53 protein-coding genes and 3 pseudogenes (1 of these 56 cut by a window edge) are annotated in these 56,836 nt (G+C 62.2%); 33 read left to right on the plus strand and 23 right to left on the minus strand.

Annotation, left to right across the window (positions count from 1 at the left end):
- The 3 genes from ACTJKE_RS29490 to cysT all read right to left on the minus strand — a co-directional run.
- The coding region (locus tag ACTJKE_RS29490; protein WP_440639824.1) for a sulfate/molybdate ABC transporter ATP-binding protein at window positions 1–1,052 on the minus strand (1,052 nt) is incomplete at its 3' end.
- Between the two features lie 13 nt (window positions 1,053–1,065).
- Window positions 1,066–1,968, minus strand: a complete 903-nt coding sequence (gene cysW / locus ACTJKE_RS29495) for a sulfate ABC transporter permease subunit CysW (protein WP_113515237.1) — start codon at window positions 1,966–1,968, stop codon at window positions 1,066–1,068.
- Entirely contained in the window at window positions 1,958–2,818 is an 861-nt protein-coding gene (cysT, locus tag ACTJKE_RS29500) for a sulfate ABC transporter permease subunit CysT (protein ID WP_440660708.1), read from the minus strand. The genes cysW and cysT overlap by 11 nt, the downstream gene beginning before the upstream one ends.
- A 419-nt stretch (window positions 2,819–3,237) precedes the next feature.
- Between cysT and ACTJKE_RS29505 the strand changes: the two genes are divergently transcribed.
- A complete protein-coding gene (locus ACTJKE_RS29505) occupies window positions 3,238–3,831 on the plus strand; it encodes an RBBP9/YdeN family alpha/beta hydrolase (protein WP_440693370.1) in 594 nt (197 codons plus the stop codon).
- A gap of 312 nt (window positions 3,832–4,143) precedes the next feature.
- The gene (locus ACTJKE_RS29510) at window positions 4,144–5,550 is read left to right on the plus strand and encodes an FAD/NAD(P)-binding protein (protein WP_058328011.1); all 1,407 of its coding nucleotides are present in this window, start codon (window positions 4,144–4,146) and stop codon (window positions 5,548–5,550) included.
- A gap of 26 nt (window positions 5,551–5,576) precedes the next feature.
- Here ACTJKE_RS29510 and ACTJKE_RS29515 read toward each other — a convergent pair whose 3' ends face one another.
- From ACTJKE_RS29515 to ACTJKE_RS29530, 4 genes are all read right to left on the minus strand, one after another.
- Window positions 5,577–6,428, minus strand: coding sequence for an ABC transporter permease subunit (locus tag ACTJKE_RS29515; protein WP_058328010.1), 852 nt, complete (start codon window positions 6,426–6,428; stop codon window positions 5,577–5,579).
- Window positions 6,425–7,216: an ABC transporter ATP-binding protein gene (locus tag ACTJKE_RS29520; RefSeq protein ID WP_113515361.1), complete on the minus strand. Its 792-nt coding sequence runs from the start codon at window positions 7,214–7,216 to the stop codon at window positions 6,425–6,427. The genes ACTJKE_RS29515 and ACTJKE_RS29520 overlap by 4 nt, the downstream gene beginning before the upstream one ends.
- Window positions 7,217–7,295: 79 nt before the next feature.
- Complete coding sequence (tauA, locus tag ACTJKE_RS29525; protein WP_058328008.1) at window positions 7,296–8,303, minus strand: taurine ABC transporter substrate-binding protein; 1,008 nt, start codon at window positions 8,301–8,303, stop codon at window positions 7,296–7,298.
- A 179-nt stretch (window positions 8,304–8,482) separates the two neighbouring features.
- Complete coding sequence (locus tag ACTJKE_RS29530) at window positions 8,483–9,031, minus strand: flavin reductase family protein (RefSeq protein WP_082663588.1); 549 nt, start codon at window positions 9,029–9,031, stop codon at window positions 8,483–8,485.
- Between the two features lie 186 nt (window positions 9,032–9,217).
- On the opposite strand from ACTJKE_RS29530, the gene ssuD reads away from it, so the two are divergent.
- Window positions 9,218–10,399, plus strand: a complete 1,182-nt coding sequence (gene ssuD / locus ACTJKE_RS29535) for an FMNH2-dependent alkanesulfonate monooxygenase (protein ID WP_058328018.1) — start codon at window positions 9,218–9,220, stop codon at window positions 10,397–10,399.
- Window positions 10,396–11,880, plus strand: coding sequence for an FAD/NAD(P)-binding protein (locus ACTJKE_RS29540; RefSeq protein ID WP_440693372.1), 1,485 nt, complete (start codon window positions 10,396–10,398; stop codon window positions 11,878–11,880). Before ssuD ends, ACTJKE_RS29540 begins: the two co-directional genes overlap by 4 nt.
- On the opposite strand, the gene ACTJKE_RS29545 is transcribed toward ACTJKE_RS29540, so the two are convergent.
- The 5 genes from ACTJKE_RS29545 to ACTJKE_RS29565 all read right to left on the minus strand — a co-directional run bounded on the left by ACTJKE_RS29545 (window position 11,870) and on the right by ACTJKE_RS29565 (window position 15,324).
- Entirely contained in the window at window positions 11,870–12,583 is a 714-nt protein-coding gene (locus ACTJKE_RS29545; protein ID WP_058328007.1) for an MOSC domain-containing protein, read from the minus strand. The two genes, ACTJKE_RS29540 and ACTJKE_RS29545, sit on opposite strands and share 11 nt — an antisense overlap.
- Complete coding sequence (locus tag ACTJKE_RS29550; protein ID WP_058328017.1) at window positions 12,576–13,283, minus strand: glutamine amidotransferase; 708 nt, start codon at window positions 13,281–13,283, stop codon at window positions 12,576–12,578. The genes ACTJKE_RS29545 and ACTJKE_RS29550 overlap by 8 nt, the downstream gene beginning before the upstream one ends.
- Window positions 13,284–13,295: 12 nt before the next feature.
- Window positions 13,296–13,859 carry a redoxin domain-containing protein gene (locus ACTJKE_RS29555; protein WP_082663586.1) on the minus strand — a complete coding sequence of 188 codons (564 nt, stop codon included), beginning with the start codon at window positions 13,857–13,859 and terminating at the stop codon, window positions 13,296–13,298.
- 48 nt (window positions 13,860–13,907) lie between these two features.
- Window positions 13,908–14,456, minus strand: coding sequence for a carboxymuconolactone decarboxylase family protein (locus ACTJKE_RS29560; protein WP_058328006.1), 549 nt, complete (start codon window positions 14,454–14,456; stop codon window positions 13,908–13,910).
- A gap of 211 nt (window positions 14,457–14,667) precedes the next feature.
- Window positions 14,668–15,324, minus strand: a complete 657-nt coding sequence (locus ACTJKE_RS29565) for a MarR family winged helix-turn-helix transcriptional regulator (protein ID WP_058328005.1) — start codon at window positions 15,322–15,324, stop codon at window positions 14,668–14,670.
- A 151-nt stretch (window positions 15,325–15,475) separates the two neighbouring features.
- Here ACTJKE_RS29565 and ACTJKE_RS29570 point away from each other — a divergent pair, with 151 nt between their 5' ends.
- From ACTJKE_RS29570 to ACTJKE_RS29585, 4 genes are all read left to right on the plus strand, one after another.
- Window positions 15,476–15,922, plus strand: coding sequence for a pseudoazurin (locus ACTJKE_RS29570; protein ID WP_440693374.1), 447 nt, complete (start codon window positions 15,476–15,478; stop codon window positions 15,920–15,922).
- A 115-nt stretch (window positions 15,923–16,037) separates the two neighbouring features.
- Entirely contained in the window at window positions 16,038–16,568 is a 531-nt protein-coding gene (locus tag ACTJKE_RS29575) for an MgtC/SapB family protein (protein ID WP_058328004.1), read from the plus strand.
- A 435-nt stretch (window positions 16,569–17,003) separates the two neighbouring features.
- Window positions 17,004–18,890, plus strand: coding sequence for a patatin-like phospholipase family protein (locus ACTJKE_RS29580; RefSeq protein ID WP_440693376.1), 1,887 nt, complete (start codon window positions 17,004–17,006; stop codon window positions 18,888–18,890).
- A gap of 315 nt (window positions 18,891–19,205) precedes the next feature.
- The gene (locus ACTJKE_RS29585) at window positions 19,206–19,676 is read left to right on the plus strand and encodes a hypothetical protein (protein WP_058328016.1); all 471 of its coding nucleotides are present in this window, start codon (window positions 19,206–19,208) and stop codon (window positions 19,674–19,676) included.
- A gap of 207 nt (window positions 19,677–19,883) precedes the next feature.
- Here ACTJKE_RS29585 and ppk2 read toward each other — a convergent pair whose 3' ends face one another.
- The 4 genes and pseudogenes from ppk2 to ACTJKE_RS29605 all read right to left on the minus strand — a co-directional run bounded on the left by ppk2 (window position 19,884) and on the right by ACTJKE_RS29605 (window position 24,619).
- The gene (gene ppk2 / locus ACTJKE_RS29590) at window positions 19,884–20,729 is read right to left on the minus strand and encodes a polyphosphate kinase 2 (protein WP_058328001.1); all 846 of its coding nucleotides are present in this window, start codon (window positions 20,727–20,729) and stop codon (window positions 19,884–19,886) included.
- Window positions 20,698–22,494 (minus strand): SulP family inorganic anion transporter, encoded by a 1,797-nt coding sequence (locus ACTJKE_RS29595; protein ID WP_082663584.1) that lies wholly within the window; start codon window positions 22,492–22,494, stop codon window positions 20,698–20,700. Before ACTJKE_RS29595 ends, ppk2 begins: the two co-directional genes overlap by 32 nt.
- Before the next feature lie 716 nt (window positions 22,495–23,210).
- A complete protein-coding gene (locus ACTJKE_RS29600; RefSeq protein ID WP_143033022.1) occupies window positions 23,211–23,411 on the minus strand; it encodes a hypothetical protein in 201 nt (66 codons plus the stop codon).
- A gap of 264 nt (window positions 23,412–23,675) precedes the next feature.
- A pseudogene (locus tag ACTJKE_RS29605) lies at window positions 23,676–24,619 on the minus strand (amidohydrolase family protein).
- Between ACTJKE_RS29605 and ACTJKE_RS29610 the strand changes: the two are divergent.
- From ACTJKE_RS29610 to ACTJKE_RS29625, 4 genes and pseudogenes are all read left to right on the plus strand, one after another.
- A complete protein-coding gene (locus ACTJKE_RS29610) occupies window positions 24,605–25,849 on the plus strand; it encodes an acyl-CoA dehydrogenase family protein (RefSeq protein WP_440693378.1) in 1,245 nt (414 codons plus the stop codon). The pseudogene ACTJKE_RS29605 and the gene ACTJKE_RS29610 sit on opposite strands and share 15 nt — an antisense overlap.
- A 138-nt stretch (window positions 25,850–25,987) precedes the next feature.
- Window positions 25,988–27,004 carry a helix-turn-helix transcriptional regulator gene (locus tag ACTJKE_RS29615; protein ID WP_058327997.1) on the plus strand — a complete coding sequence of 339 codons (1,017 nt, stop codon included), beginning with the start codon at window positions 25,988–25,990 and terminating at the stop codon, window positions 27,002–27,004.
- Window positions 27,005–27,115: 111 nt separating this feature from the next.
- Window positions 27,116–28,618 carry an aldehyde dehydrogenase family protein gene (locus ACTJKE_RS29620; protein WP_082663583.1) on the plus strand — a complete coding sequence of 501 codons (1,503 nt, stop codon included), beginning with the start codon at window positions 27,116–27,118 and terminating at the stop codon, window positions 28,616–28,618.
- Window positions 28,563–28,835, plus strand: a pseudogene (locus ACTJKE_RS29625) (hypothetical protein); the annotation flags it as partial. The gene ACTJKE_RS29620 and the pseudogene ACTJKE_RS29625, both read left to right, overlap by 56 nt.
- Before the next feature lie 56 nt (window positions 28,836–28,891).
- Here ACTJKE_RS29625 and ACTJKE_RS29630 read toward each other — a convergent pair.
- Window positions 28,892–29,656, minus strand: a complete 765-nt coding sequence (locus ACTJKE_RS29630) for an SDR family NAD(P)-dependent oxidoreductase (protein WP_058327996.1) — start codon at window positions 29,654–29,656, stop codon at window positions 28,892–28,894.
- Between the two features lie 235 nt (window positions 29,657–29,891).
- Entirely contained in the window at window positions 29,892–30,932 is a 1,041-nt protein-coding gene (locus ACTJKE_RS29635) for a LacI family DNA-binding transcriptional regulator (protein WP_058324441.1), read from the minus strand.
- 253 nt (window positions 30,933–31,185) lie between these two features.
- On the opposite strand from ACTJKE_RS29635, the gene ACTJKE_RS29640 reads away from it, so the two are divergent.
- The 20 genes from ACTJKE_RS29640 (at window position 31,186) to ACTJKE_RS29735 (ending at window position 51,042) form a co-directional block, all read left to right on the plus strand.
- The gene (locus ACTJKE_RS29640; protein ID WP_058327995.1) at window positions 31,186–32,469 is read left to right on the plus strand and encodes an amino acid ABC transporter substrate-binding protein; all 1,284 of its coding nucleotides are present in this window, start codon (window positions 31,186–31,188) and stop codon (window positions 32,467–32,469) included.
- 97 nt (window positions 32,470–32,566) lie between these two features.
- Complete coding sequence (locus ACTJKE_RS29645; RefSeq protein WP_058327994.1) at window positions 32,567–33,313, plus strand: ABC transporter ATP-binding protein; 747 nt, start codon at window positions 32,567–32,569, stop codon at window positions 33,311–33,313.
- Entirely contained in the window at window positions 33,313–34,041 is a 729-nt protein-coding gene (locus tag ACTJKE_RS29650) for an ABC transporter ATP-binding protein (RefSeq protein ID WP_058327993.1), read from the plus strand. Before ACTJKE_RS29645 ends, ACTJKE_RS29650 begins: the two co-directional genes overlap by 1 nt.
- An 11-nt stretch (window positions 34,042–34,052) precedes the next feature.
- A complete protein-coding gene (locus tag ACTJKE_RS29655; protein WP_058324445.1) occupies window positions 34,053–34,931 on the plus strand; it encodes a branched-chain amino acid ABC transporter permease in 879 nt (292 codons plus the stop codon).
- On the plus strand, window positions 34,931–35,974 hold the full coding sequence (locus ACTJKE_RS29660; protein ID WP_058327992.1) for a branched-chain amino acid ABC transporter permease: 1,044 nt from the start codon (window positions 34,931–34,933) through the stop codon (window positions 35,972–35,974). Before ACTJKE_RS29655 ends, ACTJKE_RS29660 begins: the two co-directional genes overlap by 1 nt.
- 11 nt (window positions 35,975–35,985) lie before the next feature.
- Window positions 35,986–36,771, plus strand: coding sequence for a glutathione S-transferase family protein (locus ACTJKE_RS29665; protein WP_058328014.1), 786 nt, complete (start codon window positions 35,986–35,988; stop codon window positions 36,769–36,771).
- A 19-nt stretch (window positions 36,772–36,790) separates the two neighbouring features.
- Window positions 36,791–37,732, plus strand: a complete 942-nt coding sequence (locus ACTJKE_RS29670) for a dioxygenase family protein (RefSeq protein ID WP_082641173.1) — start codon at window positions 36,791–36,793, stop codon at window positions 37,730–37,732.
- A 39-nt stretch (window positions 37,733–37,771) separates the two neighbouring features.
- Complete coding sequence (locus ACTJKE_RS29675) at window positions 37,772–38,650, plus strand: 3-keto-5-aminohexanoate cleavage protein (protein ID WP_058327991.1); 879 nt, start codon at window positions 37,772–37,774, stop codon at window positions 38,648–38,650.
- Window positions 38,651–38,677: 27 nt separating this feature from the next.
- On the plus strand, window positions 38,678–39,682 hold the full coding sequence (locus tag ACTJKE_RS29680; RefSeq protein ID WP_058327990.1) for a quinone oxidoreductase family protein: 1,005 nt from the start codon (window positions 38,678–38,680) through the stop codon (window positions 39,680–39,682).
- Between the two features lie 10 nt (window positions 39,683–39,692).
- A complete protein-coding gene (locus ACTJKE_RS29685) occupies window positions 39,693–40,025 on the plus strand; it encodes a cupin domain-containing protein (protein ID WP_057251147.1) in 333 nt (110 codons plus the stop codon).
- Window positions 40,026–40,189: 164 nt separating this feature from the next.
- A complete protein-coding gene (locus tag ACTJKE_RS29690; RefSeq protein WP_058327989.1) occupies window positions 40,190–41,242 on the plus strand; it encodes an alpha/beta hydrolase family protein in 1,053 nt (350 codons plus the stop codon).
- 741 nt (window positions 41,243–41,983) lie between these two features.
- Window positions 41,984–43,018: a LysR family transcriptional regulator gene (locus ACTJKE_RS29695; RefSeq protein ID WP_082663582.1), complete on the plus strand. Its 1,035-nt coding sequence runs from the start codon at window positions 41,984–41,986 to the stop codon at window positions 43,016–43,018.
- A gap of 23 nt (window positions 43,019–43,041) precedes the next feature.
- The gene (locus ACTJKE_RS29700; RefSeq protein WP_058327988.1) at window positions 43,042–44,142 is read left to right on the plus strand and encodes an extracellular solute-binding protein; all 1,101 of its coding nucleotides are present in this window, start codon (window positions 43,042–43,044) and stop codon (window positions 44,140–44,142) included.
- Window positions 44,143–44,218: 76 nt separating this feature from the next.
- Window positions 44,219–45,199: an ABC transporter permease gene (locus tag ACTJKE_RS29705; protein WP_058327987.1), complete on the plus strand. Its 981-nt coding sequence runs from the start codon at window positions 44,219–44,221 to the stop codon at window positions 45,197–45,199.
- Window positions 45,200–45,209: 10 nt separating this feature from the next.
- Window positions 45,210–46,001 carry an ABC transporter permease gene (locus tag ACTJKE_RS29710; protein WP_058327986.1) on the plus strand — a complete coding sequence of 264 codons (792 nt, stop codon included), beginning with the start codon at window positions 45,210–45,212 and terminating at the stop codon, window positions 45,999–46,001.
- A 5-nt stretch (window positions 46,002–46,006) separates the two neighbouring features.
- On the plus strand, window positions 46,007–47,077 hold the full coding sequence (locus ACTJKE_RS29715; RefSeq protein WP_058327985.1) for an ABC transporter ATP-binding protein: 1,071 nt from the start codon (window positions 46,007–46,009) through the stop codon (window positions 47,075–47,077).
- A 13-nt stretch (window positions 47,078–47,090) separates the two neighbouring features.
- Complete coding sequence (locus tag ACTJKE_RS29720; protein WP_058327984.1) at window positions 47,091–48,563, plus strand: NAD(P)-binding domain-containing protein; 1,473 nt, start codon at window positions 47,091–47,093, stop codon at window positions 48,561–48,563.
- Between the two features lie 33 nt (window positions 48,564–48,596).
- Window positions 48,597–49,103, plus strand: coding sequence for a CMD domain-containing protein (locus ACTJKE_RS29725; RefSeq protein ID WP_058327983.1), 507 nt, complete (start codon window positions 48,597–48,599; stop codon window positions 49,101–49,103).
- 1 nt (window position 49,104) lies between these two features.
- Entirely contained in the window at window positions 49,105–49,683 is a 579-nt protein-coding gene (locus ACTJKE_RS29730; protein WP_058327982.1) for a peroxidase-related enzyme, read from the plus strand.
- Window positions 49,684–51,042 (plus strand): MATE family efflux transporter, encoded by a 1,359-nt coding sequence (locus ACTJKE_RS29735; protein WP_440638873.1) that lies wholly within the window; start codon window positions 49,684–49,686, stop codon window positions 51,040–51,042.
- Window positions 51,043–51,164: 122 nt separating this feature from the next.
- Here the strand turns inward: ACTJKE_RS29735 and ACTJKE_RS29740 are convergent, their stop codons facing one another.
- Complete coding sequence (locus tag ACTJKE_RS29740) at window positions 51,165–51,647, minus strand: RidA family protein (RefSeq protein ID WP_058327981.1); 483 nt, start codon at window positions 51,645–51,647, stop codon at window positions 51,165–51,167.
- A 192-nt stretch (window positions 51,648–51,839) separates the two neighbouring features.
- On the opposite strand from ACTJKE_RS29740, the gene ACTJKE_RS29745 reads away from it, so the two are divergent.
- Window positions 51,840–52,538: a TetR/AcrR family transcriptional regulator gene (locus ACTJKE_RS29745; RefSeq protein WP_058328013.1), complete on the plus strand. Its 699-nt coding sequence runs from the start codon at window positions 51,840–51,842 to the stop codon at window positions 52,536–52,538.
- Window positions 52,539–52,788: 250 nt separating this feature from the next.
- Here ACTJKE_RS29745 and ACTJKE_RS29750 read toward each other — a convergent pair.
- The 4 genes and pseudogenes from ACTJKE_RS29750 to ACTJKE_RS29765 all read right to left on the minus strand — a co-directional run.
- A pseudogene (locus ACTJKE_RS29750) lies at window positions 52,789–52,968 on the minus strand (helix-turn-helix domain-containing protein); the annotation flags it as partial.
- Between the two features lie 755 nt (window positions 52,969–53,723).
- A complete protein-coding gene (locus ACTJKE_RS29755; RefSeq protein ID WP_058329180.1) occupies window positions 53,724–54,770 on the minus strand; it encodes an ABC transporter ATP-binding protein in 1,047 nt (348 codons plus the stop codon).
- A 12-nt stretch (window positions 54,771–54,782) separates the two neighbouring features.
- Entirely contained in the window at window positions 54,783–56,489 is a 1,707-nt protein-coding gene (locus ACTJKE_RS29760; protein ID WP_440660701.1) for a GH32 C-terminal domain-containing protein, read from the minus strand.
- 2 nt (window positions 56,490–56,491) lie between these two features.
- Window positions 56,492–56,836, minus strand: partial view of a carbohydrate ABC transporter permease gene (locus ACTJKE_RS29765; RefSeq protein ID WP_440638866.1) — the 3' end only. It continues 549 nt past the right edge of the window; the window shows 345 of its 894 coding nt (coding positions 550–894); its start codon lies off the right edge, out of view; its stop codon occupies window positions 56,492–56,494.

Below are 56,836 nucleotides of genomic sequence, written 5' to 3' on the forward strand. Positions count from 1 at the left end.
GCCTGCTCTCTGTTGTCTCTGAAGAGTTTCCACTTTGTCGGCCGGAAGGCGATGCGGCTGTGGTCGCCGGCGGCGGCGCGTTCGGGCGACAGTTCGATCTCGACATGCGGATGGTTGCGGCCAAGATCGAGTTCGAGATGGCGGGTGCCGGCAACGCGGCGGCTGGCGGTGACGAGGCCGGCAAGACAGCCGCCGCAGCCGTCGATCAGCTCGATGTCGTGCGGGCGGAAGTGCAGGTTGGCAGGCCCGTCCGGCTCGGCCGGGGCCCTGAGCCCGATCGGCCGGTCCTCGAACCAGATCTCGCCGTTCTGGAGCGTGACGGCGAGCGCGTTCGACTGGCCGATGAAGCCGAAGACGAAGGGCGAGACCGGATGGTCGTAGATCTCGTCGGGGGTGCCGACCTGTTCGATCGCGCCCTTGCTCATGACGACGACGCGGTCTGCCAGTTCCAGCGCCTCCTCCTGGTCGTGGGTGACGAAGATCGTCGTGTGGCCGGTGCGGTCATGGATCTCGCGCAGCCACTTGCGCAGTTCTTTTCGCACCTGGGCGTCGAGCGCGCCGAACGGCTCGTCGAGCAGCAGCACGTTCGGCTCGACCGCCATGGCGCGGGCGAGCGCCACGCGCTGGCGCTGGCCGCCGGAGAGCTGGGCCGGATAGCGTTTGTCGAGACCGGAGAGCTGCACCAGGTCGAGCAGGTCGAGGGCCCGCTTGCGGATTTCGGCGGCCGGCGGCCTTCGGCCCGACGGGCGCACCTTGAGGCCGAAGGCGACGTTGTCGAGCACGGTCATGTGGCGGAAGAGGGCATAGTGCTGGAAGACGAAGCCGATGTTGCGCTGCTGCACGGTCTTTTGCGAGGCGTCCTCGTCACCGAAGAAGATCGTGCCGCCGGTCGGGCTTTCGAGCCCGGCGACGAGACGCAGCAAGGTCGTCTTGCCGGAGCCGGAGGGGCCAAGCAGCGCGATCAGCTCGCCGGAGCGGATATCGAGCGAGACGTCGTCGAGCGCCGGGAAGCGGCCGAATTCCTTGCGGATGTTGTGAACGCGCACGTCCATAGCGTTTGACCTTTCAATGCCTGCGGCTGGCGGCGATCTCGGCGCTGTAGCGGATCTCCAGCGCCGTCTTCAAAATCAGGGTGATCAGCGCCAGAAGCGCCAGCAACGCCGCCACCGCGAAGGCGGCGACGAAGTTGTATTCATTATAGAGGATTTCGACCTGCAACGGCATGGTGTTGGTCTCGCCGCGGATATGGCCGGAGACGACCGAGACGGCGCCGAACTCGCCCATGGCGCGGGCGTTGCACAAAAGCACGCCGTAAAGCAGCCCCCATTTGATGTTGGGCAGCGTCACGAACCAGAAGGTCTGCCAGCCCGATGCCCCCAAGGACAGTGCCGCCTCCTCGTCGCTGGAGCCCTGTTCCTGCATCAGCGGGATCAGCTCGCGGGCGACGAAGGGGAAGGTGACGAAGACGGTGGCGAGCACCAGCCCGGGCACGGCAAACAGGATCTGGATGCCGTGGCTCTGCAGCCAGGGACCGATCAGGCTGTGCGAGCCGAACAGAAGCACGAAGACGAGGCCGGAAATGACCGGCGAGACCGAGAACGGCAGGTCGATCAGCGTCGTCAGGAACGCCTTGCCCTTGAACTCGAACTTGGCGATCGCCCAGGCGGCGGCAACCCCGAAGACGAGGTTGAGCGGCACGGCGATGACGGCGACGATCAGCGTCAGGCGGATGGCCGAGAAGGTCTCGGTGTCGCCAAGCGCGGCAACGAATTCACCCACCCCCTTGCGCAGCGCCTCGGTGAAGACGGCGGCAAGCGGCAACAGCAAAAACAGCGCGACGAAGACAAGGGCGGTGATCGTCAGGGTCAGCCGGGCAAAGCGGCTTTCGGAGGTGGCGGCGGCCAGCGCCGGCAGGGCGGGCTGTGGGCCGGATGCGGGCAGAGGATTGGCGGTCAGATCATGCGACATAGACATATCTCCGCCGGCTCCAGGCCTGGATCGAGTTGATGAGGAGCAGCATGGCGAAGGAGATCGCCAGCATCACCGCGGCAATGGCGGTGGCGGCGGCGTAGTTGAACTCTTCGAGCCTGATGACGATCAGAAGCGGCGCGATCTCGGAGACATAAGGCAGGTTGCCGGCGATGAAGATCACCGAGCCGTATTCGCCGACGCCGCGGGCAAAGGCGAGGGCAAAGCCGGTCAAGCCGGCCGGCAACAGCCCCGGCAGCAGCACCCGGCTGATCGTCTGGAAGCGGCTGGCGCCAAGGGTGGCTGCGGCTTCTTCCACCTCCTTGTCGATCTCCTCCATGATCGGCTGCACGGTCCTGACGACAAACGGCAGGCCGACGAAGATCAGCGCGACGACGATGCCGGACGGCGTAAAGGCGATCTTCAGGCCGAGCGGCTCGATGAACTGGCCGATCCAGCCGTTGCCGGCATAAAGCGTCGTCAAGGCAATGCCGGCGACCGCCGTCGGCAGCGCGAACGGCAGGTCGACCATGGCATCGATCACCCGTTTGCCGGGGAACCGATAGCGCACCAGCACCCAGGCGAGGATGACGCCGAAGACGAGGTTGATGACGGCGGCGAGAAACGCCGTGCCGAACGAGATCTTCAAGGCATTGAGCGTGCGCGGATCGAGCGCCAGCTCAAAGAACTTGGCCCAGCCGAGCCCGCTTGCCCGCCACACCAGTCCCGACAGCGGGATCAACACGATCAGCACCAGCCAACTCAGCGTGATCCCGAGCGACAGCCCAAAACCAGGCAAAACACTCGGCTGGCGAAATCGCCAGCGGCTCCCATTGCGTCGGTCCGTCAACTTCCAGTCACCTTTTCAGCCCTGCAACCGCAAACGGTCGCGCCATCCCCTCATCCAAACCGATCATCAAGTCGCCGGTTGGCCGGCTTGTCAGAGCGCCGGTGTATTTCGGCGCCAAACTAACAATTTCACGGGCTCCAACAACGCAAATTTTTGACGCTGGGACGGGTCACAAGGAAACTGATTTCGCTTTTGAGCCGCGTCGCTGGAAACACTCTACTGCGAATATTGTTCCATGCCGGATTATCGATCACGCGGGCGCAGCTTTCAGACAGGAAAATAAATACTATCGATTTTATAGATATTAGGCGTTCCTTGCTTCTCCGCCGTCTGTCGGTTGCGCATAGTCGGTCCAGAACCGGACCTGCCTGCAACGGGTCGTTGTAACTCCCGCATCGCCTTCGCAAGAGATTGATGTCATGGCAAAAACGCTGATCATTCCGGGATTGTTCGGGTCCGACGAGGGACACTGGCAACGCCATTGGTTGAGAGATCACCCGGATGCCGCTCTGGTCGAACAGGTCGATTGGAACCGGCCGAGGCTCGATGATTGGCGCGATGCTCTCGAACGCGAAATCCTCCGGCACGGAATCGTCGACCTGGTGGCCCACAGCCTCGGCTCGGTTCTTGTTGCCAACCTGGCGCGGCGTCCCCTGGCAAGACATGTGCGCAGCGCACTGCTTGTTGCGCCCTGCGACCTTGACCCCACCGACCGCCTGCATCCCGGCGCCATCGATTTCGGCGCGATGCCCGACCTGCCGCTCCCTTTTTCCAGCCTCGTCGTCGGCAGCCTCAACGATCCCTATATGCCTTTCGACCGCCTGCGGCACGTTTCGACACGATGGGGTGGCCGTCTCGTCGACCTTGGCTATGCCGGCCATATCAATATCGCCAGTGGCTTCGGCCGCTGGTCGCATGGCTATGATCTGTTGCGTGTGCTGAACGGCATCGNCGCGCAACCGATCGAACTTGAGGTGATGGACCGCTCAGCGGCCTGGCCTGAAGCCTTGTAACGAGAGCTAGCCCGACGGGCTCTTCCACATGGCACTTGATGTTCAGATCGTTTCGCGCTCTAATAGCGCACTAACTTTATAGAGTATGCCGTCTAGGGATGACCATGCACCAAAGTGCCAGGCCAACCAGAACAACGGATACGGGCTCGACCGCTGCCGCGGCGGGCGCTATGTTTTCCCGACCCCGCGACTATGTCGTATATCGAGACCTCGGTCGGCAATATTCACAATTCGGTCGGTGTCCGCGTTCCGAACCGAAACAGCCATGCATTTCAGACTTTGCCGGGTAGTACCGGCCATGGGAGAGTGCAGATGACTGTCCATGGATTGTTTGCGAAGGTCGCTCCCGAGGGGGCCGCTGCGCGAGCCAAACCGCATATCGCTATCATCGGCCGCGGCTTTTCCGGCGTGATGATGGCCATTGCGCTGATGAAGTCGGTGCGGACTGCGTTCCACGTCCACCTCTTCGATCCGCAGCCGACGATCAGCGGCGGACAGGTGTTGGCCGCCGCCCAGAGTGGCGAGATCCTCAACAGCCGAGTGCGCGACCTTTCGGTCGCCGCAGGCCAGCCGGAGGATTTCAATGACTGGCTGTTGGCGAATGCCGAATTCCGCGCGGCCGTTTCCGCCGCGATTCCCGGCTTTCAGCAGATTTTCGTGCCGAAGAGCATCTTCAGCGACTACGTCTATCAGCGCTTTTCCGAAGCGCTGACCCGCCGGCCCGATATTTCAATGCAGCTTTCCTGTCAGGCGGTACTGGGGCTACGCAAGCAAGCCAATGGCCGCTTCCTGGTGGTGCAGGAGGAAGCAACGGTGGAGTGTGATGCCGTCGTGTTGGCCACCGGCTTCGGCCTTCGCCAGGGCGAGATGGAGATCGCCGAGGAGGAGAAGCCGCTGGTGCGCGCCCGCCGCCTCGTCGTGCCGCGTCATGCCGCCCTGCTCGGCAGCGGCGTTCGCGTCGTCGACCGCCTGCTGCAATTGCGCGACAACGGCTTTGCCGGCGAGATCACCATTCTCTCCCGGCACGGCTTTCTGCCGCAGCCGCATACGCGTCTGGCGGCCGCGCCGACCTTTCCGGTCGAGCCGATGCCGACCCGGCTCGGCGATATCGTCCGCTTCGTCCGGCAGGCTTGCGCAGAGGCGGAAGCCGCCGGCCTTGGCTGGCAGGCGGCCATGAATGGCCTGCGCAGGCGCGCTCGCTCTCTCTGGCAATCTTTGCCTGAGGAGGAAAAGCACCGGTTCAACCGGCACCTTCGGTCGATCTATGACAGCCACCGCAACCGCCTGCCGGCGCCCCTGCACCTGCGGCTCCAGCAGGAGCTTGCCGGCGGGCAAACCACCATTCGGAAGGGCTGGGCGGGCAAGCGCCGTCCTGATGGCTTGATGGTGCGCTGGGCGGGTGAAAACGAGGAGACGTTGCTTTCCGCCGATCAGGTAATCGACTGTCGCTGCTCGGCGCCGGACCTTCGAGCGCCGCTGATGCAGAGCCTTTTTGCCGGTGGCCTGGCGGAGCCGGACGAACTCAGTCTTGGGATTGCCGTCAGCCCGGCTGGCGAGGTTCTGGCCGCCGGGCAGCCGACGCGTAACCTCTATGCGATCGGACCGCTCGGCGTCGGCAGCCTGCCGGACATCGACCTGGTGCCCGAAATCGTGACGCAGACCTATGCGGCGGCGCGATTGATCGCCACCCGGCATCGCGTGACGCTGAAGACCGGGTGACGGTACAACGCGATCTCCCCGGGGCGTCAGCGTCGTGTCGCCCACGGTACCAGCCATCGCTCGAGCAGGCGTGCCGCCATCTCGAAGACGAAAGCGACGGCGGCAATGACGACGATGCCGGCGATCACCACATCGGTCACCAGAAACTGGGCAGCAGACTGGATCATGAAGCCGAGGCCGCGTGTTGCCGCGACCAGTTCGGCCGCCACCAGCGTCGACCAGCCTGCACCAAGCGCAATCCGTGTCCCGGTCAGGACCGACGGCAGGGCGCTTGGCAGGATGACGTGGCGTAGCACCTGCAGACGCGACGCGCCAAAGGCGCGGGCCGCGTTGATGTGATCGCTCCAGGTGGATTTGACACCGGTCGCCGTGGACAGAATGATCGGCGGCAACATTGCGAGCGCAATGACCGCGATCTTGGAGGCCTCGCCGATCCCCAGCCAGATGATCACCAACGGCAAATAGGCAAGCGGCGGCAAGGGTCGCAGGAATTCCACGATCGGATCGAGGATGCCTTTCCCAAGCCGGCTTGTGCCGATGGCAATACCGGCCGGCACGCCGAGGAGGATTGCGGCTGCAAGAGCGCCGAAAATCCGCAGAAGGCTGGCGCCCACATGCTGGGCGAGGGTCGCGTCGACGAAGCCTGTGACGGCGAGGCTTTGCAGAGCCTTGTAGACGGCGAGCGGCGAGGGCAGGAAGAGCGCCGAGACGAGACCATAGCTTGCAGCAAGGCTCCAGAGGGCCAGCAACGCGACGACCGTCGCCAGGGATATCCAGGCGAGCGGTAGCGGCGATCTCGTCGTGCCCTGTTCCGGTTGCTCGACGATGTCGCGCGGTTGATGCGTCGTCGACGGCGCGCTCTCGATCGAGAGGCTCATGCGGCGATCCCTTCGTCTTCGGCATGGATGAGAGCGGTCAGTTCGTCATGCAAGCGCCGGAACGCAGGCGAACTGCGTATCTCGGCGAGCGGTGCACCGGCCAGAAGATCACGACCGAACGCAGTGGCGATCTCGCTGGCGATGCGCCCGGGATTGGGCGCGAGCACAATGATCCGGGTCGCGAGCAGAAGCGCTTCCTCGATACTATGGGTGATCAGGAGTGCGCCGACGCCGCTCTTCTGCCAGACATCGAGAAGAAACCCCTGCATCCGGCTGCGCGTGAGTGCGTCGAGTGCGCCGAGCGGTTCATCCATCAGCAGGAACTTCGGGTCTGACGCGAGCGCCCTGGCGATACCGACCCGCTGGCGCATGCCGCCGGAGAGCTCCCAGACGTGTCGGTCCGCCGCATCAGGCAAACCGACCCGGTTGAGGAGGCTGCGCGCTCTCTCCAGCCGCTCCGGCCTCGCAATACCGCGCAGATGAAGCGGAAAGGCGACATTGTCGAGAGCGGTCAGCCACGGATAGAGCGCATCGTTCTGGAAAACCACGGCCCGATCTGCACCCGGACCCGCAACTGGCCGGCCATCGACGCAGACCTGACCGCTGCTTGCCGCCACGAAGCCAGCCGCCAGATTGAGAAGACTGGTCTTACCCGAGCCGGAGCGACCGATGACGACGACGAATTCGTCACGGGCGATCTTGAGGCCAATGGAAGCGAGGACAGGGGCGGCCCTGCTGTCGGGAGCTGCATAACGCAGCGTGATATTTTCGAGCGAAAGTACGGACATCCTGCTGTTCCATGCTGGGTGGCGCGCTGGCATGCTCGCCCGGCTTCATGAGCCGGGCGAGCTCTCGAACGGGGTGGTCTCAGAACGAGAGCTTCGCTGCCTCCTGCGCCCATCGCGCGGAGACGTAGGGCGTGTAATCCGGAAGCACCGCGGGAATCTTGCCCTGCTCAAGCAGGAAGGCCGAAGTCTCGGCGATGGCCTTGGCCGTCGCTCCGCCGAGAAGATCAGAGCCTGCCTGCTCTTCAAGCGAAGGGAAGTAATAGCCCTTGAGGAGCGTCGGCACGTCCTCGGGCTTTGCGCCTGTCAGGCGGGCGATCTTCTCCACCTCAGGCGAACCGGCGTTCCAGCTTTCCGGCTTTGCGCGGTAATCCGCATAGGCGTCGCCAGTCACCTTGACGAAGCCAGTCACGATATCCGGATGCTCCTCGGCAAACTTCTTGCTGACGATCCAGGCATCGAAGGTAGGACCTCCCCATTTCGCCACGTCGCTCGAGGTCGCAAGCACGGTTGCGGTCTTCTTGATCTCGGAAAGCACCGGATCCCAGACATAGGCGCCGTCGATATCGCCGCGCTGCCAGGCAGCTGCGATTTCCGGGGGGCGAAGGTTGAGGATTTCGACCGACTTCGGATCGATGTTCCAGTGTTTCAGCGCCGTGAGCAGGCTGTAATGCGCCGTCGAAACGAAGGGGGTCGCGATCTTCTTGCCGGCAAGCTGCTCCGGCTTGTCGATGCCCTTGACGGCGAGGGCCTCGGCTTCGCTGATCAGTCCGACGACGAAGATGGTTTCGAGGGGGAGCTGCCGGCTGGCGGCAGCGGCGAGCGGCGACGAGCCGACATAGCCGATGTCGATCGACCCGGAGGCGAGCGCGGCGATCACGTCGGCGCCGCCATCAAACTTTTGCCAGGTGATCTTGGCTCCGGTGATTTTTTCGTAGGTGCCAACCGCCTGCGGCACCCGAGACGGCTCGACGATCGGTTGGTAACCGATTGTAAACGTCGTTTCGGCGGCGAGAGCGGGGAAGGTGGTCTGGCTGGCCAGAAGCAGGGCCGCGCTTGCGGCAAGAAGGGTGCGTCTGCGGATCGTCATTGTGTGCTCCTTAACGGTTGGGGTCCTGGCCCCGCTCCGGAGCCTCATCACAATGCTGATAAAAAGGTGGATTTTATATAGATAATTTATTCCGCATTTCTCTGAACTGCAGTGGTCCCATTCCAAAATTGAGGCGTTTCCGCGCAGCTTCGTGCGCCTGCCGTGGGCTCGCAGCGAGGCTAGAGATCAAGACCGCCGTAGCGGCCGTTGTGGTAGACGATCGGCTCGCCGGAGCCCGCGCTGATCGCCACGACCCGGCCGAGGATGATGGCGTGGCTGTGGCGCTCGATGATTTCCTCAACCTCGCAGTCGATCGCGGCCAGCGCGCCGCTCAATGCCGACGCGCCGCTTGCCAGCCTCACCCAGTCGGCTCCCTCGTAGCGGGCAGAGCCCTTGGCTCCATCCAGGCCGGAGAAGCGCTCCGCCACCCTCTGGTGCTCTCGCGAGAGGACGTTGACGCAGAAATGCCGGTAGCGCTGGATGATCGGCCAGGTCGAAGACGTCCGGTTGATATTGACGATCATGGTCGGCGGGTCCACCGACAGCGCCGTCGCCGAGGTGACGGTGGCACCCGTCCGGTCGTCCCCGATGCCGGCAGTGATCACGGAGACGCCCCCTGAGAAATTGCGCATCGCCGCCTTGAGGGCGGGCGCCGTGATCGGTTCGTAGCCATTGCTGGTTGGAATACTTGCGTCGAATGCTGGAGATGCGGCGAGCGCGATCGTCATGGCCAGTCCCTCGAAAATTTCGCCTAATTCCCGATCGCAAACCAGCGATACGAGAAAAATTTTTCCTCGCATCAAAAATGATAGCCCGATTTTTGATTGTCAATAAATTTTATAGAGTTTATGTTTTTTATAGTCGGCGAGGCGATCATGGCTGCCGAAAGCGAACTTGCGAGGAGGCATTTGCCGATGAACACTGCACCCGTGAAAATCCCTGAAAAGATCAATGTTCTCTGGTTTCTGCCGACCCACGGCGACAGCCGCTATCTCGGCACCATACGTGGCGGCCGCAATGTCGATATCAACTATCTGAAGCAGGTGGCTCAGGCGGCCGATTCGCTCGGCTATTACGGCGTTCTCATTCCGACGGGCCGTAGCTGCGAAGACAGCTGGGTCGTTGCCTCGGCGCTGGCGCCGCTCACGGAGAAACTGCGGTTTCTGATTGCGGTGCGGCCAGGGCTTCTATCACCGACGCTGGCGGCGCGCATGACGGCGACGCTCGACCGGCTCTCGAATGGGCGGCTTCTGATCAACGTCGTCACCGGCGGCGACCCGATCGAAAACAAGGGCGACGGTATCCACTTCTCGCACACGGAGCGCTACGAGGTGACCGAGGAATTCCTCAACATTTACAAAGCCGTGCTTCGCGGTGAAGAAGTCGATTTCAAGGGAAACCACTTCGATATCGAGGGCGGGAAGCTTCTGTTTCAGCCGGTGCAGAAGCCGCATCCGCCGCTCTATTTCGGCGGCTCCTCAGGCAAGGGCCAGGAAGTGGCGGCGCGCACGATCGACAAGTACCTGACCTGGGGAGAGCCTGTCGAAGACGTTGCCAGGAAGATTGCCGAAGTTCGTGCGCTCGCCGACGCCGAGGGCAGGGACCTGACCTTCGGCATTCGCCTTCATGTGATCGTGCGTGAAACCGCCAAGGAGGCATGGCAGGCGGCCGACGAACTGATACAATATGTCGATGACGACACGATTGCCGCCGCACAGAAGGTGTTCGAGCGTATGGATTCGGTTGGTCAGAGCCGCATGAGCCGCCTGCATGGCGGCCGACGGGACAAACTTGAAGTCGCTCCGAACCTCTGGGCCGGGGTCGGCTTGGTGCGCGGCGGCGCGGGCACGGCCCTTGTCGGCGACCCCGACCAGGTGAAGGCTCGCATGGAGGAATACCGCCAGGCGGGTATCGATAGTTTCATCCTGTCTGGCTATCCGCATCTGGAGGAGGCCTATCGTTTCGGTGAACTGGTGCTGCCGAACCTGCCGCTTGCCCATGCGGTTCCGGCCCGCGAAGCGTCGATCAACACCGGCCCGTTTGGCGAGACGATTGCCGGCGATCATCGTCCGAAACTGAAGGTTTCCCAATCGTGACAGGACCGGCGCGCCGCACCGTGATCGCAATCGTCGGCGGCGGCTTCACCGGGGCGGCGGTTGCTGCAAATCTCGCGCGGAACGTAGCAAGCGACGGCGCGACCATCATCGTCTTCGAGCCGCGGGCGCGCCTCGGCGCGGGCCTCGCCTATGACACGGACAATCCTGCGCACCGTATCAATGTGCCGGCCGCGCGCATGAGCCTGATCCCCGACGATCCTGACGATTTCCTCAACTGGATGGCGGCAAAAGGTGAACCGCGCGGCGACCCCGAGGCTCTGGCGGTCGATGGCAATCTCTATCCGCGCCGAGCGGTCTTTGGTCGCTACGTCTGCGAGTTCGTCGCACCGTTCCTGAAAAGTGGAAAGGTCGAGCATCGGCGCGAACGTGTCGCGCATATCGATCGTCACGGGGATCGTTGGCGGCTGAGCAGTTCAGCCGGCACCGAACTGCTGGCCGATATCGTCGTTATCGCCACCACCCATCCGGCGCCCTGTGCCCCGCGGCGCCTGGATCAGGCGCTTGACGGCCACCCGCGCTATGTGGCGGATTCCACGGTCGCAGGTTCCCTGGCCTGCATCCGCGCCGATGATCGCGTCCTTGTCGTCGGAAACGGGCTGACGGCAGCCGACGTGATTGCCTCGCTGGGGCTCGCCGATCATCGCGGGCCGGTCGTCGCCCTTTCACGCCGGGGCTTGCGGTCACGCGGCCATGCCGGAGTGCCCCAGGAGCCGTTCGGCGATTTCACCAGCGACCCGGTGCGAACCGCGCTCGAATTGCTGAAGCGCGTCCGACGTGCCGTGCAGGACGCGGCCGATATCGGCACGAGCTGGCATGGGGTTTTCGACGCGCTTCGCAGCCAGGGTGGCCAGATCTGGCGGGCGCTGCCGGTGGCGGAGCGCCGCCGCCTCGTGCGCCATCTGCGTCCCTTCTGGGACGTTCACCGTTTTCGCGTGGCGCCGCAGATCGATGGAACGATCCTGCATGGGCTGGAGCAAGGGCGGCTCCGAATCCTCGGCGCTTCGGTCGAGGAGGTGTGGAGACGCGGTCATGTCATCGCCGTCGATATCCGTCACCGACACACCGGTCACCGGGAGCGCCTGCTGTTCGATGCCTGTGTGGTGACGACCGGCCCGGCTCATACTGGCATTCTCTCGAGTCAGGCCTGGCTTGCAGACCTTGCTTCACAGGGATGGCTACGTCTGGATGACGTGGGCTTGGGCCTCGCCTGCGACGAGGCAAGCCGCGCGATCGGGGTGAACGGCACGGCTGAGCCATCGCTCATCGTTGCCGGACCGCTGGCGCGCGGTACCTTCGGGGAGCTCATGGGCCTGCCACAGGTCAACGATCAAGCGATTTTCGTCGCCGAAGAGATTGCAGGCATGCTGCTGAAGCCTGAGCGAAGCGGCCGACGTGTCGCTTCCGTGGCAAAAATTCAGCAGAGGCCGGTAACGACCGTTCGCGGCGCCGCTAGCCGTTGACCGGCGTGGTTTCACCATCGAGACGCAGCGACCAGTCCTCGACCGTGCGCGTCTGCAGGCGCTTGGTCGCATAGTCCCGCCAGCTGGATGGAAGAATGGCAAGATTGGCGATCTCTTCAAGCGCGTGGCGATTGAGCGTATCGACGTAGAGAAAGTGCCAGAGCCGGGCGATCGTCCACTCGGGATGACGGCGCTCGACGAGGTGCAATCGGTCGCCGGCCGAAACCAGTCCGGCTTCGATGACGCGATAGTACCAGCCGGTGCGGCCGGATTGCTGAAGGCGCCGCGCCATGTCGGGCAAGTCGAAGCGGCGGTTCAATTTCCAGCAGGGCTGCCGGCCCTGGCTCACTTCCAGAAGGGCGCCGCCGAGGCGAAACCGATCTCCGACCGCGACATCGCCCTCCGTCAGCCCCAGGGTCGAGAGATTTTCGCCGAAGGCGCCCGGCTGTTTTAACAGCGGTATGGAGCCGATCTCGTCCGTCCAGGCCCGATAATGATCCCGGGGGTAGTGATGCACCGCCTTGTCGACACCGCCGTGCCTTTTGAGATCGCCCTGATGATCGCCGGAAAAGCCGGTGGCACAGAGCTCAACGGCGCCGTCCAGCGGATGTTTGTCGATGCCGCTCAGCGTCCCCCGATCGTCGATCGGCGCGAGGCTGCCGACGAGCAAGGCGTCGAGGGAGATCGGCTGCCGATCAATCATCGATCTGCTCCAGCCAATCGCCAATCATCGCTGCGGCGGCGCGCTCCAGACTGGGGCCGAAGCGCTGGGCATCGGCACGAAGATCCGGCACGCTCAATCCTGCCGCCGCCAGTTCGCAGGCATGGCCGACCAGCCAGCGTTCGAAGGCAGCACCCGTTTCAGCCTCAGGATGAAACTGCAGGCCAAGAATCTTGCGCCCGCGCATGAAGGCCTGCTGTGCGATCTGCTGCGTCGACGCCAGCAAGTCAGCGCCGGGCGGCAGGTCATAGGTATCGCCATGCCAGTGCAACACGGAAACGTCGGCGAGATGACTGAGAGGTGAGGCGAGGCCTGAAGCAGAGAGGCTCAGCGGTGAGAAACCGATCTCCTTGATGCCGGACGAATAGACGCGAGCGCCGAGCGCCCGAGCGATCAGTTGCGCACCCAGGCAAATGCCAAGCGTTGGCCGATCTGCGGAAAGACGCGCTTGCAGCATCGCGATCTCTTTTGCGACGTAGGGGTAGGCCGCCTCCTCATAGACGCCGATCGGGCCGCCGAGCACGACGAGAAGATCCGGCTCGATCGGATCGAACGAAAGATAGTCTGCATCGCCGACATCTCGATACTCGATGGCAAACCCCGCCGCATGCAGCGGATCCGCAAAGGTGCCAAGGTCTTCGAAATGCACATGCCGCACGGCGACGGCCTTCCTTGCAGTCATCATCCGTCTCCTCTAGCGGCGTCCATCATGCGTGTTGGGGACCGTGCAGCCGTCGCTCGTGCACCCGAGCGCTTCCGGACCAGCGGCAGAGAAGTCCGGGATCGGGGTCGCGAGCAGCGTGGCGAGGCGCGCGCCGATGACCATGTCGTCTTCGATCCCGAAGTGATGGTGTTCAACGTGACCGTCACGGCCGATGATGATCGCAGTTGGCGTGCCGCGCATACCGTAGCGCTCCATCGTCTTCGGGATCGGCCCGTCATCCGATGGCTGATCGACGGCGATCGGGAAGGTCAGCCGGTATTCGTGAATGAAGGCCTTGAGCGCGTCCGGCGTCATGACCGCGTGATGCTCGAACACCGAATGCAGGCCGATGACCTGCAGGTCGGTCTCGCGAAAGACGGTCTGGACGCGCTGAGTCTGCGGCAGGCCGTGCGATACACAGGCGGGGCAGAGCATCTGAAAGGCATGGAGGAAAACGACCCGGCCGCGCAGCCGTTCGAGGCTGAAAGGCGCAGGCGTATTGAACCAGGTCGAAACGGCGAGTTCCGGGGCGGCGATCCGATAGTTGCTGTTCATTGTCATCTCCGGAGATGGCCGGACGGGCGCTGCCGTCCGGCCGCCTTGTCAGGCCGCTTCGCGAACGAGCTTCACACCGGGGAAATCGACCGGTACGGCAAGCGCGACGTTGATGTAGTTCGTGAAGAGATTGAGCGCGACATGGGCGATGATCTCGACGACATCCTGATCGTCGTAACCGGCATCACGCAGCGCCCGCACTTCGGCATCAGTGATCTGGCCGCGTGCTTCGACGAGTTTTTGGGCGAAGGTCAACGCCGCCGCCGTCTTCGGGTCGGACGACTTGCCCCGTTGCGCATTCGCCATTTCTTCCGCGGTCGCCCCGGCCTTGCGGCCAAGCGCGGTATGGGCGGCCAGGCAATAGTTGCAATCGTTGCGGTCGGCGACGGCAACGGCGATCTGCTCGCCGAGCTTGGCGCCGAGACGGCCGTTTCCGAGCGCGCCGAAAGAACCCCACATGCTGGCAAGGGCAGCCGGCGAGTTGGCGACCGCCCGGAACATGTTGGGGGCGATGCCGAAGGCGGAGCGGATCTCGCCAAGCAACTCGCCACTGGCGCCGGTTGCCGAATTGGGGTCAACTAGATTAATTCTGCTCATGGTTTTCTCTTTCTATTTGCGTGGAGGGAGAAAATTGCCGGTCCGCCGATGGCAGTCGTCGGACCGGCGCCGACATCATCGGCACCCGCTCGCGGTACTGAGAACGGTGCTCGCGGGCTCCGATGTTGAAGCTGGTGGCGAGAGCATGGCCGCTCGCTCGGTCTTGCGCCCGGCTCGGCTGCCGGCGCGTGTGTTTCCTTTCATTCTCATTTCAGGCCGCGCCGCGGTTGAAAACCCGCCAGGCAGCGTCCCGGTCCGCATCGTCGGCGCTTTCAAATTCACCGCAGTCAACGCGCAACTCCGCCGGCCCGAATGCGGCATCGACGAAGGCGCAATGGTGCGGTGCCTTCGGATCGTCGTAGACATGGGGGCGGAAGTAGCGACAGTTGACGCACATGCGCTGTTCCGGAATGGCGCCAGCCGACTGCAGGCGGCGGATGATCCTGACGAGGTGTATCAACAGGTCCTGCTGCTCGAGCTTGGAAAGCGCGGCGATGGCGTCCTGCGTGGCCGATGCCAGTTGACCGGCCTGGCGAACCGCAGCTTCGCCCTGCAGCGTCGCCGCGACTGAAAGGGCCCGCGCGTCGTTGGGGTCGGCCCGTTTCTCGACGAGCCCCTTGCGCAGGAGCGCGTTGACCGAATCCGTCGTGGTCGGCTGGCTGACGCCGAGATAGGCGGCGATCTGCTTGACGCGCATACCGCTTCGGTCGCGGGCGACGAGAAAGGTGAGTATTTGCAATTGCGTCGGATTGAGGCCGATCGCCTCGGCGGTCGTCCAGGCCTCGCTGCGCTTGGCCGTTGCCACGCGCGATAGCCCGTCACCAATCCGGTCGACCAAGGTGGGTGTATTACCAGGTTCGTTGCTCATGGCGTCATTTGTATAGGGATCCTATGTATTGTCAATGAGCGTTGGAAAAGCGCCGCGAATTTGACGCGCATCAAAGTAGAGGGGGGATCGCGGGCCTATTTCTCTGTTCGAACAACCCGAGCACGGGCTGGTCGCTCAAATGGAGAAGACGATGTTGAATGCAATCAAGAGCGGATTGGGTATCGCCATCGCGGCAATGCTTGTCGCAGCACCTGCAGCCACTGCAGACTTCGAAGTGCACATGCTGAACAAGGGCAAGGATGGTGCGATGGTGTTCGAGCCGGCATCGCTGAAAGTTGCGCCCGGTGACACGGTCACCTTCATGCCGACCGACAAGGGGCACAATGTCGAATCCATCAAGGGCATGATCCCGGATGGCGTCGAGGCTTTCAAAAGCAAGATCAATGAAAACTACAAGGTGACTTTCACCGCTCCCGGGGTCTACGCCGTCAAATGCACCCCGCACTACGGCATGGGCATGGTCGGCGTTGTCCAGGTCGGCGACGCTCCTGCCAACCTCGACGCCGTGAAGGCTGCCAAGAACCCGAAGAAGGCGCAGGAGCGCCTGGATGCCGCCCTGGCGGCGCTCGGAAACTAAGCGTTAGGCTACGCTTCGGAGCGGGGTGGGGACAGGCCGCTCCTGGCGACCGCGCACTGGGTGAGGCGCGACGCCATCATGCGGAACCAATGCGAAGGCTTCGCGTTGGTTCCGCATGGATCAGATCACCGCCGAATTGTTCCCGCCTTCACAGATTCCCTATCCCGTCATATTTGCGCGCATCCTCGGTGCGCTGTTTTTAGGTGCCGTCATCGGCTTCGAGCGCGAGGCAAAGGCGCGGCCGGCGGGGCTCAAGACCCACATGCTCGTCTGCCTTGCCGCCTGCACCTTCGGCATCATCTCGCTCGAAAGCGTCCGTCTCGGAGGCTTCTTCGACGATCGCGTCCGCCTCGATCCGTTGCGGGTTGTGGAAGCGGTGACGGCGGGCGTCGCCTTTCTCGCCGCCGGCACCATCGTGCTTTCCAGGGGGGAAGTTCAGGGGATAACGACCGGCGCCAGCCTCTGGCTCGCGGGGGCCATCGGTCTTGCGGTGGGCTTCGGTCAATGGGTCGTCGGCGGCCTTGCGGTTGCCTGTGCCTTCTCCGTCCTCTTCGTCATCGGCTCCATCGAGGCGCGGGCAATGCCCCACCAAAAGCCGGACGTCGAACCACAGGACGAGGCCAGCAATACCCACGCCAGGCGTTAGGGTTGACCCCACGTGATATGCTCGAGCGCCCGGCCATCTAAAAAAGTTATCAATTTGCATGAGTTAACGACGCTACTATTTTGATTTTTATATTTATTATTGCTTGCTATACGGGATCTCTTTCCCAGCTCATTCTCGTGAAATCCCAGACCGGCAGAGCGTTGTGCAGGGAAAGATTCTGGCGGGCTGGAAGCGTACTGCTTCTCGTCCGCATGGCAGCGATTGGTCTTTCCGGTAGATCGAATATACCTATCTAAACAAGATATTGCGCCATTTATCTCATCTAATTGGCGGGAGGATAGCCGAACAAACAGCGCGGCTCGTCGACGGTTTGAGCACACCGCGCTCCTGGTCGATGGCGGATCGCACCAAATCTGTTCGGCAATTCCTGTCGGAACCGGTAAAGTCAACAGACGCTGCAACTAGGAAGGCTCGATGGACTCTACCGGTTCCTTTGCTGCCAAATTGCTATCGGCGACGCTGTTGTTCGACCAGACGTCTTTGTCCGCACTGGAGGCTCTGGCCGCCAACTCCGATCGCAGGATCTTGCGCCGCGGCGAGATTCTCGTTCGTGAGGGAGACCGCTCGGACCGCTTCTTCGTCGTTCTGTCGGGCCGCTTCACGGTGCACCGCGAGGGAGCTGCCCAGCCCGTCGCCGAGATCGGCCAGGGCGAGCTTGTCGGTGAGGTCGGCTTCTTTGCCGCGCTGCCCCGCATTGCCACCGTGATTGCAGCGCGTGATTCCATAGTACTCGAGATTCGCGACGACCAGTTCGAGAGGGCTGCAAAGGCGTTGCCCAGCCTGCGCCAGTCGGTGACGACGTTTCTCGCGCGCCGGTTCGCCATGCAGTCTCCAGCGCTGGCGCAGCAGCCCTGCAGGCTTCGGACGCTGGCGATCGTTCCTGCGGGCCGCAGTCGTATTTCCCCTGATTTCATCGCACAGCTCCGCACCGCATTTGCTGCGGACAAGCGGGTCGTGTTCTTGACCCGAAGGGATCTCGAACACCGCTTCGCCAGGCTGCCGATCGACGATCAGCCCGTGCTCGACTGGCTGAACCATCTCGAGATCAAGGCGGATATCATCGTTTATGTCGCCGATGACGAGCCAAGCGACTGGACGCGTGTGTGTATCCGCCAGGCCGACAACGTCCTGCTCTTTGCCGATGCATCCGACCCGCCGGGGCTCAGCCCCTGCGAGGCGCTGGCGCTCTCGGTCCACACGCCGTCCAACCTTCGGCTTGTGCTTGTTCACCGGACGCGCGCGGCAACGGTTTCCGGAACCGCCGCCTGGCTCGACGCACGGGCCGGCGTTCGCCAGCATCACCACGTTTCGCTGGAAGATCGGTTGGATGTCGAACGTCTGGTCCGTTTCCTCTCAGGTGAGGCCAGGGGCTTTGTCGCCGCCGGCGGGGGCTCGCTCGGCTGCGCGCATATCGGTGTCTACAAGGCATTCGTCGAGGCGGGTGCATCCTTCGACTATCTTGGCGGCACCAGTTCCGGAGCCGCAATCATGGCTGGCTTCGCCAGCGGATTGGACGCCGACGCCATCGATCGGGGAACGCACCTCATCTTCGTCAAGAGCCGCGCGTTTCGTCGCCTCACCTTGCCGCAATATGCGCTGCTCGATCACAAGGTGCTCGACCGCACGCTGCAGGCGGAATATGGCGACGTTCTGATCGAGGACCTCTGGCTTCCGTTCTTCGCTCTATCGACCAATCTCAGCAGCCGGCAGGCGCATGTCCATCGCCGGGGAAAACTTTGGCAGGCTGTCAGGGCGTCAGGCTCGATCCCCGGCGTCCTGCCGCCGTTCTTTACGGCCGAAGGAGATATGCTTGTCGATGGCGCCATCATGAACAATCTGCCGCTGGAGCAGATGAAAGAACTCAAAACCGGCCCCAATGTGGTCGCGAGCCTGGGGTCCGACGGACCACGGAAACATCATATCGACTATGACAGCATCCCGGGAGCGTCCGAACTGGCGGTGCGGATGCTCACACCCTTCGGTCGTGCCAATCTGCCGAAGGTCCCGAGCGTGATCCAGGTGATTACGGCGAGCGTGCTGGCACACAGGCCGGAAGAAGTCATGCTCGGTGAACGCGACCTGCTCGTCTCCCCGCCAATTTCGAGCGCAATCGGGTTCATGGACTGGAGCCGGCATTCGGAGCTCTACGTCGAAGCTTACGACTGGACGAAACGATGGATCGAGGACCACCTCACCGAGAGCGACCCGAAGCTCCTGCAGATACTTGGCATTCAGCCTGGGCACGAGCTGTCGCAGACTATCGGTAACAGGGCGTATTCGGTGGTTGAAAAGGGGCGGTGAAACGTGATTGTCCGGGAGTCCCGGATGAATAGCATCGCTCATTCCGAATTGTCACCGTCCTCTTGCGGTTGTAGTATTTTAGGATAGCCTTGTGGGGGATTAGCCCACATCGGCTATTTCGTTTGGTGTTGAGAAAGATCAATAAATAGAGAGCCCTCGGACAGGCTGCGGCTCGAACTCGAAAATACTTCGTCCCCGGATTGGTATGCCGATCGGGTTCCCTTGGATGTACCTGCGGGACGTCTTTGGCATACGGCGCACGGCAAGCGTGTGCCCCGCCACAGTGTTCCCATTTGCTTGAAGTGGATCGACACGATGCCTGAAAAAAAAGATCTAGACCCGACCGCAAAACCCTTAAGCGCCCAAGATCTGAGAAAGCAGATGCTCGAGCGCGAAATGGAAGAGATGGACAAGGAGCGGCGGCTGAAAGCCCTCGAAGAACAGAAGCATGCCGACTTTGCCGCTGATTTTCTCAAAGAACAAGTGACGGAAGAGGAAATTGGTATCGTCCGCCGCCTTGTCGCGAACGCCGTCAAGGCCGGCAAATTCGAGGCGTTGGTCTATAGCTTCCCCTCCGAGCTTTGCACGGATAGCGGACGCGCCATCAACAGCGCTGACCGTGACTGGCCGCAGACCCTGCAGGGCAAGGCGAAGGAATTTTTCGATCGCTATCAGACATACGGCAAGCCGCAAGGCTATAAGCTGAAGGCAATGATCATCAACTTTCCGGGCGGTGTGCCCGGCGATGTCGGGTTCTTCCTGAACTGGGCTCCGGACAAGGCCTAAAGCCTGTCGCGCAAAAGTGCGCAGCGGTTTTGCGACAACGACATGCTTAAAGCGCAAGGAGCGAATCTGAAAGATCGCTACGCGCTTTAGGCGCGACCATACCCGGTGTCGAATGACGCGCCGGCATCGGTGGTTCCGCATTCCTACTATCAGGGAACGCTCAACCGTTTCTGTAAGCCCGCGCCAGAAGGCGCGGGCTTATCAGCCTTAGAAAACGTCAGGTACGGTTCTGCGAATGTGATCGTCGTCTGCGAAGCCGCCCGGTCGCTTCTGGCGCTTGCCGAGGTCCGGTTCGGAAAACTTCACGCGCTCATAAGGGATCGAGGCGAGAATATGCGAGATGCAATTGATCCGCGCCCGCTTCTTGTCGTCTGACGGTACAATCCACCAGGGCGCATACTCCGTGTCCGTCATGCGGATCATCTCGTTATAGGCCCGGGTGTAGTCCCACCAGCGCTGATATGACTCGACGTCCATGGGGCTGAGCTTCCACTGGCGCAACGGGTCTGCGATGCGCTGACGGAACCGGCGCTCCTGTTCCTTCTCGCTGACATCGAGGAAGTATTTCAGCAGGACGATGCCGCTTTCGACCATTGCCGCTTCGAATCGCGGTGCGAGTTCGAGGAAACGTCGGGCGCTGTCATCCGAGCAAAAGCCCATGACGCGTTCCACGCCCGGGCGGTTGTACCAGGACCGGTCGAAAATCACAACTTCGCCGGCCGCCGGCAGGTGTTGAATGTAGCGTTGCATGTAGATCTGCGATTTTTCCCGCTCCGTTGGCGCGGGCAGGGCCGTGACCCGGAAGACACGGGGGCTGACGCGCTCGGTAAACCGCCTGATCACGCCGCCCTTGCCAGCGGCATCGCGTCCTTCGAAGACAATGACGATGCGGGCGCCGGTCTTTTTAACCCAGGCCTGCAGGTGTGCGATTTCTTCCTGCAGCCGGGCGAGTTCCTTGGCGTAACCACTGGATGATCGTTCCTCTGATGCCGCTGCTTCGGCAGCGGCGCCGTTCTTGTGCTTATTCTTTTTCTTGCCTTCGTGTTTTCCCATCGTTCCCTCCCGTTTCGATACTGCGCGCTGTTTTCATGGCGTTGGAGTTCGCAGTGATTTCCCCGTCCGCCGTCTTACCTTGGCCGTATCGGGCCTCGTAGGCGTCGAGCGCGTCCTCCATGCTCTCGAAGACCATGCTCGGCCCAATTCTTTCGATGATGCCCGCGCGGTCGAGGAGGGCGCGGGCATCCGTGTGCAATTCCGCCAGACCGAGTGCAATGTCGCGCGCCTTTAGTTCGTCGGCCAGTTCCCCGAGCATCTCGGCGGCGGTGCTGTCGATCTGAGGGATCGCACTGGCATCGATGACCAGCCAATGGGCCGGCGGCGGCAATTCGTCGGCAATGGCCGTCAAGCGCTCCCGCACATAGTCCGCATTGTAGAAAAGCAGGCTGTCCTGGATCATGCAGGCGCCGAAGCCCGGCACAGGACGTGCATCCGGTGCGCGATGCAGCTTATAGAAGCCGTCCCGACCAGGAATCCTGCCGAGCAGGGCGTCGTGCGGATACATGGCCTGCAGCAGCAAATAGATCAGCGTTGCGGCAATGGCGATGACCACGCCGTTCAAGACGCCGAGGCCGATCGGTCCCCACAAGGCGATCAGGGCAAAAACGAACTCGATCCGGTTGACGCGCCATATCCGCCTGAGGCCTTCGAGGTCGATCAAACTGAGTGCCGTTGCCGCGAGAATCGCACCCAACGCCGCGATCGGGAGGATGCGCAGAACGCTGCCGAGAAACACGAGCACCGCCATGAGGGTCGCGGCCGCGACCAGGCTTGCGATTTGTGAACGACCGCCGACGGCAAAGTTGACGGCGGTGCGGGAATCCGAAGCCGTGACCGGAAACGTGCCGAACAGCCCGGCGGCGAAGTTTGCCGCACCGAAGCCCGTCAGTTCACGGTTCGGATCGACGCGGTAGCCGCCGAGCGTTGCGAAACTACGCGCGGCAATGACACCGGAGCCGAAGCTGACGAGGAAGATGGCGGCTCCGCCGGTCAGCAAAGCATCAATCGGCAGGTTCCCGATGCGCGGCAGGATGAGCGACGGCAGCCCTTGCGGTATGTCGCCGACGACCGCCATTCCGCGTCCCTCGAAGTCAAAGAGAAAGGAAAGCAGCACAGCCAAAAAAACGACTATTACCGGGCCAGGTATGGGCGAGCGATAGATGCGGGCCACTTGCAAGAGTGCAAAACAGGCCAAGGCGAACGCCAGCGTGGGCCAATGGATCGAACCGGCTTGCCGCAGGAGTTCGAGCACAGGTGATACCAAGCCATCGGACTCGATATTGACGCCGGTAAAGCGCTTGATCTGCCCAACCAGGATCGATAGCGAGATGCCGGCGAAGAAGCCGATCAGGATCGGGCGTGACAGAAAGGTCGCCAGCACCCCGAGCCGTACAAGGCGCGCAATCAAGCATAGGATGCCGACGATCAGCGCCAGCAGCGCGGCTGCTGTCACGCGGTCGACCGTCGCGCCGGATGTAGCGAACACCGTTGTCAGAACCGCTGCCAACACGGTCATCGTGGCAGCGTCCGGACCAACGATGAGCTGGCGCGACGGGCCGAAGAGCGCATAGGCGATGAGCGGCGTGATGCTGGCATAGAGGCCGGTTTCGGCGGGCAGTCCGGCTATGGCCGGGTAGGCGATGGCGCTGGGAAGGCCAACGGCGGCAATTGCAAGTCCGGCGGAGATATCGTTGCGTAGCCATCCGACGCGGTAACCATCCAGGTTCGCGAGCAAAGGCAGGCGAGGCAGAGTAAATGCCATGCTCGGGCCCCCGGACTATGCCTCCTCCAGCCGGCAACGGTTCCGCGCCGAACAAGAGGGCCAAACGAATGGACCATAGCATTGCAAATATTAGAGATGCAAAACTTTTCGTTTTGCCTGGCCACGCACGATGCGCAAAAGTTGCAGCGTCCGCTCAGTGAAAGCCTCCACTACGTGTGCCTGATCCTGATCTCACCACGGAGCGGCTTGAGACCGCACGTCCGCAGATGCGCCTACGCCGGACACCCGAAGCCCAGGTCGCCTTAATTGGACGCGCGCGCCGGCCCCGCAGAATGCCTGAAGAGCGGTCAGGGCGGGCTCTATCCCTTCACGTATCCCGGACTCTCAACGATCGTTCCATCCCGAATGCGCATGTCAACTCCGCGAACCCGGTCCGTCTCGTTTTCGCTTCAACGCAACTGCCGGCGGATGATCCCGCGGTCGTTGCCGGCCTGCTCGAAGTCGCATATCTGGACGATTCGACGCGAATTCCTGCCCTGGTCGAAGAAGCGCTGGAAAGGCTGCTCGTCCGGCGCAAGACTCAACATAGCGCTTGAGCGTGCCGGCGAGATTTCCCGCCGGCGAAGGGCGTTCCGCAACGCGGGTGTCGCCGGATTGCAAGGCTTCCGTGACAGAGCGCTGCGCGCAACTGAAGCGCAAGATGGCGCACCACACCGAACGGCGCAGTCAATGGAAATGCCGTCCGGGCGTCGCTGTTAAACCTTGGGCATGACGCCTTTGTTGACCAGCCATGTCTCGAAGGTGCCCGGGCATCCTTCGTTGAGCCATCTTCCCCGGTAGGAGAAACCGGGGGTGGCGCGTCCGCCGCTGACGAAGCCTTCGTCGTAACGACCGATCGCACCAACTGTCTTATGCATCTTTCCGGGATGTTTCTTCTTGGCCTTTGAGAATTTCACTGGATACCCCCTACGCATTACAACCGTGAAGTCATAGCGTCTCACAGTGCACGCAGCCGTCAAGGATTAGACAAATGCGTAAATGGGGTTAGGGAACTGGCCAAGTGACGCTCCGCCGATAGCCACATGTGGAAGCCTGCCGCGCCGACAGGCTTCACATCGTTCTCGGCTCCGAAGAGTTCGGGCCACGGTTCGACCGTAGTCCGTAGTCGCGGTTGCCGAATTCATCCTAATTGCCCCCGGATAATCCGCCGCCGCTGGCGGTTATGGTCTGGCTGCCTTGATGACGCCCGCTTCATGCACGAACTTGCCGCCGAGCAGGGTCAGGACGGAGCGGACCGTGTCGATCTCGCCCACCGGCATGGTCATGTACGGTTTGTCGAGCACGGCAAGGTCGGCGAGCTTGCCCGCGGAAAGCTTACCGCGATCCTCTTCCGCAAAGCCGATCCATGCGGCGTTTCGCGCATAGAGACGAAGCGCTTCTTCGCGCGTCAGCAACTGATCATCCGCCTTTTGCACCATACCTCCCAGCGAGCGCCCGGTCAGGTGGTACTCGATTGCCTGCCAGACGCCGGCGACGCCGATGCGCGTGGAGTCCGTGCCGCCGGCAACCAGATTCCCTTGTCGATTGCGAGCCGCGTCGGTGGTGAGACCGCGGCCACCGCGGCACCGTTCGCTTCCCTGATGGCAGGGGCCCCGAAATAGGGGCCCATCTGCACGCTATAGGCGAGACCCATTCTCTGCATCCGGTCGAGCGTCCGTTCCGATCCGGTGTTGAGGTGGGCGATCGACCAGCGCAAGTCGTTGAGCGGATGCGTCTTGTGCACCGCTTCGAAGACGTCGAGGATCGCGTTTGCGGCGTCATCGGTATAGGCATGGATCTCGATGGGGATGCGCCGTTCTGCGGCGAAAAGCGCGACTTTCATGAGTTCTTCGCGGGCCTCCTGGTGGTGCGAAGCCCGGCCCCATCTGCACGCCGTCGTTATCGGCGGGCGTCGGGGCAATCTTTGGGAGTGAAGCGATTGAGACGAAGCCCAACGCTCGATTGCTTCCCATGCCGCGCAGAAAATCCACGTCGAATTGGACGATAGTCCACCAAAAGAGCACGGTAGAACCTCACTGGCACCGGGGCAGCACGCTACGAATCTGAGGGCAGGAAGAGGAACCCGCCAGAAGAACCAAGGGAGCGAGAAATGATCCACGCCCATGACGGCTCACTGTCCCAGGAGCAGCGATTGATGCGCGACAGTTGCCGCGCGTTCGTCGACGACGCAGTGACGCCTTTCATTCGATCGAACTGGCAGTGCGAATGGGACATGAGCCCGGGCGAGCGGCTGCCGCGCTCGATCCTCGAGGGAGCCGAAACGATCGGCATCCGCACGCTCGGCGTTCCGGAAGCCTATGGTGGCGTGGACCTCGAGCGCGAAACGGAGGTCCGGACCTTCGCGCTGATTTCGGAGGAAATCGCGCGCGGCGATTCCGGCCTTGCCGACAAGTTCGTGCAGAACTGGAAGGTCTCGATCCTCCTGCGCGAGTTCGCACCGAAACATTTGCAGGACAAGTGGTTCCCGCGCCTCTTGGCAGATCCGCAGTTTCTGCTTGCGCACTGCCTCACCGAGCCGCGCGGGGCGTCGGATCGCTGGCTCCCCTACAATGTGCCCGAGGCGGCGATGCACACGAAAGCCGTGCTCAAGGACGGGCACTGGGTGATCAACGGCCGCAAACAGTTCATTTCAAACGGCTTCGATGCGAGCCTCTACGTCGTCTATGCGAACACGGACTCCTCCGTCGGCATGCTGCAGGGAACATCGAGTTTCCTCGTGCCGCGCGACACGCCCGGCCTCGCGGTGACGAAGTGCAACGAAACCATGGGCTGCCGCTTCATGAACAACGGCGAACTGGTGTTCGAGGACTGCCGCGTGCCGGCGGATCATCTTCTCGTCCAGAACACGGCGCTCGGAAGCGCCGGGCAGTATTTCCGTGCAGGCAAGATCATCCAGGCGGCCAAGAACCTCGGCGTCGGAGTCGCCTGTTTCGAACGCACCGCTGACTATGTCCAGAACTATGTGCAGGGCGGTCGCATCCTCATCAAGCACCAGGCTGTGGCCCTGCGGCTTGCCGACATGGCGACCCGGATCGAGGCGGTGCGCGCACTGATCGAAAGGGCTTCCAAGGCCGTCGATGAGGGTCATCCGGACATGGATGTTCTCTGCAACATGGCCAAGGTCTACGCCTCGGAAGAGATCATGAAGGTCGCCACCCATGCGCTGGAACTGCATGGCGGCAACGGCGCTATGCTGGAGTTCGGCATCGAGAAGCTGTTCCGCGACGCTGCCATCTTTCTGCACATGGACGCAACCGTCGATGTCAGCCGGATGAAGATCATCAAGACCATGTTTCCGGCGAGCGCCGGCAAATACGCGGGCCCCGAAAACTAGGGCCCGACGGAGGAGATGGCGGGCTCGAGAGCGATGGTCTTGTTGCCGATCTCTTCGAGGCCGTTCCCGAATTGAGGGGAACGCTCGGCAACGCGACATGAAGCGGGTGGCTTCGGCGCAGTGGCAAGGGGAGGAAAGATGACGAGAACAGACAGACAACCGGACGGTGATCCCGATCAGGATGTGGATGATACCCTGTCGGCGCCCTTCCGCTCCTATGCGCTCGAACGGGCCGATGCGCCCCGTTTCCATATCCGCCTTGTCGAGAAGACCCAAAGGCTCTACCCGGCGCACAAGCACGATTACTTTCAGATCGTCTACTACATGAGCGAGGCGCCGACGGCGCGCATCGGTCTCAAATCCTACAGGCCGCAGCCGGGCTCGATCTATTTCATCGCGCCGATGACCCCGCATCAGACGCGTTTCAGCAGGGTGTCACGATGCGTCGTGATCTATTTCGACCTTGATTTCCTTCGGCCCGGGATCACGCGTTCCTATCCGATTTCCGAACTCGTGCGGATAGCGCCCGAACTCACGCCCTTCGCCTGGCAGGGGCATGTCGACTTCAACCTGGATGAGGCGCAATCGGCGCGCGTGGAAGAGACCTGCCGGGCGATGATCCTCGAACATTCCGCGGATCGGATCTGTGCCGGAGAGATCATTCGCGCAGAATTGACGCTCATGCTCGGCCGGGTGTGTCGGGCCTACGAGGATCGCTTCGACGAATTGTCGCCGGTTCTGCCGGCGATCGGCCGCGACAGCGGGCATATGCGCAGGATTTCCGATTTCATCGCGGAGAACTACCTTCGCTCTCCGACACTCGATCAGGCGGCGGCCTATGCCAGGCTTTCCCGTAGCCGCCTCTGCGCGCTCCTGCGGCAGCATACGGGCACCAGCTTCAATGCGCTCATTCGCGAAATGCGCATCGATGATGCGCGCGAGCGCCTGATGCTGACCGACGAACCGATCGGCCAGATCGCCTATGCCGTTGGGTACAACGACGAGAAGTACTTCCTGCGGGCCTTTCGAAAATCGGTCGGAATGACGCCAACGGCCTATCGGGCGAAGCGGCTGAGTGACCTGACTGTGCCCGCGACATCCCGGCGCGGCCTCACCGCGCAGGCCACGGGCCTCCTGCAAAGGGGCAGGAGCTAGATGGGGTCAGCAGAAACTATGCCGGACAACGGATTGTCCATTGGAGCCAGGAGCGCCTGATCGAAGTCCGGTCCGGCATTTGCGGTTGATTGCAACATGGGAGGAGTAGCAATGCTTAAAAATGTCGAGGAGCAGGCGCATGCGCCGCTCAGAGTGTCCGGCCTGTTCGTGGGCGGGCAATTTCTGGATGATGGCAGCGCCACCACATTCAGCGTCGAAGAGCCGGCAACCGGCGCGACCATCGCGCATGTGACCAATGCTTCTGAGGCCGACGTCGACCGTGCGGTCAGAGGCGCGCGCGACGCCTTCCAGGCGTGGCGTGATCGTTCCCCACGTGAGCGCGGCCAGATCCTGCGCGAGGTCGCCGCTCACATCCGCAAGCACGTGGACGAACTTGCCGAGATCGAGGCGCGCGAAGTGGGCAAGCCGCGTCGCGATGCCCTGCGCTTCGACCTCTCGTTCTGCCACGCCTGCTTCGACTACTTCGGCGGCCTTGCCGATACGATACACGGAGAGATCCTGGACCAGGGGCCAATCGAGGCGCGCATCAGCTACGAGCCCTATGGCGTGGTTGCAGCGATCCTGCCCTTCAACTGGCCGCCGATCCATTTCTCCAAGAAGTGCGCACCGGCGCTCGCCGCGGGCAATACCGTTGTCATCAAGCCCGGTGAACAGGCGCCGTTGACCGTCCTTCGCCTCGTCGAACTTGCCAACGAGATCTTGCCGCCCGGCGTTCTGAACGCGGTCGCCGGATTGCCGTCCGGCGCGGCGCTTGCCTCCCATCCGCTGGTCGAGCGCATCACCTTCACCGGTTCGACGATGACGGGACGGCGCGTGCTTCAGTCGGCCGCCCAGAACCTCACCTATGCGACGATGGAACTTGGCGGAAAGAACGCGCTGATCGTGCTTCCCGATGCCGATCTCGATGTTGCGATCGATGTCGCGCTCGAGGGCATGTTCTACAACCAGGGCGAGGCATGCACGTCGACGTCACGCATACTCGTGCACGATGCGCTCCATGACGAGTTCCTCGAGCGTTTTGCACGTGCGACCGAGAAGCTGGTCGTCGGTGACGGCCTTGATCCCGCGACAGATATCGGGGCCATGGTCGATGCGAAGCACCGTGACAAGGTGCTGGCCTATCTCGATATCGCGCTGAAGGAAGGGGCCCGCTTGGTGACCCAAGGCAAATTGCCGACCGAGGATCGCCTGAAAGGCGGCTACTGGGTCGCCCCCACGGTCCTTGCCGACGTGACACCCGACATGACCGCGGCGCGCGAAGAGATGTTCGGCCCGATCGCCAGCATCATGCGTTTTTCAACCGAGGAAGAAGCAATCCGCATCGCCAATGACTGCGAGTACGGCCTGACGGCGGCAATCTGCACGACCGACGAAGCCCATGCCGGCAGGATTGCGGCCCGGCTCGAAGCCGGCATGATCTTCATCAACAACTACATGCGCCGCGCCTTCCTCGGCTCACCCTTTGGCGGCCAGAAGGGAAGCGGCTTTGGACGGGAAAACGCTGCGGAAACTCTGCGGGAGTTTACGCGCTCCAAGAATGTGCGGTTCCCGTCGGGCAGAGGTACCATTCCGATCTGGCCGCCGAGGGACTGAGCTCTCCCTGAACCAGACATTGAACACGGTGACGGAGCCTACCGGTCCTGGAGGTGAGAGCGTCGCGTCTTGCGCGGCGAAATCCCCGGCAGTCGCGCTCGGGCGCGATACCATCTTCACCAATTGCGCGCTCATGCCTGGAGATATCTGGTGGGGCGTGACGGATGTGCCGCCGCCGGTGCTGATCGATTGGCACGGTCTCGACTGGACGCCTCACGCCGGTCGTGCAGGGCCGCCGCACGACCGGTGCGTCGCGCGGATGTTGCTGCTGCGTCAGAGCGCGCGACCGCCATCCACCTGGATGATATGGCCGGTGGAAAAACCGAGCAACGTCGCACAGGCCAGGATGGCTGCGGCAATATCGTCGACCTCGCCGATACGGGCGAGCGGGGTCGAGGCCGCGACCTTCTCATTGAAGCCCGAATCCCGCCCGGAAACGAATTGCGTGTCGACGACGCCGGGAGAAACGGCAAGCACCCTGACCTCCGGCGCCAGCACGCGGGCGAGGGCCTTGGTCATGACGTCGATACCAGCCTTAGCTGCGCAATAGGCGATATTCGACCCTATGCCGGTGAAGGCTGCGATCGACGAGATGGAGACGACGAGCCCATCGCCGGACTTTTTCAACAGAGGGGCGAAGGCCCGGATGGCTGCGAACTGGCTTCGCCAATTTACCTTGAAGATCTCGTCGACCAGTTCGTCGGTCAGTGCATCGAGATCCCGATGGGCGATTGGCTTGGTGAAACCGGCCGCATTGACGAGGATGTCGAGCCGGCCGAATTTCTGTTCGATGGTGCTGGCGAGGCCGCTAAGGGCGCTGGAATCCGTGATGTCGACGGCGTAGTGCGCGTGACTTTCCGCGTTTGCAAAGGAAGAAAGCGCAGCATCCGCGCTCAAGACGCTCTGCTCGCTCGGCGTATGGGTAATGAGAACCGTTGCGCCTGCCTCCGCAAACAGGCGGCCTGTCGCGGCTCCGATCGCACCGTTCCCGCCGATTAGGAGAACTGTCTTTCCAACCAAGGACCGCGGATACGCCATAAGTTCCTCCTTCTTGACGCGCTGTCTTCTCAATCGGCGGGAACCCGCCTGCAATTAGACGATTGATCAGTTGGCAGCTTAAGGCAATCGATTGCACGAAACAACGAGCAATCGATTGCATTTCGAAGGCACGGCTTCTACGATTCGGGCTTGAGCCTGGAGAGGCGAGGGGGCTCTCCAATGAAATCCGGCACTGTTGGCGACCAGCGCACGATCATTCGGCGGGGAACGATTGTCAGCGCCTTCGCGCAGCTACCGGCCCTGTGCTGTCGCGTTCCATGAGTTCCACCGGCAACACGGTCTCCAAGGGGATATCGTCGTCGGCGCCGGAATTCATCAGGCGCAGCAGGATTGACGCGGCGGTGATGCCGGCATCGTATTGCTGGATCCTGACAGTTGTCAGCCGTGGACGCGCCAGATGGAGGAATGGCATGTCGTTGAAACCGCTGACGGATATGTCCGACGGGCAATCGAGGCCGTTCTCCCGCAGAACGTCGATGCACCCGAGCGCCAGGCGGTCGTTTGCGCAGAGCACGGCCGTGAAATCGTGCCCGGAGGCAAGCAGGTCACGAGTGCAGCGGGCGCCTTCGTCTTCGTCGAAGCGTATCGCGGTAACGATGAGTTCCGGATCGAAGTCGATCGACATTCTCTCGGCGGCGCTGCGAAACGCCGCGAGGCGCAGCTGGCCGGTCGAGAGATCCTGCGGTCCGGCAAGATGCGCGATTCGCCGGTGGCCGAGCTTCGTCAGGTGGCGCAGCATCTCGCAGATGCCCATGTCTTCGTCATTGATGACGTAGGGGATGTTCGAACGTTCCACACGTCTGTTCAGCGTCACCACCGAGAGACCATCCTGTGCGGCCTTGGCAATCGATGGGTCGCTCCTTAGCACCGCCGCGTGAATGAGGCCGTCGACACCCCGGTCCCTGAGCACTTCGAGAAGACGAATTTCGCGCTCGCGTTCGCTATCGGTGTTGACGATGATCGACGCGTATCCGAGCGGTTCCAGAACGCTTTCGATTCCGCGCAGGATCGGCGGGAAGATGGGGTTGGTGATGTCGGGGATGACCACGCCGACCGTCATCGTTCTGTTGGTGCGGAGCCCGAAGGCAATGCGATTGGGGCGATAGTCCAACCGTTCCGCCGCCGCCTGGATCTTTGCCACGACTTCCGGCGTGATGCTCTTTCGCTCAGCGGGGTCAAGCGCGCGCGACACGGTCGACACGTGAACGCCGGTCGCGCGCGCGATGTCCTTCAGGGTGGTTCGTTTCTTTTGCATGTATCACCTCGCTCCTCCATTTAAAATCTTGCCAGGAGTTTTGCAATCGTTCGCATGGGTGCTTGACAAAGCGCAGACGGTACGCATAATCGCGAACGTGCAATCGTTTGCACATCCAGTTTTCGGCAAGGAGTTGAGGAGCTGCCCTGCCGTCGATCGAACACAAGGCGTGAGTGGCGTCCGGCGGAGCTGGGCGATTTGTCTTTTACTCGAATGCAAACGATTGCACGCAAAACCTCTGGGAGGAGAAGAAATGGGAATCAATCGGCTGATCGCGGCAGCAACCATCAGTGTGCTTTCAGCAAGCACCGTTGCCAGCGCTGCGGAAACAATACGGATCGGAGCGTCGCTGCCGATTACCGGTGGCCTTTCGGTCAGCGGCGAGAAGCACAAGCGGGGCTACGAGCTCTGCAACAAGCTCGTCAACGAAGCGGGCGGTGTTCTCGGCAAGCAGGTGGAATTGATTGTTAGCGACAATCGCTCTGATCCGGCAACGGCCATCAACCAGTACGAACGCTTCATCAATGTCGACAAGGTCGATGCCGTCTACGGCACCTTCTCGAGCCGCCTGACCTTTCCGGTCGGCAACGTTCTGTCCAAGTACAATATGGTTCACCCGGTTCCCTCGGGCGGGGCGCTCCGGATCTATGCGCAGGGCTACAAGAACCTCTTCTACTTCCAGGTCAATGCCGCCGAATACACCGGCAAGGACGTGATCGGCCTCCTGAAGGAGATCAAGGACCCGGCAGATGCGCCGAAAACTGTCGCAGTTGTCCACGCGGACGACTTCTTCGCCAACGCGATCGCCACCGGTCTCCTCGGCCAGAAGGTGATCGATCCGGCCAACGACAAGGAAATCGCCGACCTCGCTCCCGGTTACTTCAAGGAAGCCGGTATCGAAGTGGTGATGGAGGAAAAGTGGCCCGAAGAAGGGTTCAATGACTGGCTGAACCTTGCAAATTCGATCAAGCGCTCCGGCGCGGAAATGATCGTCGGCCTGACGGCTTCTGCGGAAGAAGCGGTTCAGCTCATGCGCGCTCTGAAGACCGTCGGTGCATCAGCAAAGCTCGTCTATCTCAGCCAGGGCGCGCAGACGGAATTCATCGAGGGTGTCGGCAAGGATGCGGCCGATGGTGTCGTCATCCACACAACGTGGCACAAGGATGTTCCCTTCAAGAGCACGCTCGCCGGAAAGCCGTTCGACAATGCGGATTTCGTGAAGGCGTTCGAAGCCGAATACGGCGTCGAGCCGGATGAGGACAGCGCCATTCCTTTCGCCGTCTGCCAGGGCATCGAGCAGGCGATCGTCGGGGCCGGGACCACGGATAACGCCAAGATGGGCGAATGGCTGCACGCCCGCACCAAGGAGCAGCCGGTTCAGACGGTTCTCGGTAATTTCAGCTGGGACGATCTGGGGCTTCCGGTCGACAAGGCGCACATCATGACGCAGTGGCAGGACGGCAAGCTGACCTTCGTTTATCCGACCGGTCAGTTCGAGGGCATCGTGCCCTTCCGCTATCCGAAGTCCGGTTTCTGACCGTTTGCGAGATAGGGGAGGGCGTTCCGCCTGCGGCGCGCTCTCCCGATCGGCAGGCATCTACTACTGAGATATCTACTGAAAGGAGATCGCGCGGATGCTCGAGGTTAAGAACCTGTGCAAGCACTACGGCGGAATTCGCGCCGTGGATGGCGCAAGCTTCACGGTCGAGAAAGGCTCGATCACGGCACTCATCGGCCCGAACGGCGCCGGCAAGACCACGGCCTTCAATTGCATCAGCCGCACCGTCGTTCCGACTTCCGGCGAGGTCTGGCTGGACGGAGAGCGGATCGACAATCTGCGCCCGCACAAGATCACCGCAAAGGGTCTTAGCCGGACGTTCCAGATCTCACGCAATCTCGCCGACATGACGGTGCTGGAAAACGTGATCGTCCAGGCACGCTGCCGCGGGTTTACGGAGCTGTTTCGGCCCGCAATCTCGGCGGAGGAGCGGGACAAGGCGATGTCGATCCTCGATTTCCTCGGGATCACCCGCATTGCCTACGAGGACGGGCACAACCTGTCCTACGGCCAGAAGAAACTGATGGATCTGGCCGCGCTGCTGATGGCCGATCCCAAGATCATTCTGCTGGACGAGCCGGCCGGCGGCGTCAATCCGACGCTGCTCGAGGAGATCGTCGGCCACATCAGGGCGCTCAATGCCAAGGGGCTGACGGTCCTCATCGTCGAACACAACATGGACCTGATCATGCGGCTTTCGCACCGCGTCGTCGTCATGGCGCACGGGCGGGTGATCTGCGACGGCACGCCCGATGTGGTGCGTCGCGATCCGCATGTGCTCGAAGCCTATCTGGGCGGCGTACTGGAAGAGGAAGCGGCCTGATGAGCGATCTTTTGCAAGTCACCAACATCACTGCCGGCTACGGCGACGGCCCTGCCATCCTTGATGGCGCCCGTCTGACGGTCGAGCCTGGCAAGGTCCACTGCATCATCGGCCCAAACGGCGCCGGCAAGTCCACGCTGTTGAAGGCGATCTGCGGCATGCTGACGATCCGCAAGGGCGATGTCGTCTTCAAGGGCGAGCGTCTGAACGGGCTGCGTCCGGACCAGATCCTTCGCAAGGGCATCTGTTTCGTGCCGCAGGAACGCGCGCTGTTTCCGAAGATGACGGTGCGCGAAAACCTGCGCATGGGCGGATACGTGCTCGACGACGCGAAACTGCGCGACCGCCGCATCGACGAAATCCTCGAGCGCTTCCCGGTTCTGCGCGAACGGGCCGATCAGCATGCCGGAACCATGTCGGGCGGTCAGCAGCAGACGCTGGCCATGGCGCGGACGCTGATCGTCAAGCCGGACATCGTCATGTTGGATGAACCCTCCCTCGGCCTTGCGCCGAAGGTGGTCCAGGAGATGTTCGACATCATGAAGATGATGTCCCAGGAGGGCGTCACGGTTCTGCTCGTTGAGCAGAACGCGATGATGGGCCTCAAGAATTCCGACTGGGGCGTTGTCCTCGACCTCGGCCGCACCCTCTTCGAAGGGTCGGCCGAAGCGGTACTGGCGGACCCTCGCATCCAGGAACTTTACCTCGGCGGCCGCAAGGTCGCGTAGCGGAGGACGTGATGACAGACATTCTTCAGATACTGATACTCGGCCTCGCGCTCGGCGGCGTGATCGCGCTGATGGGATCCGGCCTTTCGCTGGTCTTTGGCGTCATGCGCATCGTCAACCTGGCACACCCCTCACTGATCATCTGCGGCGCCTATGTCAGCTACTGGGCATTCAAGCTTTGGGGTCTCGACCCGATCGCGACGTTGCCGATCGCGGCACTGATCATGGCTGCAATCGGCGTGCTTCTCTACCGCCTCATGTTCGAAAGCCAGGCAAAAAGCGCGCGCTACTCGGAAATGACAGTGCTTTTGACCTTCGCACTGGCCATGATCGTCGAAGGTTTCCTCGGTGCCGCCTTCACCAACACCCAGCGCGTGACCTCGCCCGATTACGCGACGGATGCCTTCTTCATCGGCAGCCTGTTCATTCCGAAGGGGCAGTTCTATGCCGGTGCCGTTTCGCTGGCGATCATCGGTGCGCTGACGCTGTTCCTCAACTACTCGCGGCTTGGCTACGCCATCCGCGCAACGACCCAGAACCGCGAGGCTGCCGAGCTTCTCGGCGTTAATGTCAACCTGATCAGCATGGTGGCCTTCGCGATCGGGATCGGGCTTGCCGGCGCTGCAGGCTCGTTGGTGAGCTTCGTCTTCAGTTTCTTCCCCGCCAAGCAGTGGGAATGGATCGCGATGCTGATGTCGGTCGTCGTCCTCGGCGGCATGGGCAGCGTGCTCGGTACCGTCGTCGCCTCGCTCCTTCTCTCGGTCATCGCAGCCTTCGTCGGCACCTGGGTGGGCGCCACCTGGTCGACCATGACCTTCTTTCTCGCACTCTTCGTCATCCTGCTGATCCGTCCCCAGGGCCTGTTCGGCGAAAAACCGGAGTTGGCATAATGGCCGCAAACCTGCAACAAGCCGACGCGAGCTCGGTGCTCGAGGCCCGTCGCATTCACAATCAGAAGCTTGCGCGCCAGCATGACCAGACCCGCGCCACATGGTTTCCCCTGGCCGTGCTCGGCGTCCTGCTCGCCCTGCCGCTCCTGCAACTGACCGGCAACTACAACTACCTGCTGCATCTCGTCCTGTTTACGGCCTCCTATGCGGTCATGGCCAGCGGCTGGAACATCATCGGCGGCTTCGCCGGCTACATCTCGCTCGGACACGCGGTCTTCTTCGCGATCGGCGGCTATTTCTCAGGCGTGCTCCTGGCGCGATACGGGATCTCGTCGCTGCTGACGGCACCGCTCGCCGGGCTGGTGGCTGCCGTCTGCGGTTATCTCATCGGCCTCATCACGCTGAAGGTTCGCGGCCCGAGCTTCATCATCTCCTCCATCGCGCTGCTGATGATCGCCCGTATCCTGTTCGATCACTGGGAGTTCATCGGCGGCGCCAATGGCTTGTCGCTGCCGGTGACCGACCTGCCGGTGGAGACTGCCAAACTGCCCTATTACTATGCCTTCGTGCTGATGGCTGCCTTCACCGTATGGGCGACCTATCGCATCAAGCATTCCAAGTTCGGGCTGGGCCTGCGCGCGCTTTCCAAGGACGAGGTCAAGGCGGAGAGCGCCGGCATCAACACCCGCTTCTACAAGGTCCTTGCCTTCGCGTTGTCGGCATTCTTCGTCGGGATGGCGGGTGCGGTCTGGGGCGAATACCTCACCTATCTCCGGCCGAACATCTTCCTGATCATCCTCGTTTCGGCAAACCTGGTGTTGATGTGCATCCTCGGCGGCAAGGGCACGATTGCCGGGCCTGTCGTGGGTGCGATCCTGATCGTGGCCTTCAACGAAATCTTCGTGGCGACGCTCGGCGCGTCCGAGATCAACATCATGGCGACCGGTTTCGTCATGGTCCTGGGACTGATGTTCTTCCCCAACGGCGTGATCGGGACGCTCGCCCGTAAGGGCAAGCTGCCCCGCGTCCTCAACTGGGATTGATGGAGGCGACCATGCAGGACTTCATTCTCTACAACGCTCCTCAATCGACGTGCAGCCAACGGGTGCGATACGTTCTGCACGCGAAGGGCCTCGCCTTCGAGGAGCACAAGCTCGATCTCTTCACCGGCGATCAGCTGAAACCCGAATACCTCACCATCAATCCGAACGGGGTCGTGCCTTCGCTCGTTCACCAGGGCCGTGCGGTCACCGACTCCGCCGTCATCATGGAGTATCTCGAGGACATTCTCCCAGGTGCGTTTCGACCACGGGACGCCTTCGGAGCGGCGAAGATGCGGGCGATGATGCGCTTCATCGACGAAGTACCGACACCTGCGATCCGGGTGCCTTCCTACAACCTTGCCTTCCTGCCGCACTACCAGGCGATGACGGCGGAGGAGTTCCAGGCGGTCTGTGACGCAAAGCCGCTTCGTCGCGAGTTCCTGATGAAGATGGGGCGCACCGGCTTCCCGGAGCAGGAAATGAACGAAGCACTTGGCCGCCTGCAACGCGGTGTTCAGCGCATGGCGAGCTGGCTCTCCGACAATGGCGGACCGTGGATCATGGGCGATGAGATGACGCTGGCAGACATCGCGGTCATGCCGGTGATCGTGCGGATGGAGGACATCGGTCTCTCGTCGATGTGGACGGAGGCGCCGGCGATCCAGCGTTGGCTCGACGCCATCCGCGCAACCGACGCCTTCACCGAGACCTACTACTACGGGTCGCTGCTGACCGAAAAATACCCGCACCTGAGGTCGGCGAAGCCCGAACTTCGGGTCTCCCAGTCAGGCCAGTGACGCGGAAAGGAGAACAGGGATGAACAGCCATATCAGCCCCGAAGTAAAACTGATCTCGAAGGAAACTGACGTCACGCCGACGGTGCTTGCCGCCATGTCGCACGGAGACGATCCGCGGCTCAAACAGCTCATGGATGCGATGGTCAGCCATCTGCATGCATTTCTGCTGGAGACGCGTCCGACGGAGGCGGAGTTCGAATACGCCCTGCGCTGGATCACGGCGCTCGGACAGGCGACCAACGAAGCGCACAACGAAACGGTGCTTGCCGCCGACGTGCTCGGCGCATCGACGCTGATCGATCTGATCAACAACGACGGCATGCAGGGCGAGACGCTGTCGGCGCTTCTCGGGCCATTCTATCGCGGTGGCGCGCCGAAATGTGTGAACGGCGACTGCATCGCGCGCTCCGATACGCCTGGGCCGAAGCTCTATTTCACGGGTCGTGTGACGGGTCCCGCCGGTCGGCCCGTCGAGGGGGCGAGCCTCGACGTCTGGCAGGCGTCCCCGGTCGGGCTCTACGAGAACCAGGACGAGACGCAGGACGACTTCAACCTTCGCGGCCGGTTCACGACGGATAGCGATGGAAACTTTCATTTCGTGTCCGTGAAACCGGCAGGCTATCCGGTTCCAACCGATGGGCCGGTCGGCGACCTCCTGCGGGCACAGAAGCGGGCGCCGATGCGTCCGGCCCACATCCACTTCATCGTCTCGGCACCCGGCTACAAGACGCTCGTCACCCAGATCTTTTCCGACAGTCACGAAGCCCTGGTAACCGACGTTGTTTTCGGCGCGAAACAGCAGATTGTCGGGAAATTCTTCCGGCACGACAGCCCGGACTCCGAATTTCCGGGCGCCCAGGCGCCATTCTACAGCTGCAACTATCACTTCAAACTGGTGGAGGGCCAATCGATCCTGCCGGAGCCTCCGATCTCCGGAAAGAAGGTGGCGCATCATGGCTGACGGATCAAATAGATCACTCCATGGGAAGGGGAGCCAGTGATGCAGCAGAACGTCATCATTACCTGTGCGGTCACGGGCAACCTCACGACCCGGGAGAACACCCCCGCACTTCCCGTCACGCCCGAGGAGATCGCCAATTCCTGCCTGGAGGCGGCCGATGCCGGTGCGGCGATCGCGCACATTCACGTGCGGGACCCGGTTACGGCGAAGCCCTCCATGGAGCTTGGATACTACCGCGAGGTCGTCGAGCGCATACGGGCGAAGAACACTGCGCTGATCCTCAACGTGACGACCGGCCCCGGCGGGCGCTACCACCCGAGCGATGAGAACCCAGCGATCGCCGGACCACGGACCACGCTGATGCGGCCGGAAAAGCGGGTCGAGCACATTGTCGCGCTGAAACCGGACATCGCCACGCTCGATCTCAACACTATGACCTTCGGGTCGGAAGTCGTGATCAACACGCCGGCCAGCGTCAAGATCATGGCCGACATCATCAACGACGCGGGTTCCAAGCCGGAGCTCGAGGTCTTCGATACCGGGCATATCCAGCTCGCACAGGACCTTTTGAAAGCGGGCGTGCTGAAGTCGCCGGCGATGTTCACGATCGTGACCGGCGTCAAGTACGGCTTCCCGTCGACCACCGACGTCATGGCGACCGCCGCCCGAATGCTGCCCGGCGACGCCGTCTGGACCGGGTTCGGGGTTGGTCGAATGTCGTTCCCGATGGCCGTCCAGGCCTATCTGCTCGGCGGTCACGTCCGCGTTGGCCTGGAGGACAACTCCTACATCGCCAAGGGCGTGCTCGCCAAAGGCAATGGCGAACTGGTCGAACGGGCAAGAGACCTGATCGAGAAGCTCGGCGGAAGGATCGCCGAGCCTTCCCAGGCCCGTGAGATCCTCGGACTGCGCGCATAAGCATTGATATCTGCAAGGAGGCATACAATGAACATTCAGGTGGACGCCAAGATCGCCCGGGCATTGAGGGTGACGGAAAAATCCCCCGATCTCGACAATCTCAAGATCGACGTCGTCGACGTTGCGGTCCCGCGACCGGGACCGGGCCAGGTGCTGGTGGAGATCATGGCGGCAGGAGTAAACCCCAGCGACGTGAAAGCATCCCTCGGACACATGCCGCACGCCGTCTGGCCTCGCACGCCCGGTCGCGATTTCGGCGGCATCGTGCGCGAAGGTCCGTCGTCGATGATCGGCATGGAGATCTGGGGTGGCGGCGGCGAGCTCGGCATCACCCAGGACGGCAGCCACGCCAAATGGATGGTGCTCGATCAGAAGGCCGTGCGTGCCAAACCCGCGAATTTCACGATGCAGGAAGCAGGCTCGATCGGCGTGCCCTTCATCACCGCCTATGAGGGCCTGCGCGAAGCCGGCGGCGTGCAGCCGACGGATGTCGTGCTCGTCTGCGGAGGCAATGGCAAGGTGGGGCAGGCGGCCATCCAACTGGCGACCATGGCGGGGGCCAAGGTCTTTGCGGTCGAATACAACGAGCAGCCGCTGCTGGCGCATACCAACGCGCCCGTCGAGATGCTGAACAGCGCCAAGGATGATGTCGCCGCGATCGTGCGCGAGAAGACTGGCGGCCACGGCGCCGACATCGTCTTCAACACGGTCGGCAGCCCCTATTTCGAAATCGCCAACAACGCGATGGCAAAGCAGGCTCGACAGGTGTTCATCTCCACCTTCGATCGCGCAGTGCCTTTCGATATCTTCAACTTCTTCCGAGGCCGCCACAAATATATCGGCATCGACACGCTGGCACTGTCTTCCGTCGAGGGCGCCCGCATCTTCGACAAGCTCAAGCCGAAGTTCGAAGAGGGCAAGCTGAAGCCGTTCCCGATCAATCCGGCGACCGTCTACGGCCTCTCCGATGCCGCCAAGGCCTATGCTTCGGTGTTGCGCGGCACGCCCGAGCGCGTGCTGCTGGTGCCTTAAGGAGCGGGCGATGCAGGTGACACGCTATGGCGGCGCCAAGCCATACGAGGCGGCAGAGCATTACGGCATGCATTGTCTGCGGCTTCAGGGAAAGGAGGCTACGACGACCGATACGATCTGGATCGGCCTGTCGCACCTCCTGCCTGGTGGCCATACGTCGCTGAAAGACGCCACGGTCGAAAAGATCTACATCGTCGTTGCGGGCGAGGTAACGGTCGAAACCGGCACCGAGAGCGCCACACTGGGCTTTCTCGACAGTTGCCGGCTGGCACCCGGCGAGGCGCGCGCGCTCGTCAACCGCACCAATGCGCCGGCGTCCATCCTTCTCGCCATGCCGACCTGAGCGCGTCGCCGAGGAGTGGGGAGCTTTGATGGGTCATCGGGTCGGTACAGGCTGGGGTGCGTGAGCCACGCATCCCCAGCGACGGTCGATTTTGTATCGCGCCGGGAGCAATGGTGATCGGTGACGTCGGCTCGATGAAGGTGTCAGCATACGGGAGGACGTGCATGGTGCAGAGTGAAAACCGGTTGGCCAACGTCGTCGAGCACTGGCTCCCGCGCATGGAGGTTGCCGGGATACCGTCGGTGACGGCGCGCGCGGTGATCGAGCGCGCCGGAGTATGGCCAAAGTGGCTTTCGACGTGGAGCGAAGAGGGCGAGCGTCAGGCCGAACTCGGCGATATGGCTCTTGCTGTCGGTCGCCACTTAACAGCGGGCGAGGCCTATGCCCGCGCAAGCCTTTTCTATCATTTCGGACAGTTCATGGCGTTCGAGGACCTTGAAGCCAAGGCGAGGGCAGCCGCTCGGAAGGTGGAACTCTACCGCCTCGCCGCTCCCTTGCTCGATCCGCCGGCCGATATGATCGCCGTACCGTTCGAAGGCGGGGTCCTGCAGGCGTCCCTGCGGGTCCCGAAGGGAGAAAGCCGCTATCCGCTGGCGCTGATCATTCCCGGCTCGGACTCGACCAAGGAGGAGTTCCCGGCATTCGAGCGGCATTTCCATGCCCGCGGTGTTGCCACCATGATTTTCGACGGACCCGGGCAGGGCGAGGGGCGTTCGATGGGAGCGTTGCGCCCGGATATTGGTCCGGCCGTTCAGGCGGCAATCACATCGGTAGAGGCGCATCCGAGACTTTCGGGAAAGGTCGCCCTCGTCGGCATGGCCTTCGGCGGCTTTCTCGCCCTGCGCGCGGCTGCGTCGGTGCCGACAGCGGCTGGCATCGTCTCCATCAACGGCTTCTTCGATCTCGGCGGGTTCTGGGGCGAACTGCCGCAAGTCTATCGAGACAACATGCGCTTCTCACTTGGCGGCGAGGACGTCCGCGAGCGCGCGGATTGCTTTACGCTTAGGGGCTGCGCTCCGCCAACTGTGCCGGCTCTCATTCTTCACGGCGGCCGTGACAGGATCTTCCCACCCTCCGAAGCGGCGAAGTGTGCCGACATCTGCTCTCGTGGAGCCGAGCTACAAATATTCGAGGAGGGCAATCACGTCTGCAACAACATCCCTTGGCTGTATCGCCCGCTCGTCGCCGATTGGGTGGCGGAGCGTTTGAGCCGGTAACAGCCGCTAGGCCCACTAGCGCGGCCGTCTCGCTTGGCCCGACCGAGGTCACGGGCAAGAGTCAACGCCGTTTGCATAGCAGCCTCTCGCGGACGGCCATTCCTCACAAAGCGCAATCAGTGCCGTCGGCGAAAGCTTGTCGAGCGCAAGGTTGGGCAAAAGGCCGTTGTCGCTCACGAGATCGCGGCCCATCGCCGCCGAGAACAGGCTGGCCTCGAGCAACCATACCGGTTGGCCGACGATGCGACCGAGAAGGCTGGTCAGCTTGATGACGGCCGGTCAGAAGCGTCATGCCCCAGACGTTGATGGGCAAGCTTTGCCCTCCGTGCCAGCCGCCGCGGCAGATAGAGCGCACCGAAGGAGCTGTGCGAACTGATAATGGCCGGCTGCCCGGAGTTCAAGTGCGGCAGAGCCGCGTACGTGCTCCGGATGGCGACCATAGTACCGGCTGACGAGCGGCCTTGGCGAGGAAAAGCCGTCGTGCAAAAAGCGATCCCGCCCGCGTCCGCGTCGAGAATTCCGATACGCAACCCCCTCCCTGCAATCCGCTTCAGTTGGGCTCGAAGGCCGGCCCTCACGGTCTTTGAGACGAACTGACAGCCGATGTATCCCGTTAGGAGCCGGCTGGTCGGACTTTCTCCGAACGGCTCCAACATAGAAAACTTGTCTTTTGTCACTAGCGCATAGAATGCGTTTTATGCAGTATGAGTCAGTCACAATGCATGGAGCGCATGATAATCCATGGAAGTTCGCGATCTCGAGGCCTTTCTCGCAGTCATGTCGACAGGCAGCATCACCGGCGCCGCCCGCATGCTTGACCGATCGCAGTCGCAGGTGACGCGGCTTATTCAGGATCTGGAAACGTCGCTTGGATTTGCGCTGTTCGAGCGAAATGGTCCCAAGATCTCCCCGACCGACAAGGGGATTGCCTTCCACGAAGATGCCGAACGCTTTCTTAGCGGCATCGGCCACCTGCGCAATCGAGCCAAGGCGATTGCCGGCAAGGAACCCGAGCCGATCGAGATCGCCGCAACGCCGGCTTTTGCGAGTGGCATCATCCCGATCGCGCTTGCGGAACTACCCGAGCATTTTCTGCCGCACACAATCCAGCTTCGCAGCATGCCGGCGGAAGCGGCCGTGCAGTCGGTGCTCGCGCGCACTGCGGATTTCTGCGTGACCTCTCTGCCGGCCGATCAGCCGGGGCTGGAAGTGCAGGGGTTTTTCGAGGGGCGCTGCGTGGCCGCGGTAGCGCCGCATGATCCTCTGGCTGCGAAGGACGTGATTTCGATCGCGGACCTCGCCGGACGCACCCTCATAACCATGGCCAATCCGTTTCGTTTGCGCCGCCGTGTCGATGAAGCACTGGAGGCGGCCAACGTGCGGCCCAATCGCGTCATCGCCACCAATGCGGCCAACAATGCCGTGCAGATCGCATCGCTCGGGCTTGGCGTCGCGATCATCGAGCCAGCGACGGCCTATGGCCTGCAATCGGCGCCCGTCGCAGTTCGCCTGCTTGATGTCGAGATTCCCTTCCTTTGGGCGATCCTGTCGGCGGCCTCGCGCCCGCTCTCGGCCGGCGTCCAGGAACTGGTTCAACGCATCGCGCGGATCGCATCGGAGCGCATGCCGGATTTCACCGTCCACGATCCGCGACAGATGGCGCGCATCGCCGAAAAGACCTTCGCCGGCCGAAATGCCGGCGATGGCACGCTGTCGGACAACCGGCAGCGAAATAAAGGGGAGCAAAAGCTCGACACGCCCGAGAACGAAAACTGAGCTCGTAAAATGAGGAGAACGACATGAAAAATTTGCACGTAACCCGCCGCTCGACTTTGAAACTGCTGGCGACCGGCGCAGGCATATTGGCCGCGCCATCGATCATCCGTCCCGCCTTTGCTGAGAGCAAGGTCGTCAACATCACGACCTATGACAAATTCGTACCGCAGTCCTTCATCGACCAGTTCCAGAAGGATACGGGCATCGAGGTCCGCATCCGGCTGACCGACGACCAGGGAAAGCAGTACAACCTGCTGACCGCCGAAGGTGCCACGCCTTCCACGGACATCGTGACCGTTACCGGCCACCGCCTGTCTCAGTTCATGAAGTCCAACCTGCTGGCGTCCCTCGACACCGCGCGGCTCAAGAACTGGGACAAGCTTGCCGCCGCCTATAAGGGTGCGCCGCAGCTCACCGTCGACGGCAAAACCTTCGGCGTGCCGCTGCTCGCAGGTTTTGAGGGTCTCGTACGCAATACGGAATACGCCAAGGCCTCCGATAGCTGGGGCATCATGTTCGACGACGAGAACAAGAACCTGACGTCGTACATCGTCAGCGACTTCCTGTCCATCGTCATGCGCTACCAGGGCAATGACGGTGACTATGTGACCTATGGCGACAAGCCTGATGTGGCGCAGGCCGCTACGAACCAGGCTCGTGACTTCCTGATCCAACACAAGGACAAGGTGCGCAAATACTACGATGCGGGCTCCGAGCTGCAGCAGATGTTCGTCAACGAGGACATCTATCTGGCGCAGGCCTGGTCCGGGCCGGCCGCCAAGCTCGTCATGGACGGCCATCCGATCGAGATCTCGGTGCCCAAGGAAGGGACCTTCGGCTTCCTCTATTCGTTCAACGTCGTCAACAACGCGCCGAACGCGGACGCCGCCTACACCTTCCTTGATGCGATCCTGTCCTCGCCGGAAATCGGCGCGGCGATGACCCGTCAGTCCGGCTTCTCTTCGGCCTTCGACGGGGTCGATAAGGTGCTGAACGACAAGGAGCGCGCGGCCCTGTCGCTGCCACCCGAGCAGGTCGAACGCATCCAGTTCTTCAGCTCGATCAACCGCGACATGAAGAACGACATGATCGACAAGGCCGCTGCGGAGATCAAGGCAGCCTGACTGCGGCCTTCTGGGTGACCGGTCTTCCGGCCGGTCACCCATAAAAATGGACTCTTCCAGAGCCGGGAACAAAAGAATGCTGGATACGACAACGCAACCGCGATCCGTGGGTTTGCCGACGGCACCGCGCTACGCCGGATGGATCGGCAGGGCGGCGAGTTCGGGACTCTATCGCAACACGATCGGGCTTCTCGTCGACAGCCGACGCGTGCGTCTCGCCGTGCTTGCGGGCGTGCCGCTTGTTTGGATCGCCATGCTGCACATCGGGCCGATCCTGCAGATGGCCAATATCAGCCTTCTCGCCAACTATCCGCCGCAACCCGACAAGAGCAGCGAGTACACGCTCGCAAATTACGGGCTTTTCTTTTCCGACCGGCTCTATTTCGTGCCCTTCGTCCGTAGCCTGGTCTTTGCCGCCGTGGTCACGATCTCGACGCTGGTGATCGTCTATCCCGTCGCCTACTACGTCGCTAAGGTGGTGCAGCCGAAGAACCGGATGCGAGCATTGTTGCTGTTGCTCATTCCCTTCTGGGCCGGCGAGCTGATCCGTACCTTCTCGGTCATCATGCTGCTTGCCAATCGAGGGGCTCTGAACGTGCTCCTGCGGGAATTCGGCTTCATCGACCGGCCGATCCCGATGCTCTACACCTTCTTTTCGCTGAGCTTCGGCGTCATCTACCTGCTGGCGCTCTACATGCTCCTGCCGCTCTATTCGGCGATCGAGAAGATACCGACGCCGTTGATCCAGGCGGCGGCCGATCTCGGCGCCGGGCCTTTCCAACGGTTCCGCCGGGTCATCCTGCCGCTCTCGAAAGACGGCATCGTCTCCGGTTGCAGCCTCGTCTATCTGACCGCCGTCGGCGTCTTCGCCGCGCCGCTGCTGCTGGGCGGCCCGAATTCAGTCATTTTCCCCGAGGTTATCGCGACGCTGTTCCACGGGTCGAACGACAAATGGCCGGAGGGCGCTGCGTTCTCGATGATCATGCTGGTGGTGTCGTTGACGACCGTCGGGCTTTTCATGCGGGTGGTCGGCGGCCGCTCCGTCCGGTTGATGTGAGGGCGGGCTGATGCGAACCTATTTCAAAGACCTTCCCAAGACCGCGCTCGGCGCTTCCTACTGGATCTTCGCCGTCTATCTGGTGCTGCCGCTGGCGCTGATGATGGCGATGAGCTTCAAGGATGCGAACTTCATCGCCTTCCCGATCGGCAACTGGACGCTCTCCTGGTACAGCAAGGTGGTTCAGGACAAGCAGTTCCTCGAAGCCTCGCTCTATTCGATCGGCATTGCGCTCGCCACCACCATCTCGGCGACGATCATCGGCGTCTGGATCGCGCTCCTCGTTTCGGCGGAAAACATCTGGGGCAAGGCGGTCATCTTCGCGCTCGCCTGTCTGCCTGCGGTCGTGCCGGGACTGATCAACGCCATTTCCATGCGCATATTCATCCGCACCGTCGACATTCCGACCGGAACCTTCGCGATCATCCTCGCGCATGCGGTTCACGCGGTGCCCTTCGTCGTCATCATGGTGCTGACCCGGCTGCGTTCGATGCCGGCCAATCTCGTCGACGCGGCGCGCGATCTCGGAGCCGATCCCTTCATCGCCTTCCTGCGCGTCACCATCCCCTATCTGATGCCGGCGCTCTTCGGCGGCATGATCTTCTGCGTCCTGACCAGCATCGACGACTTCGTCCGCACCTTTTTCCTCGGCGGCTACCAGCCGACATTGCCCATGCTGATCTTCGCCAAGGTGCAAGGGGGCATGTCGCCGGAGATTAACGCCATGGCAACGATCGTTCTCGTCGTCACCACCGGCATCGGCATCTATGCCGAGCATTTCACCCGCCGTTCCAGGAGCTGACGCGAATGCAGCCTGTCGTCCATTTCAAGAACGTCAACAAATCCTATGGGGCCCTTACCGCCGTCGACGATCTCGACCTGGCGATAGAGCCGGGCCAGTTCGTCACGCTGCTCGGCCCGTCCGGCTGCGGCAAGTCGACGACGCTGCGCATGCTCGGCGGTTTCGATAGCCCGACCTCAGGGGAGATCTATCTCGAAGGCAAGCCAATCACGCACCTGCCTCCCAACAAGCGCAACGTCAATATCGTCTTCCAGGACTACGCGCTTTTCCCGCACCTGACGGTCGGCCGCAACATCGCCTTCGGCCTGGAATTGAAGGGGATGGAGCATGCGGCGATCCACAAACGGGTCACCGAGCTTCTCTCCCTCGTCTCGCTCCAGGACCATGCCGAGCGGATGCCCGCCCAGCTCTCCGGGGGACAGCGCCAGCGCGTGGCCCTGATGCGGGCGCTGGCGCCCGATCCGAACGTGCTCTTGCTCGACGAGCCGCTTTCGGCGCTCGATGCGAAACTGCGCCAGCAGATGCAGATCGAGCTGAAATCGATCCAGCAGAAGACCGGCAAGACCTTCATCTTCGTCACCCACGACCAGGAGGAGGCGCTGACCATGTCCGATGTCATCGTCGTGATGAACAAGGGCAGGATCGAGCAGATGGGCGGCCCCGATGAGCTCTATGCCCGGCCCCGCAGCCGCTTTGTCGCGGATTTCATCGGCCAGAGCAATTTCCTCGAGGGTGCCGTCGTCTCTGTTTCGGACGGAATCGCTGCTGTCGAATGGCGCGGCAATGTCGTGCACGCGGACGTGAACGGGACGTCGCCGATGCCCGGTGAACGCGCCACGTTGGCGCTTCGGCCGGAGGCGCTTTACTGCCTGTCGAGCAAGCCCGAGGGACGGCCGGCGCTCAAGGGACGCGTCGATCAGCGTGTCTTCAAGGGCGCGCACACCACGCTGACCGTCGCTCTCGAAAACGGCAGCAGCCTGCTGGTCCAGATCGATCCCGTGGCGCTTTCGCATATCGAGGGTGACGACGTGTGGGTGGGCTGGCGCGACCGGGACGCCGTCCTGCTGGCGAATTGAACTGGAGACCGGAATGATCAACAATCTACAACAACAGCAACGGCTTGCGGAGCTGAACGCGCGGGTAAGGCAGGATCTCAGCTATCTCAACTACCCGCCAGCCAATTGGTCGAAGCCCGTCACCACCTCGGCTGGCGAGCCAGTGAGCGATGTGGTCGTCATTGGTGGCGGCATGTGCGGGCTTGTCGCCTGGCATGCCCTGACGCGCGCCGGCATCGCCAATCTTCGCGTCGTCGATCGCGCGCCGAAAGGCTATGAGGGGCCATGGGTTACCTATGCACGCATGGAAACGCTGCGCTCGCCGAAGATCCTTCTTGGCCCGGCGCTCGGGGTTGCCTCGCTCAGCTTCCGTGCCTGGTTCACGGCACTCCATGGCGAAGCGGAATGGGAGGAATTGTTCCGGATCCCGCGCCCGATGTGGATGGATTACCTCCGCTGGTATCGCGATGTCATGGACATTCCGGTCGAGAATGACACGCACGTCACCCGCGTCGTGCCGCGCGCCGACGGGCTGCTGGATCTTGAAATTGCCGGTGGGGCAAAGCCTGCGATCGTCACCCGCAAATTGGTGATGGCCACTGGCCGCGACGGCCTGGGTGAACCGACCATTCCCGACTTCGTCAAGGGCATGGAGCGGCATACCTCCTGGGCGCATTCGGCCGACGACATCGACTTCGATCGACTGAAGGGCAAACGCGTCGTCGTCATCGGCGTCGGCGCTTCGGCGGTCGACAATGCGGCAGAGGCGTTGGAGCAGGGGGCAGGGGAGGTGCGCCTTCTCGCCCGGCGCAAGGAGATGCCGACGGTCAACAAGCTGATGGGCATCGGCTCCTACGGGGTCACCGCAGGTTTTGCCGAGATTTCACCGGAATGGCGCTGGCGCCTGATGGACTATGCGGCCAAGCAGCAGACGCCGGCGCCGCACAACTCGACGCTGCGCGTCAGCCGGCATGCGAACGCCTATTTCCACTTCGACTGCGGTATCCGGTCGATGAAGGAGGAGGGCGGTGAAGTCGTCATCACCACCACCAGCGGCCGCATCTTCCGCACCGATTTCGTCATTCTCGGCACGGGTTTCACGATCGATCCCTCGAGCCGCGGCGAGCTAGCGCCCTATCAGGACCAGATCGCCTGCTGGGAGCACCGCTATACGCCGCCGGCAGGGGAGGAGAATCCCGGACTTGGGCGCTTCCCCTGGCTGAACGGAGACTTCTCCTTCACCGAAAAGGAGCCGGGTGCAGCACCCTGGCTGATGGATATCCATTGCTTCAACTACGGCGCATCCGTCAGCGTCGGCAAGGTCAGCGGCGATATCCCTGCCATTAGCGAGGGCGCCCTGTGGTTGGCGCGCGGTGTTGCCGCCTCGCTCTTCATTCGTGACGTTGATTACCATTGGGAAGCGCTCATCGCCTACGAGAAGCCGGAACTCGACGGGACCGAATGGGTCGATGCCGATGCGCCAACGCCGGCACAGAAGACGGCATGAACCCCTCCGAATTTCAGACGACTGGAAAAGCCAATGACCGCTCCATCGACAAATGACGTGATCGATACCGTACTCGGCCTTGATCGCTTCCCCGACCTTCAGGCGCTGCGCGAACAGCGGGCAAAGCTGAAGCACCTGAGCCAGACGAGCTATCAGGCGGCCCTGCGTCCCGCCGAACCACGCAATTTCTCCTATGCGCTGAGGGCTGCGCTTGCTGCACGCATGGCGGCACTCTGGAAGTCGCATGAGCTTTCCGCGCATTTCCGGGAATTGCTCGAGAGCGAGGAGGGGGGCTCCGCCCTGGTGTCGATCGCCAGTCCAGGCAACGGGGCCGAAGGTGCGGATACGCGCCTTGTTGCGATCCTCGCCCATGTCGATCTTGTCACGCTTTCGCCGAAGGAGGCGACGCGCGCCAACATCGAAAAGCTCACCGCCGCAGGGCTCGACGACCGGGACATCGTTGCGCTCGCCGGCCTCATCGCTTTCGTGAACTATCAGGTGCTGGTGGTGGCCGGCCTCAAAATGCTGAGGGACAACTGAGATGTCGCAACCCGTACACGAATTCACTGTCGAGGCGCTTGACTGGAAGCCCTACGTCAAGCCGGTCGATGTCGAAACGGCGACGGTCGAACAGATCGATGCGCTGAAGATCACGCCATCCAACAAGAAGATCTCGGACTATGTCCTGGTGCTCGCCAACGAGCCGGAAACCTTGAAGGAGCGCACGCCGCTCTTCAACGACATCATGTATAGCGAGGGCGGGCTCTCCCGCGGCGGGCGGGAGATCGGAGCGCTCGCCGCCTCCTTCGTCAATCGCTGCATCTATTGCGCGTCCGTCCACGCGGCGCGCTACATCCAGCTCGAAAAGCGGCCGGAGGTGGTGGACGAAATCTATGACCGCGGCCTCGACGCGAACTTGCCGGATTTCGAGCAGGCGCTGTTCAATTTCGGCGTCGACCTGACGGCCCATCCCGACAATGTCGGCGCCTACCAGTTCTACCATTTGCGCGATATCGGCCTCGACGAACTCCAGATCCTCGATCTCATTCATGCGGTCGCGATCTTCGGCTGGGCCAACCGGCTGATGCATACGCTCGGCGAACCGCACCGGCTGGATTGAGTGGGACACGCGCCTTCCGACAAGGCGGGCCTTACAGTCCGCCCCTTCGACATCGCCCATCGCGACGTGCTCCGCATCGCGTTGCCGATGATGATCGCCTATTTGTCGAGCCCACTCGTCGGGCTCGTCGCGACCGGCGTCATTGGTCAGTTGCGCGACGAGGCGCTGATCGGGGGCGTGGCGCTTTCCACCGTCATTTTCGACGTCATCTTTGTCACCTTCAACTTCCTGCGCGGTGCGACCACAGGTTTCACCGCGCAGGCGCTAGGGGCGGGTGACCGGCGCGAAGAGCAGCGTATGCTCGCCAGCGGTCTCATTATTGCGCTCGTCGCGGGGTTGGCGCTGCTCGCGCTGCAGAAGCCGATCGGCGCGCTTGGCCTTGCCGCGATGGGAGCGGAAGGGAAGGTCGCCGAGGCGGCGGACACCTATTTCGCCTGGCGTGTCTGGTCGGCGCCCTTCGTGCTGTTCAATTTCGTGGTCTTCGGCTGGATCATCGGACGTGGCGACGCGCTCTGGGGCATGATCCTGCAAACTCTGCTGAACGGGCTGAATGCCGGGTTGAGCATCTACTGGGCCCTGGGCCTCGGCTGGGGCGTGGCGGGTGTTGCTGCCGCCTCGCTGGTGGCCGAGGCGGTTACGGCGCTGGCTGGACTTTATCTCGTCTGGGCGAAGACCGACCGAACCGCATGGAACCTGCCGAACCTTGCCGCTTTCCGTCGTGCCTTTTCGGTCAATGGCGACATGATGATCCGCTCCTTCGCGCTTCTGATCGGCCTGTCCTTCTTCACGCGCCAGAGCGGCATGCTCGGTATCGAAATTCTTGCGGCGAATACGATCCTTCTACGCTTCTATTTCTTCGGCGTCGCTTTTCTCGACGGGGTGGCAACAGCGGCGGAGCAGCTTGCCGGCCGCGCCGTCGGCGCACGCTACCGGCCGGCCTTCGATCGTGCGGTCGGACTGACGACATTGTGGGGCTTCGTCTTCGCCGGCCTTGTGGCACTCGCGCTGCTTGCCGCCGGGGACTGGGTGATCGGCATCACCGCCCCAACGGAGAGCGTGTCCGCCCTCGCGCATGGCTATTTGCCCTATGTCGCAGCACTTCCAATCTTCGGCATCGTCGCCTTTCAGATGGACGGCGTCTACATTGGCGCCACCTGGTCGCGACAGATGCGAAACCTGATGGTGGCGTCGCTGGTCATCTACTTTGCAGCCTGGGCGGTCCTGCAGCCTGTCTTCGGCAATGACGGACTATGGATCGCGCTGATCCTGTTCCAAAGTGCCCGCAGCGTGGCCTTTCGGCTGATGCTGCCGCGGCTGGCCGACCGTACGTTTCAGACAGGAACGGTAGCGCCTGGCTGATTGCGTCGCCCGGGTGCGTCGTTCCAGGGCAGGGCGCAAGTCCAGTGGTGCGGGTTGCATCTCACGCCCCGCCGGAAGCGATGCTCTATAGACAATTTCTCGCGGACCTTGTCCGCGCATTCCTACTGCAGAACGACGACGGCTTCGACCTCGAACAGCATAGGATCGATTGCAAGCTTGGGAACGGGAACCAGAGTCTGTGCCGGCAGCGCCGTGCCGAACATTTCCTTGACGTTCTCGGTCAACACGCCAAGCTTTGACATGTCGTGGTCAACCACGAAGATCGTGAGCTTGGCGACCTGATCCGGGCGGGCGCCGAGCGCATCGAGGGCCGCGCGCAAATTCGCATAGGCCTGCTTAACCTGAACGGCGAAGTCGGGTGATAAAGCACCCGTGCCGTCTTGGCCGCCCTGTCCGGAAATGCAGGCCACCCGGGCACCGGGGGGCGTGACCACCGCGGTGCTATAGCCGTTCGGCGTGGGGTCGTAGAGGGTCTTGGGATTGACGATGGTCAGCTTGCTCTCATTCGCCGTTGCCGCACTGGGGATTCCGATATTCATGATGATTAGCCCTCCGATAAGCACATGCTTGACTGTGCGTGACATCATTTTCTCGCTCCGAACGCCATGAGCACGGCTCTCGCGCCGGCATGATTTGACCATGAGTCCGATCCTTGATGTATGACTCGTACGCTGTACGATTTATTTGCATCGTACCGCGTACGAGTCAACGGGTGAGGGTCGACATTCATCGTGTTTCCGGCCAAATTCGATGGACTGATTGACGAGGAAGACGGAATGGCGGCCAAAAGTAGCGGCACGCGGACGAAACGATCGCAACGCGCGAATGTGAAACGCCAACCCGGGCAGGAACCGCGCAGTGACGGCTCGCTTTCTCTGGAACGTATCGTAGCGACCGCTGTGGAACTGCTGGACGCTGAGGGCGTCGGCGGGTTGACGATGCGTCGGTTGGCCGAGCGCTGCGGATCGGGGGTGATGAGCCTCTATTGGCACGTCGACACAAAGGAGGATGTCTTCGATCTCGCGCTCGATTCGGTGCTCGAATATCGCGGCCCTTGGCAAACTGGCGAGTCCAAGGACTGGCGTACAGAAGTCGTCCATATGCTCGAAGACTGGCGCGCCAGCATGCTGCGTCATCCTTGGTCGGCATCGCTATTGCCGAGCCGGGCACTTGGCGCAAACGTCCTCGGCCGCCTGGAACTGCTCGGCACGACCTTGTCCAGAGCCGGTGTCGCAGACGCAGAGCTGAACGTGACAATCTGGTCGCTTTGGAACCATGTCCTGGGCGCCACTGTCACGCTCGCGAGCTTCGACCGATCGGACGAAGACAAGGCGGCCGCGCAGCAGCGCCTTACGCAGCTCAGCGAACGCTATCCGACGATCGAGCGCTCGCGGCTGTTGCTGGACAACGATTGGGACGGCACCTTCAGGAAGGGCCTCGATTTCCTGCTCGATGGGCTGACCCCGAAACAGTGAGGACGCTCGCGAGTGTTACGCGCACCCACATCTTGCCGTTAGACTATTGAAAACACTGAAGAATTTGGACTGGTGCGCACGGTAATTTGCCGGTGCTCACTAAGACTTTGCCAAAGAACCCGATGGCGGTCGAACTGAGTGCTTCTTTCCGGAAAGGCATCTGCGACCGCGGACCAAGCAGGCCATGCTTTCAGGAGTTCGCTGTGCGGGATCCGGCGCGTGTCAGGCGTACGCGATGCGTCGTGGCAGATGCCTTGTGCCGGATCGACGCTGCACCGCCAGTGCTGATCCGAACCAGCAGACGACGCACCTGGCGCGCGCTTAAGCCCAGGACATGCGCCGCCGACGCCAACGTCATGCGTCCGGCGATCACTTTCGACAAAACCTCAATCCGCTGCAGATCGCGTTCGCTCATCGCAATCAATCCCATCCGCAATCTCCCAGGTCAGCAAAACCCGGGGAGAGTGACATTCTTACTTTGCAGAAACAGGACACTTTAACTTTGCGGCTACACAGGCATGTCACATAACATACATTATGGAACTATCGGATATGCCGGAAAACATGGATTGCGGCTGATCCTTGCCTTGCCGCGCTTGACCCGGCCTCCCGCGAAACGCGTGCGCGACGCAAACCTCAGCGCAACAGTTACCCTGGGAACGGTCGATGCAGTTCAGTCGCCTACAATGTAACCCAACTCTGGTTCGGTCATGGACGTTTCCGATGCCCACTTCATCCTGCGAAAGATACCTCAGCATATGCGATAAGAGCGGACATAAGCGTTTTCGCCCGTCTCGTCTCCTTCGCGCAGCCAACGACAACCGGCATGATGCCGATCACCCGTTCGTCGCCACTCCTGAGAGCGCTACGATATCCCTTCCTCGCGAACGCATGCCAGCGATCGAAATCGGATCGGCTTTGTCCATGCTGGCAGCGGTAGTCCTCGCTACCTACGTAGAGCTAGAGGTCATTACCGGCACACTGAACCAGGTGGTCGACGGGTTGTTCGTCGAGGTATCGTCGGTCCTCTGGTGACGTCACACGGGCCATTGGAACGGAGCAATGTTCCGAACCAACGTCCACCGCCGCATCGATCTCGGCCTCCTTATACGCTCCAAAGGAGCTTGGCGGATGAGATGTCTCTGCCCGAATGGGTCAACGGCCTCTCGCGACATGAATGCCGTTTCAGTTAATCCTGGCGCCTCCTGCAGAGAAGAGGTGAATCTTCTCTCCTTTTGGCGCGAGGTGGACCTGCTGTTCAGGGCGAAGGTCCGCGCGTCGATGCAGAACGATAGCGGCCGTCTGCGTGCCGACGCGCACCGAAAGATGGGTTTCAGCGCCTGTCGGCTCAACCGTCAGGACCGTTGCTGGAATGCCCTTTTCCGCAAGCTCGAGGTCTTCCGGGCGGATGCCGTAGGTTCGGGCTTCTTTGCCGCCCAGGAACCCCGGTAGTGGCAGGGAAAGCCCGCCCTCGATACGGAAGCCGCCGTCGCCGATGTCGCCTTCAAAAAGGTTCATCGCAGGCGAGCCGATGAAGGTTGCGACGAAGGTGTTATCTGGGCGGTCGTAGAGGTCGAGCGGTTTGCCGATCTGCTCGATGCGGCCAGCGCGCATGACGACGATCTTATCGGCCATGGTCATAGCCTCGATCTGGTCGTGCGTGACGTAGACGATGGTGGTACCGAGTCGCTGGTGCAATTCCTTGATTTCGCTGCGCATCGTCACGCGCAGCTTGGCATCGAGATTGGACAGCGGCTCATCGAACAGGAACACCTTCGGATGGCGGACAATTGCGCGCCCCATGGCCACGCGCTGGCGCTGGCCACCGGAGAGCTGCTTCGGCAAGCGATCGAGCAGCGGTTCCAGCGCCAGAATACCGGCGGCTTCCCTAACAAGCCGGTCGATCGTCGCCCTGTCGCGGCCCTGCAGTTTCAGGGCAAAGCCCATGTTCTCGGCGACCGTCATGTGCGGATAGAGTGCGTAGCTCTGGAACACCATGGCGATGTCCCGCTCCTTCGGCGCCACCTCGTTGACGATGCGCCCGTCGATGCGGATCTCGCCGCCGCTGATGTCCTCCAGCCCCGCCAGCATACGCAGAAGCGTGGACTTGCCGCAGCCGGACGGGCCGACGAGCGTGACGAACTCGCCATCCTCGATATTCACGGAAACGCCGTGGATGACGGAGGCTGCCCCATATTGCTTCAAAACGCGATCGATCGTTACCGATGCCATTGTCTTCCTCCCTTAAAGCTTGAGTTGCCAGATTTTTGCACTGGCGGCGGCACCGGTTAGCGTCGCCGAACGAGCGGCGGAAAAACCCGGAATGCGCTTGGTGCCGGTCCAGCGGCCGTTGTCGGCGAACACCTCGATGGAACCTGCGTCGAGAAAGATGCGCAGCTCCGAAGGCTTTGCGCCGGATGCGAGGTATCGCGGCGGCTCTTTGCCTGTGCCGGCATCAAAGAGGATCGCCAGGCCGTCGCCATCAAGCTTCACGCCGAGCTTGACGTCCGGGTGGTCGAAGGCGAGTTCAAACGCAGCGCCGGGCTCGGGCAGCAAGAGCACGATCTCGACCGCGCCGCTTTCAAGCGGAACCGTCTCGCCGGCAGCGAGCGCCGCTTCGTCGAGCAGCATGTGGCGGAGGCTCTCCGCGGCGACGCTCGGCGGCGTCAGAACGGCATCTCCGTCGAGAAGCACGCGACGCGGCAGCGTCATTGCGGTCGGGAAGTCGTCTTTCTTGGAAAAGTCCGTCCAGTTGGCGAGCCAAGCGATGCCGACCGGCTCGTCGCCGTCGACGAAAGCCTGGAAGGCATAGGCGTCGGAACCGAAATCCAGCTCCTGCTCGAACTCGGCCAGGAATTTGCGGCCGTCAAAGCGGCCGACGGTAACCGACGTCAGGTTACGCCGGCCGGTTGCGGGATCGCGGCTGGTCAGCAGGCCGAAGATCAGCGCCCAACGGGTATCCGGATCGTCCGCCTTCCCACCGAGCGGCACAATGCAGGGGCATTCCGCTGCGGTCATACCAAAACGGTCCTCGCGATGAATGATGCCGAGAAAGGTCCAGCCGGCGGCACCCTGTCGATCCGTCGTCTCATATAGCAGAACGACGCCGCCCGACCTGTCGCGGCTGCCGAGCAGCATCTTCCAGCGGCCGTCCGGGCCCCGGAAGACATAGGGATCCCGGAAGTCGGTGGTGAGGTTCAAGCCTTCCGGACGGACCGGCAGAACCACCTCGGATGCACCGGCGACGATGCCGTCGCGGCTGAGGGCGGAGAGCTGGATCTGCTCTTCCGGCTGCCGATCGCGAACGTGTTCGGTATAGAAGACGCGGATCTCCTCCCCCTCAGGTCCGGAAATGGGGATGGCCGAGCCGGAAAAGGCGCCGCCGCGGCCGTCGTCCTTTTCGGACAGATGATCCGCCGGAAAGAGGAACATCGGCAGGTGCGTCCAGTGGATCAGATCTGTCGAGACGGCGTGTCCCCAATGCATGGTGTTCCAGCGCAGACCGTGCGGATAGTGCTGGTAGAAGAGATGGCCGCGGCCGGCGAAACGGCCGAAACCGTTCGGGTCGTTCATCCAGCCGAAGGGCGGCCGGAAGTGGTAGCCGGCCGGCACCTGAGGCGGTGCGGTACGCATGTCGTGGTGCAACACGCGGATCCCCTCCTCCAGCACCGTCTGTGGCTGGAATGCGTAGACCACCGAGAGCGCGGTCGTTTCCGCATCATAGGCAAGTACAGTGTGGCCACCGGTCCCGAGCGTCACTGCGAAGAATTCGAACTCCTCGGCGCGGCGCGTGGACGGATCGGCGATGTCATTGCGCTCGACACTCACGAAGAGCTTCGCCTTGCCGCCAGTTTCGCGCGCCTTGATCCAGAGATGCAGCACCGTGCCTGCGGCAAACGCGGCCTCAATGATTTCAAGCGCGGGGCTCGCGGGTTTTGTTTGGGAAGTCATAGTCAACCTTTCACGGCGGAGCCGACGAACGAGCTTACGAACCAGCGCTGGAAGGCGAGGTAGAGAATGAGGACGGGGATCATCATCAGGACGGACGCGGCCATGGCGCGGTCCCAGTAGATGCTGTCCTGTCCAAAGAAGGTGGCAATTGCGACCGAGATCGGCCTTGCATGGTCGGTCTGCGTTACGAGTGTCGGCCAGAGATACTGGTTCCAGCTCTCGATCCCCATGAGGATCGACACCGTTGCGAGCGCCGGCAGGCTGAGCGGCATGTAGATCGAACGGTAGATGCGAAAGGGCGAGGCCCCGTCCATTTCCGCCGCTTCATAGAGTTCCTTCGGCAGTTG

The sequence above is a fragment of the Ensifer sp. 22521 genome (assembly GCF_052044795.1).
Classification (GTDB): Bacteria; Pseudomonadota; Alphaproteobacteria; order Rhizobiales; family Rhizobiaceae; genus Ensifer.

Bases quoted from the DNA above. Each gene is read 5' to 3' on its own strand.
- ACTJKE_RS29575 (WP_058328004.1), top strand. From the start codon at position 16,038: ATGGATCAGATCACCGCCGAATTGTTCCCGCCTTCACAGATTCCCTAT.
- ACTJKE_RS29670 (WP_082641173.1), top strand. From the start codon at position 36,791: ATGAACAGCCATATCAGCCCCGAAGTAAAACTGATCTCGAAGGAAACT.
- ACTJKE_RS29720 (WP_058327984.1), top strand. From the start codon at position 47,091: ATGATCAACAATCTACAACAACAGCAACGGCTTGCGGAGCTGAACGCG.
- ACTJKE_RS29725 (WP_058327983.1), top strand. From the start codon at position 48,597: ATGACCGCTCCATCGACAAATGACGTGATCGATACCGTACTCGGCCTT.
- ppk2 (WP_058328001.1), bottom strand. From the start codon at position 20,729: ATGGGAAAACACGAAGGCAAGAAAAAGAATAAGCACAAGAACGGCGCC.
- ACTJKE_RS29705 (WP_058327987.1), top strand. From the start codon at position 44,219: ATGCTGGATACGACAACGCAACCGCGATCCGTGGGTTTGCCGACGGCA.
- ACTJKE_RS29565 (WP_058328005.1), bottom strand. From the start codon at position 15,324: ATGAGCAACGAACCTGGTAATACACCCACCTTGGTCGACCGGATTGGT.
- tauA (WP_058328008.1), bottom strand. From the start codon at position 8,303: ATGACGATCCGCAGACGCACCCTTCTTGCCGCAAGCGCGGCCCTGCTT.
- ACTJKE_RS29635 (WP_058324441.1), bottom strand. From the start codon at position 30,932: ATGCAAAAGAAACGAACCACCCTGAAGGACATCGCGCGCGCGACCGGC.
- ACTJKE_RS29595 (WP_082663584.1), bottom strand. From the start codon at position 22,494: ATGGCATTTACTCTGCCTCGCCTGCCTTTGCTCGCGAACCTGGATGGT.
- ACTJKE_RS29550 (WP_058328017.1), bottom strand. From the start codon at position 13,283: ATGACTGCAAGGAAGGCCGTCGCCGTGCGGCATGTGCATTTCGAAGAC.
- ACTJKE_RS29545 (WP_058328007.1), bottom strand. From the start codon at position 12,583: ATGATTGATCGGCAGCCGATCTCCCTCGACGCCTTGCTCGTCGGCAGC.
- ACTJKE_RS29520 (WP_113515361.1), bottom strand. From the start codon at position 7,216: ATGTCCGTACTTTCGCTCGAAAATATCACGCTGCGTTATGCAGCTCCC.
- ACTJKE_RS29660 (WP_058327992.1), top strand. From the start codon at position 34,931: ATGGCCGCAAACCTGCAACAAGCCGACGCGAGCTCGGTGCTCGAGGCC.
- ACTJKE_RS29570 (WP_440693374.1), top strand. From the start codon at position 15,476: ATGTTGAATGCAATCAAGAGCGGATTGGGTATCGCCATCGCGGCAATG.
- ACTJKE_RS29645 (WP_058327994.1), top strand. From the start codon at position 32,567: ATGCTCGAGGTTAAGAACCTGTGCAAGCACTACGGCGGAATTCGCGCC.
- ACTJKE_RS29685 (WP_057251147.1), top strand. From the start codon at position 39,693: ATGCAGGTGACACGCTATGGCGGCGCCAAGCCATACGAGGCGGCAGAG.
- ACTJKE_RS29715 (WP_058327985.1), top strand. From the start codon at position 46,007: ATGCAGCCTGTCGTCCATTTCAAGAACGTCAACAAATCCTATGGGGCC.
- ACTJKE_RS29665 (WP_058328014.1), top strand. From the start codon at position 35,986: ATGCAGGACTTCATTCTCTACAACGCTCCTCAATCGACGTGCAGCCAA.
- ACTJKE_RS29675 (WP_058327991.1), top strand. From the start codon at position 37,772: ATGCAGCAGAACGTCATCATTACCTGTGCGGTCACGGGCAACCTCACG.
- ACTJKE_RS29555 (WP_082663586.1), bottom strand. From the start codon at position 13,859: ATGAACAGCAACTATCGGATCGCCGCCCCGGAACTCGCCGTTTCGACC.
- ACTJKE_RS29610 (WP_440693378.1), top strand. From the start codon at position 24,605: ATGATCCACGCCCATGACGGCTCACTGTCCCAGGAGCAGCGATTGATG.
- ACTJKE_RS29755 (WP_058329180.1), bottom strand. From the start codon at position 54,770: ATGGCATCGGTAACGATCGATCGCGTTTTGAAGCAATATGGGGCAGCC.
- ACTJKE_RS29515 (WP_058328010.1), bottom strand. From the start codon at position 6,428: ATGAGCCTCTCGATCGAGAGCGCGCCGTCGACGACGCATCAACCGCGC.
- ACTJKE_RS29710 (WP_058327986.1), top strand. From the start codon at position 45,210: ATGCGAACCTATTTCAAAGACCTTCCCAAGACCGCGCTCGGCGCTTCC.
- cysW (WP_113515237.1), bottom strand. From the start codon at position 1,968: ATGTCGCATGATCTGACCGCCAATCCTCTGCCCGCATCCGGCCCACAG.
- ACTJKE_RS29730 (WP_058327982.1), top strand. From the start codon at position 49,105: ATGTCGCAACCCGTACACGAATTCACTGTCGAGGCGCTTGACTGGAAG.
- ACTJKE_RS29745 (WP_058328013.1), top strand. From the start codon at position 51,840: ATGGCGGCCAAAAGTAGCGGCACGCGGACGAAACGATCGCAACGCGCG.
- ACTJKE_RS29560 (WP_058328006.1), bottom strand. From the start codon at position 14,456: ATGAGCAGAATTAATCTAGTTGACCCCAATTCGGCAACCGGCGCCAGT.
- ACTJKE_RS29690 (WP_058327989.1), top strand. From the start codon at position 40,190: ATGGTGCAGAGTGAAAACCGGTTGGCCAACGTCGTCGAGCACTGGCTC.
- ACTJKE_RS29700 (WP_058327988.1), top strand. From the start codon at position 43,042: ATGAAAAATTTGCACGTAACCCGCCGCTCGACTTTGAAACTGCTGGCG.
- ACTJKE_RS29650 (WP_058327993.1), top strand. From the start codon at position 33,313: ATGAGCGATCTTTTGCAAGTCACCAACATCACTGCCGGCTACGGCGAC.
- ACTJKE_RS29585 (WP_058328016.1), top strand. From the start codon at position 19,206: ATGCCTGAAAAAAAAGATCTAGACCCGACCGCAAAACCCTTAAGCGCC.
- ACTJKE_RS29580 (WP_440693376.1), top strand. From the start codon at position 17,004: ATGGACTCTACCGGTTCCTTTGCTGCCAAATTGCTATCGGCGACGCTG.
- ACTJKE_RS29615 (WP_058327997.1), top strand. From the start codon at position 25,988: ATGACGAGAACAGACAGACAACCGGACGGTGATCCCGATCAGGATGTG.
- ACTJKE_RS29680 (WP_058327990.1), top strand. From the start codon at position 38,678: ATGAACATTCAGGTGGACGCCAAGATCGCCCGGGCATTGAGGGTGACG.
- ACTJKE_RS29630 (WP_058327996.1), bottom strand. From the start codon at position 29,656: ATGGCGTATCCGCGGTCCTTGGTTGGAAAGACAGTTCTCCTAATCGGC.
- ACTJKE_RS29510 (WP_058328011.1), top strand. From the start codon at position 4,144: ATGACTGTCCATGGATTGTTTGCGAAGGTCGCTCCCGAGGGGGCCGCT.
- ACTJKE_RS29640 (WP_058327995.1), top strand. From the start codon at position 31,186: ATGGGAATCAATCGGCTGATCGCGGCAGCAACCATCAGTGTGCTTTCA.
- ssuD (WP_058328018.1), top strand. From the start codon at position 9,218: ATGAACACTGCACCCGTGAAAATCCCTGAAAAGATCAATGTTCTCTGG.
- ACTJKE_RS29740 (WP_058327981.1), bottom strand. From the start codon at position 51,647: ATGTCACGCACAGTCAAGCATGTGCTTATCGGAGGGCTAATCATCATG.
- ACTJKE_RS29530 (WP_082663588.1), bottom strand. From the start codon at position 9,031: ATGACGATCGCGCTCGCCGCATCTCCAGCATTCGACGCAAGTATTCCA.
- ACTJKE_RS29695 (WP_082663582.1), top strand. From the start codon at position 41,984: ATGGAAGTTCGCGATCTCGAGGCCTTTCTCGCAGTCATGTCGACAGGC.
- ACTJKE_RS29655 (WP_058324445.1), top strand. From the start codon at position 34,053: ATGACAGACATTCTTCAGATACTGATACTCGGCCTCGCGCTCGGCGGC.
- ACTJKE_RS29620 (WP_082663583.1), top strand. From the start codon at position 27,116: ATGCTTAAAAATGTCGAGGAGCAGGCGCATGCGCCGCTCAGAGTGTCC.
- ACTJKE_RS29760 (WP_440660701.1), bottom strand. From the start codon at position 56,489: ATGACTTCCCAAACAAAACCCGCGAGCCCCGCGCTTGAAATCATTGAG.